The 54,788-nt window shown below is 70.3% G+C and carries 62 protein-coding genes, 1 tRNA gene and 3 pseudogenes (2 of these 66 running past the window's edge); 31 read left to right on the top strand and 35 right to left on the bottom strand.

All coding sequences use genetic code 11. The annotated features are described in order from the left end of the window. Window positions 1–675 carry the 3' portion of a fructosamine kinase family protein gene (locus MED15_RS23750; RefSeq protein WP_244220557.1) on the top strand. 195 nt of this gene lie to the left of the window's left edge, so only the last 675 of its 870 coding nucleotides appear in the window; the start codon falls outside the window, past its left edge; the stop codon is at window positions 673–675. 129 nt (window positions 676–804) lie between these two features. Next, window positions 805–2,049, top strand: coding sequence for an MFS transporter (locus tag MED15_RS23745; RefSeq protein ID WP_112736979.1), 1,245 nt, complete (start codon window positions 805–807; stop codon window positions 2,047–2,049). 44 nt (window positions 2,050–2,093) lie between these two features. On the opposite strand, the gene MED15_RS23740 is transcribed toward MED15_RS23745, so the two are convergent. Both MED15_RS23740 and MED15_RS34335 read right to left on the bottom strand, forming a co-directional pair. Next, complete coding sequence (locus MED15_RS23740) at window positions 2,094–2,549, bottom strand: hypothetical protein (RefSeq protein WP_112585190.1); 456 nt, start codon at window positions 2,547–2,549, stop codon at window positions 2,094–2,096. Continuing rightward, a complete protein-coding gene (locus MED15_RS34335; protein WP_112585188.1) occupies window positions 2,546–2,947 on the bottom strand; it encodes a DUF6069 family protein in 402 nt (133 codons plus the stop codon). The genes MED15_RS23740 and MED15_RS34335 overlap by 4 nt, the downstream gene beginning before the upstream one ends. A gap of 190 nt (window positions 2,948–3,137) precedes the next feature. Here MED15_RS34335 and MED15_RS23730 point away from each other — a divergent pair, with 190 nt between their 5' ends. Next, window positions 3,138–4,238: a sensor histidine kinase gene (locus MED15_RS23730; RefSeq protein ID WP_244220556.1), complete on the top strand. Its 1,101-nt coding sequence runs from the start codon at window positions 3,138–3,140 to the stop codon at window positions 4,236–4,238. Then, entirely contained in the window at window positions 4,226–4,888 is a 663-nt protein-coding gene (locus MED15_RS23725) for a response regulator (protein WP_112601714.1), read from the top strand. The genes MED15_RS23730 and MED15_RS23725 overlap by 13 nt, the downstream gene beginning before the upstream one ends. Before the next feature lie 8 nt (window positions 4,889–4,896). On the opposite strand, the gene MED15_RS23720 is transcribed toward MED15_RS23725, so the two are convergent. Together MED15_RS23720 and MED15_RS23715 are read right to left on the bottom strand one after the other, a co-directional pair. Further along, window positions 4,897–5,367 carry a hypothetical protein gene (locus MED15_RS23720; RefSeq protein WP_112601612.1) on the bottom strand — a complete coding sequence of 157 codons (471 nt, stop codon included), beginning with the start codon at window positions 5,365–5,367 and terminating at the stop codon, window positions 4,897–4,899. Beyond that, window positions 5,364–5,957 carry a CDP-alcohol phosphatidyltransferase family protein gene (locus MED15_RS23715; protein ID WP_112737015.1) on the bottom strand — a complete coding sequence of 198 codons (594 nt, stop codon included), beginning with the start codon at window positions 5,955–5,957 and terminating at the stop codon, window positions 5,364–5,366. Before MED15_RS23715 ends, MED15_RS23720 begins: the two co-directional genes overlap by 4 nt. Before the next feature lie 138 nt (window positions 5,958–6,095). Here MED15_RS23715 and MED15_RS33605 point away from each other — a divergent pair, with 138 nt between their 5' ends. Continuing rightward, window positions 6,096–7,202 (top strand): sensor histidine kinase, encoded by a 1,107-nt coding sequence (locus MED15_RS33605; protein WP_167457712.1) that lies wholly within the window; start codon window positions 6,096–6,098, stop codon window positions 7,200–7,202. After that, on the top strand, window positions 7,199–7,846 hold the full coding sequence (locus MED15_RS23705) for a response regulator transcription factor (protein WP_112585182.1): 648 nt from the start codon (window positions 7,199–7,201) through the stop codon (window positions 7,844–7,846). Before MED15_RS33605 ends, MED15_RS23705 begins: the two co-directional genes overlap by 4 nt. A gap of 1 nt (window position 7,847) precedes the next feature. On the opposite strand, the gene MED15_RS23700 is transcribed toward MED15_RS23705, so the two are convergent. Next, window positions 7,848–8,399 (bottom strand): hypothetical protein, encoded by a 552-nt coding sequence (locus MED15_RS23700; RefSeq protein WP_112698283.1) that lies wholly within the window; start codon window positions 8,397–8,399, stop codon window positions 7,848–7,850. Window positions 8,400–8,523: 124 nt separating this feature from the next. On the opposite strand from MED15_RS23700, the gene MED15_RS23695 reads away from it, so the two are divergent. Beyond that, window positions 8,524–9,387 (top strand): TIGR03620 family F420-dependent LLM class oxidoreductase, encoded by an 864-nt coding sequence (locus MED15_RS23695; protein ID WP_112736973.1) that lies wholly within the window; start codon window positions 8,524–8,526, stop codon window positions 9,385–9,387. A gap of 115 nt (window positions 9,388–9,502) precedes the next feature. Here the strand turns inward: MED15_RS23695 and MED15_RS23690 are convergent, their stop codons facing one another. Then, on the bottom strand, window positions 9,503–10,426 hold the full coding sequence (locus MED15_RS23690) for an oxidoreductase (protein WP_112736971.1): 924 nt from the start codon (window positions 10,424–10,426) through the stop codon (window positions 9,503–9,505). A 37-nt stretch (window positions 10,427–10,463) separates the two neighbouring features. On the opposite strand from MED15_RS23690, the gene MED15_RS23685 reads away from it, so the two are divergent. The 3 genes from MED15_RS23685 to MED15_RS23675 all read left to right on the top strand — a co-directional run bounded on the left by MED15_RS23685 (window position 10,464) and on the right by MED15_RS23675 (window position 13,006). Next, window positions 10,464–10,925 carry a MerR family transcriptional regulator gene (locus MED15_RS23685; RefSeq protein ID WP_244220555.1) on the top strand — a complete coding sequence of 154 codons (462 nt, stop codon included), beginning with the start codon at window positions 10,464–10,466 and terminating at the stop codon, window positions 10,923–10,925. Window positions 10,926–11,190: 265 nt separating this feature from the next. Next, window positions 11,191–12,438: a GAF domain-containing protein gene (locus tag MED15_RS23680; protein WP_244220554.1), complete on the top strand. Its 1,248-nt coding sequence runs from the start codon at window positions 11,191–11,193 to the stop codon at window positions 12,436–12,438. Between the two features lie 181 nt (window positions 12,439–12,619). Next, window positions 12,620–13,006, top strand: a complete 387-nt coding sequence (locus tag MED15_RS23675; protein WP_112585172.1) for a hypothetical protein — start codon at window positions 12,620–12,622, stop codon at window positions 13,004–13,006. Between the two features lie 128 nt (window positions 13,007–13,134). On the opposite strand, the gene MED15_RS23670 is transcribed toward MED15_RS23675, so the two are convergent. The 3 genes from MED15_RS23670 to MED15_RS23660 form a co-directional block, all read right to left on the bottom strand. Continuing rightward, window positions 13,135–13,737, bottom strand: coding sequence for a hypothetical protein (locus tag MED15_RS23670; protein ID WP_112736969.1), 603 nt, complete (start codon window positions 13,735–13,737; stop codon window positions 13,135–13,137). A gap of 98 nt (window positions 13,738–13,835) precedes the next feature. Further along, window positions 13,836–14,978, bottom strand: a complete 1,143-nt coding sequence (locus MED15_RS23665) for a glycoside hydrolase family 53 protein (protein ID WP_112736967.1) — start codon at window positions 14,976–14,978, stop codon at window positions 13,836–13,838. 9 nt (window positions 14,979–14,987) lie between these two features. Continuing rightward, window positions 14,988–16,181 (bottom strand): cellulose binding domain-containing protein, encoded by a 1,194-nt coding sequence (locus MED15_RS23660; RefSeq protein ID WP_112736965.1) that lies wholly within the window; start codon window positions 16,179–16,181, stop codon window positions 14,988–14,990. 194 nt (window positions 16,182–16,375) lie between these two features. On the opposite strand from MED15_RS23660, the gene MED15_RS23655 reads away from it, so the two are divergent. The 3 genes from MED15_RS23655 to MED15_RS23645 all read left to right on the top strand — a co-directional run bounded on the left by MED15_RS23655 (window position 16,376) and on the right by MED15_RS23645 (window position 19,162). Then, the gene (locus MED15_RS23655) at window positions 16,376–18,136 is read left to right on the top strand and encodes a DUF1996 domain-containing protein (protein ID WP_112585164.1); all 1,761 of its coding nucleotides are present in this window, start codon (window positions 16,376–16,378) and stop codon (window positions 18,134–18,136) included. 253 nt (window positions 18,137–18,389) lie between these two features. Next, window positions 18,390–18,644 (top strand): hypothetical protein, encoded by a 255-nt coding sequence (locus MED15_RS23650; RefSeq protein ID WP_146766742.1) that lies wholly within the window; start codon window positions 18,390–18,392, stop codon window positions 18,642–18,644. Next, entirely contained in the window at window positions 18,641–19,162 is a 522-nt protein-coding gene (locus MED15_RS23645) for a hypothetical protein (protein ID WP_146758834.1), read from the top strand. The genes MED15_RS23650 and MED15_RS23645 overlap by 4 nt, the downstream gene beginning before the upstream one ends. Before the next feature lie 7 nt (window positions 19,163–19,169). Here MED15_RS23645 and eccCb read toward each other — a convergent pair whose 3' ends face one another. Together eccCb and MED15_RS23635 are read right to left on the bottom strand one after the other, a co-directional pair. After that, window positions 19,170–23,543, bottom strand: coding sequence for a type VII secretion protein EccCb (gene eccCb / locus MED15_RS23640; RefSeq protein WP_112736959.1), 4,374 nt, complete (start codon window positions 23,541–23,543; stop codon window positions 19,170–19,172). A 3-nt stretch (window positions 23,544–23,546) separates the two neighbouring features. Continuing rightward, the gene (locus tag MED15_RS23635) at window positions 23,547–24,014 is read right to left on the bottom strand and encodes a hypothetical protein (protein ID WP_146754741.1); all 468 of its coding nucleotides are present in this window, start codon (window positions 24,012–24,014) and stop codon (window positions 23,547–23,549) included. Window positions 24,015–24,380: 366 nt separating this feature from the next. Between MED15_RS23635 and MED15_RS34715 the strand changes: the two are divergent. Both MED15_RS34715 and MED15_RS23625 read left to right on the top strand, forming a co-directional pair. Continuing rightward, window positions 24,381–24,477 (top strand): annotated as a pseudogene (locus MED15_RS34715) (DUF4291 family protein); the annotation flags it as partial. A 142-nt stretch (window positions 24,478–24,619) separates the two neighbouring features. Continuing rightward, the gene (locus MED15_RS23625; RefSeq protein ID WP_112585154.1) at window positions 24,620–25,447 is read left to right on the top strand and encodes an SAM-dependent methyltransferase; all 828 of its coding nucleotides are present in this window, start codon (window positions 24,620–24,622) and stop codon (window positions 25,445–25,447) included. An 88-nt stretch (window positions 25,448–25,535) separates the two neighbouring features. Here MED15_RS23625 and MED15_RS23620 read toward each other — a convergent pair whose 3' ends face one another. Beyond that, window positions 25,536–25,943 (bottom strand): nitroreductase family deazaflavin-dependent oxidoreductase, encoded by a 408-nt coding sequence (locus MED15_RS23620; protein WP_112601596.1) that lies wholly within the window; start codon window positions 25,941–25,943, stop codon window positions 25,536–25,538. A gap of 500 nt (window positions 25,944–26,443) precedes the next feature. Here MED15_RS23620 and MED15_RS23610 point away from each other — a divergent pair, with 500 nt between their 5' ends. Continuing rightward, the gene (locus tag MED15_RS23610; RefSeq protein ID WP_112733748.1) at window positions 26,444–26,872 is read left to right on the top strand and encodes a DUF4279 domain-containing protein; all 429 of its coding nucleotides are present in this window, start codon (window positions 26,444–26,446) and stop codon (window positions 26,870–26,872) included. Window positions 26,873–26,912: 40 nt separating this feature from the next. Here MED15_RS23610 and MED15_RS23605 read toward each other — a convergent pair whose 3' ends face one another. Beyond that, window positions 26,913–27,452, bottom strand: a complete 540-nt coding sequence (locus MED15_RS23605; protein WP_112585146.1) for a DinB family protein — start codon at window positions 27,450–27,452, stop codon at window positions 26,913–26,915. 123 nt (window positions 27,453–27,575) lie between these two features. Here MED15_RS23605 and MED15_RS34710 point away from each other — a divergent pair. Continuing rightward, window positions 27,576–27,710 (top strand): annotated as a pseudogene (locus MED15_RS34710) (site-specific integrase); the annotation flags it as partial. Window positions 27,711–27,737: 27 nt separating this feature from the next. Here MED15_RS34710 and MED15_RS23595 read toward each other — a convergent pair. The 5 genes from MED15_RS23595 to MED15_RS34330 form a co-directional block, all read right to left on the bottom strand. Beyond that, window positions 27,738–28,349: a hypothetical protein gene (locus tag MED15_RS23595; protein ID WP_112736957.1), complete on the bottom strand. Its 612-nt coding sequence runs from the start codon at window positions 28,347–28,349 to the stop codon at window positions 27,738–27,740. 171 nt (window positions 28,350–28,520) lie between these two features. Then, window positions 28,521–28,694, bottom strand: coding sequence for a hypothetical protein (locus MED15_RS33600; protein WP_167457711.1), 174 nt, complete (start codon window positions 28,692–28,694; stop codon window positions 28,521–28,523). Beyond that, window positions 28,691–28,909, bottom strand: a complete 219-nt coding sequence (locus MED15_RS23590) for a hypothetical protein (RefSeq protein ID WP_112585142.1) — start codon at window positions 28,907–28,909, stop codon at window positions 28,691–28,693. Before MED15_RS23590 ends, MED15_RS33600 begins: the two co-directional genes overlap by 4 nt. Window positions 28,910–28,993: 84 nt before the next feature. Beyond that, entirely contained in the window at window positions 28,994–29,428 is a 435-nt protein-coding gene (locus tag MED15_RS23585) for a hypothetical protein (protein WP_244220553.1), read from the bottom strand. After that, window positions 29,373–29,654 carry a hypothetical protein gene (locus MED15_RS34330; RefSeq protein ID WP_244220552.1) on the bottom strand — a complete coding sequence of 94 codons (282 nt, stop codon included), beginning with the start codon at window positions 29,652–29,654 and terminating at the stop codon, window positions 29,373–29,375. Before MED15_RS34330 ends, MED15_RS23585 begins: the two co-directional genes overlap by 56 nt. A 273-nt stretch (window positions 29,655–29,927) precedes the next feature. Here MED15_RS34330 and MED15_RS23580 point away from each other — a divergent pair, with 273 nt between their 5' ends. Genes MED15_RS23580 through MED15_RS33260 form a run of 5 tightly spaced genes read left to right on the top strand, consistent with a single transcriptional unit; the run spans window position 29,928 to window position 32,296 of the window. Beyond that, window positions 29,928–30,320 (top strand): YbaB/EbfC family nucleoid-associated protein, encoded by a 393-nt coding sequence (locus MED15_RS23580; protein WP_112601591.1) that lies wholly within the window; start codon window positions 29,928–29,930, stop codon window positions 30,318–30,320. Next, window positions 30,320–30,634, top strand: coding sequence for a type VII secretion target (locus tag MED15_RS23575; protein WP_112601590.1), 315 nt, complete (start codon window positions 30,320–30,322; stop codon window positions 30,632–30,634). The genes MED15_RS23580 and MED15_RS23575 overlap by 1 nt, the downstream gene beginning before the upstream one ends. Window positions 30,635–30,653: 19 nt before the next feature. Then, window positions 30,654–31,379, top strand: a complete 726-nt coding sequence (locus MED15_RS23570; protein ID WP_112736955.1) for a WXG100 family type VII secretion target — start codon at window positions 30,654–30,656, stop codon at window positions 31,377–31,379. Window positions 31,380–31,389: 10 nt separating this feature from the next. After that, complete coding sequence (locus tag MED15_RS23565) at window positions 31,390–32,016, top strand: EndoU domain-containing protein (RefSeq protein ID WP_112736953.1); 627 nt, start codon at window positions 31,390–31,392, stop codon at window positions 32,014–32,016. A 22-nt stretch (window positions 32,017–32,038) separates the two neighbouring features. Then, on the top strand, window positions 32,039–32,296 hold the full coding sequence (locus MED15_RS33260; RefSeq protein ID WP_146754740.1) for a hypothetical protein: 258 nt from the start codon (window positions 32,039–32,041) through the stop codon (window positions 32,294–32,296). A 48-nt stretch (window positions 32,297–32,344) separates the two neighbouring features. Here the strand turns inward: MED15_RS33260 and MED15_RS23560 are convergent. The 3 genes and pseudogenes from MED15_RS23560 to MED15_RS34325 all read right to left on the bottom strand — a co-directional run. Beyond that, window positions 32,345–32,512: pseudogene (locus MED15_RS23560) on the bottom strand (IS3-like element IS1141 family transposase); the annotation flags it as partial. Between the two features lie 421 nt (window positions 32,513–32,933). Further along, window positions 32,934–33,005: transfer RNA gene (locus MED15_RS23555), tRNA-Val, on the bottom strand. A 50-nt stretch (window positions 33,006–33,055) separates the two neighbouring features. Beyond that, entirely contained in the window at window positions 33,056–33,727 is a 672-nt protein-coding gene (locus MED15_RS34325) for a TIGR02611 family protein (protein WP_373861077.1), read from the bottom strand. A gap of 294 nt (window positions 33,728–34,021) precedes the next feature. Between MED15_RS34325 and MED15_RS23540 the strand changes: the two genes are divergently transcribed. Then, a complete protein-coding gene (locus tag MED15_RS23540) occupies window positions 34,022–34,453 on the top strand; it encodes an SsgA family sporulation/cell division regulator (RefSeq protein WP_007457244.1) in 432 nt (143 codons plus the stop codon). 114 nt (window positions 34,454–34,567) lie between these two features. On the opposite strand, the gene MED15_RS23535 is transcribed toward MED15_RS23540, so the two are convergent. Continuing rightward, window positions 34,568–35,344, bottom strand: a complete 777-nt coding sequence (locus MED15_RS23535) for a glucose 1-dehydrogenase (protein WP_112698315.1) — start codon at window positions 35,342–35,344, stop codon at window positions 34,568–34,570. 202 nt (window positions 35,345–35,546) lie between these two features. Here MED15_RS23535 and MED15_RS23530 point away from each other — a divergent pair, with 202 nt between their 5' ends. Both MED15_RS23530 and MED15_RS23525 read left to right on the top strand, forming a co-directional pair. Next, complete coding sequence (locus MED15_RS23530; RefSeq protein WP_112736951.1) at window positions 35,547–36,539, top strand: helix-turn-helix transcriptional regulator; 993 nt, start codon at window positions 35,547–35,549, stop codon at window positions 36,537–36,539. Window positions 36,540–36,546: 7 nt separating this feature from the next. After that, window positions 36,547–37,002: an RrF2 family transcriptional regulator gene (locus tag MED15_RS23525; RefSeq protein WP_030333674.1), complete on the top strand. Its 456-nt coding sequence runs from the start codon at window positions 36,547–36,549 to the stop codon at window positions 37,000–37,002. Between the two features lie 12 nt (window positions 37,003–37,014). Here MED15_RS23525 and MED15_RS23520 read toward each other — a convergent pair whose 3' ends face one another. From MED15_RS23520 to MED15_RS34825, 7 genes are all read right to left on the bottom strand, one after another. Further along, window positions 37,015–37,626, bottom strand: a complete 612-nt coding sequence (locus MED15_RS23520; RefSeq protein ID WP_112585128.1) for a malonic semialdehyde reductase — start codon at window positions 37,624–37,626, stop codon at window positions 37,015–37,017. Continuing rightward, window positions 37,623–38,183 carry a flavin reductase family protein gene (locus MED15_RS23515; RefSeq protein ID WP_112726088.1) on the bottom strand — a complete coding sequence of 187 codons (561 nt, stop codon included), beginning with the start codon at window positions 38,181–38,183 and terminating at the stop codon, window positions 37,623–37,625. The genes MED15_RS23520 and MED15_RS23515 overlap by 4 nt, the downstream gene beginning before the upstream one ends. Then, window positions 38,180–39,514, bottom strand: coding sequence for an LLM class flavin-dependent oxidoreductase (locus tag MED15_RS23510; protein WP_112736949.1), 1,335 nt, complete (start codon window positions 39,512–39,514; stop codon window positions 38,180–38,182). The genes MED15_RS23515 and MED15_RS23510 overlap by 4 nt, the downstream gene beginning before the upstream one ends. 11 nt (window positions 39,515–39,525) lie before the next feature. Beyond that, window positions 39,526–40,392, bottom strand: a complete 867-nt coding sequence (locus MED15_RS23505) for an ABC transporter permease (protein ID WP_112726089.1) — start codon at window positions 40,390–40,392, stop codon at window positions 39,526–39,528. Further along, window positions 40,385–41,230, bottom strand: coding sequence for an ABC transporter ATP-binding protein (locus tag MED15_RS23500; RefSeq protein WP_112726090.1), 846 nt, complete (start codon window positions 41,228–41,230; stop codon window positions 40,385–40,387). The genes MED15_RS23505 and MED15_RS23500 overlap by 8 nt, the downstream gene beginning before the upstream one ends. Next, on the bottom strand, window positions 41,227–42,258 hold the full coding sequence (locus MED15_RS23495) for an ABC transporter substrate-binding protein (protein ID WP_112601584.1): 1,032 nt from the start codon (window positions 42,256–42,258) through the stop codon (window positions 41,227–41,229). Before MED15_RS23495 ends, MED15_RS23500 begins: the two co-directional genes overlap by 4 nt. Before the next feature lie 131 nt (window positions 42,259–42,389). Continuing rightward, window positions 42,390–42,467, bottom strand: coding sequence for a putative leader peptide (locus tag MED15_RS34825; protein WP_349881247.1), 78 nt, complete (start codon window positions 42,465–42,467; stop codon window positions 42,390–42,392). Between the two features lie 248 nt (window positions 42,468–42,715). Between MED15_RS34825 and MED15_RS23490 the strand changes: the two genes are divergently transcribed. Next, window positions 42,716–42,895, top strand: a complete 180-nt coding sequence (locus tag MED15_RS23490; RefSeq protein WP_112736947.1) for a DUF4236 domain-containing protein — start codon at window positions 42,716–42,718, stop codon at window positions 42,893–42,895. Between the two features lie 69 nt (window positions 42,896–42,964). Here the strand turns inward: MED15_RS23490 and MED15_RS23485 are convergent, their stop codons facing one another. Beyond that, the gene (locus tag MED15_RS23485) at window positions 42,965–43,849 is read right to left on the bottom strand and encodes a hypothetical protein (protein WP_112736945.1); all 885 of its coding nucleotides are present in this window, start codon (window positions 43,847–43,849) and stop codon (window positions 42,965–42,967) included. Window positions 43,850–43,873: 24 nt separating this feature from the next. Then, window positions 43,874–44,395: a VOC family protein gene (locus MED15_RS23480; protein ID WP_112585113.1), complete on the bottom strand. Its 522-nt coding sequence runs from the start codon at window positions 44,393–44,395 to the stop codon at window positions 43,874–43,876. Window positions 44,396–44,444: 49 nt separating this feature from the next. Between MED15_RS23480 and MED15_RS23475 the strand changes: the two genes are divergently transcribed. Continuing rightward, window positions 44,445–44,906: a MarR family winged helix-turn-helix transcriptional regulator gene (locus tag MED15_RS23475; protein WP_030333595.1), complete on the top strand. Its 462-nt coding sequence runs from the start codon at window positions 44,445–44,447 to the stop codon at window positions 44,904–44,906. 57 nt (window positions 44,907–44,963) lie between these two features. After that, window positions 44,964–46,610 carry a tetratricopeptide repeat protein gene (locus tag MED15_RS23470; protein WP_112736943.1) on the top strand — a complete coding sequence of 549 codons (1,647 nt, stop codon included), beginning with the start codon at window positions 44,964–44,966 and terminating at the stop codon, window positions 46,608–46,610. 27 nt (window positions 46,611–46,637) lie between these two features. Here MED15_RS23470 and MED15_RS23465 read toward each other — a convergent pair whose 3' ends face one another. Beyond that, window positions 46,638–47,999: an ATP-binding protein gene (locus MED15_RS23465; protein ID WP_112603909.1), complete on the bottom strand. Its 1,362-nt coding sequence runs from the start codon at window positions 47,997–47,999 to the stop codon at window positions 46,638–46,640. Window positions 48,000–48,073: 74 nt separating this feature from the next. Further along, window positions 48,074–48,730: a response regulator transcription factor gene (locus MED15_RS23460; RefSeq protein ID WP_112585109.1), complete on the bottom strand. Its 657-nt coding sequence runs from the start codon at window positions 48,728–48,730 to the stop codon at window positions 48,074–48,076. Window positions 48,731–48,825: 95 nt separating this feature from the next. On the opposite strand from MED15_RS23460, the gene MED15_RS23455 reads away from it, so the two are divergent. Continuing rightward, window positions 48,826–49,953: a LolA family protein gene (locus MED15_RS23455; RefSeq protein ID WP_112736941.1), complete on the top strand. Its 1,128-nt coding sequence runs from the start codon at window positions 48,826–48,828 to the stop codon at window positions 49,951–49,953. A gap of 57 nt (window positions 49,954–50,010) precedes the next feature. On the opposite strand, the gene MED15_RS23450 is transcribed toward MED15_RS23455, so the two are convergent. Beyond that, the gene (locus MED15_RS23450; RefSeq protein WP_112603885.1) at window positions 50,011–50,643 is read right to left on the bottom strand and encodes an SGNH/GDSL hydrolase family protein; all 633 of its coding nucleotides are present in this window, start codon (window positions 50,641–50,643) and stop codon (window positions 50,011–50,013) included. Between the two features lie 146 nt (window positions 50,644–50,789). Here MED15_RS23450 and MED15_RS23445 point away from each other — a divergent pair, with 146 nt between their 5' ends. After that, on the top strand, window positions 50,790–53,090 hold the full coding sequence (locus MED15_RS23445; protein ID WP_112736939.1) for a HelD family protein: 2,301 nt from the start codon (window positions 50,790–50,792) through the stop codon (window positions 53,088–53,090). Between the two features lie 84 nt (window positions 53,091–53,174). Here MED15_RS23445 and MED15_RS23440 read toward each other — a convergent pair whose 3' ends face one another. Beyond that, entirely contained in the window at window positions 53,175–53,594 is a 420-nt protein-coding gene (locus tag MED15_RS23440; RefSeq protein WP_112585595.1) for a hypothetical protein, read from the bottom strand. A 191-nt stretch (window positions 53,595–53,785) separates the two neighbouring features. Between MED15_RS23440 and MED15_RS23435 the strand changes: the two genes are divergently transcribed. Beyond that, on the top strand, window positions 53,786–54,788 hold the 5' portion of the coding sequence (locus tag MED15_RS23435) for a glycerophosphodiester phosphodiesterase family protein (protein ID WP_112603881.1). The gene runs 1,040 nt beyond the window's last position; 1,003 of the gene's 2,043 nt are visible here — the first part of the coding sequence; the start codon lies at window positions 53,786–53,788; its stop codon lies beyond the right edge, outside the window.

Raw genomic sequence — 54,788 nt, 5'->3', positions numbered from 1 at the left:
GAGCTGGGCGGTGTGGCAACACCCGAGGTGATCCTGGCGGATCGGGACGTCCTGGTGTTGTCGGTGTTGAGCGAGAGGCCGCGCAGCGAGGCCTTCTGGGAACAGTTCGCACACCTGCTCGCCCGCCTGCACCTGAATACGACCCATCCCCGTTTCGGCTGGCACCACGACAACTGGCTGGGCCGTCGCCGCCAGGTCAACACGTGGAACGACGACGGCTTCGCCTTCTTCGCAGAGCACCGGCTGCTGCGTTGGCTCGACGAGCCCCGCGTCGAGGCGGCGCTCGACGCCCAGGACCGTTCGGCGCTGGAACGGCTCTGCGACCGCCTGCCCGACCTGCTGCCGGAGCGTCCGGCGTGTCTGACGCACGGCGACCTGTGGGCACAGAACGTCCTGGCCACCGCGGACGGAGAGCCGGCGCTGATCGACCCGGCCGTGTCGTACGTGTGGGCCGAGGTCGACCTCGCGCACGTGTGGTCCACCTCGCCCCCGCCGGAGGCGCGACGGATGTTCGAGGTCTACGCCGAGCTGACCTCGCTCGACGCCGGCTGGGAGGCCCGAATGCCGGTCATCCAGCTGCGACAACACCTCGCCGTGCTGGCCCAGTTCGACGACGACTGGGGTGCGGCCGATCAGATCCGCGCCGTCCTGGCCCCGTTCCGCACGCGATCCTGACCACAGGGCCGGTCGCCGACCGCCGCGACCGGCCCGGCCAGCCGACCGGTTCGACGGCAGCAGAGACCCGCGCGCGGAGCGGGGGTCGGGCCCTCGATTACGGTGACCCACTGGAATGGGGGGTGGGCCATGGCACCGGAGGTGTCGCCGCGAAGGGCCAGGGCCGTGCTGGTCACGCTCTCCCTCGCCGCGTTCGCGTTCATCACGACCGAGCTGCTGCCCGTCGGTCTGCTGACCCGCATGGCACCCGATCTGGACCGGTCCCGCTCACAGGTGGGTCTGCTGGTCAGTGGGTACGCCGTGGTGGTGGTGCTGGCGTCCGTGCCGCTGACCCGACTGACTCAGCGCGTCCCCCGCCGGCACCTGCTCGGCGTCACGATGCTCCTGTTCGCCGCCGCGAACGCCGCCGCGGCGCTCGCGCCGACGTACGCCGTGCTGGCCGGCTCCCGCCTGGTGACCGCCCTCGCCCAGGCGCTGTTCTGGTCCGTCGCCACGGCGACAGTGATCGGGCCGTTCCCGGTCGCGGTGCGCGGTCGGGCGGTGGCGCTGTTCGCGACCGGGGCGACGCTCGCCCCGGTGCTCGGCGTACCCCTCGGCACCTGGCTCGGGCAGCAAGCCGGCTGGCGCGCGGCGTTCGCGGTGCTGGCCGGGATCGGTGTGGCGATCGCCGCCGCGGTGCTGCTCCTTCTCCCCTCCTATCCCCCGGCCGCCGGCGGCGCCGCCCGGGGCACCGCACCGGACGGCCGGCGCTTCGCCGTCCTGCTGATCGCCACCGCCCTCGGCATCGGCGGCTTCATGACGCTGCAGACCTACGTGACACCGTTCCTGCTCGACGTCAGCGGCTTCGCCGACGCGGTGCTGGCGCCGCTGCTGTTCGTCTCCGGCGCGGCAGGCGTCGTCGGCACCCTGGTCGCGGCCCGGACCCTGGACACCCGACCGATCGCTTCGCTGCTGACGCCGCTGGCCATCGGCACGGCCTCGCTGCTCGGGCTCTACGCGCTCGGCGCGCTCAAGCCGGGCGTGGTCGCGCTTCTCGCCGGGATCGGCCTCGCGTACGCGGCGTTCGGCTCCGCCGTGCAGAACCGGATGCTGCAACTGGCCCCGGGCAGCACCGACATCGCGTCGGCCGGGGTCAGCACCGCCTTCAACGCCGGCATCGCCGGTGGATCACTGCTCGGCGGCGCCCTCCTGCCCACCTTGGGGGCACGCCCGCTGGCGCTCGCCGGCGGGCTGCTGGCGCTGGCCGCCCTCACGCTGCTCGCGGTGGACGCGCGTCGCGGCCGTGTCGTCGCGTCTGCACCAACCAGTCCCCCGGCTACGCGCCGGTCCGACTCGCCTGCGGTCGGAAAATCTTCCGGTACGCGCCCGGCGTGACGCCGAGGAGTTAGAGCGACGCGGGACCACCTGGCGGCGGGCGGTCACCCACTCCCCGCGCTGACGACCGCCATCACGATCAGGGTGCGTCGCCGCCGCTGACTCATCAGCGCGAAACAGGCGGTGAGCACCACCAGCTCCAGCTCGGCCCACTCGCCGGTGACGTCGACGCGGATCGGCCCGCCGCGTCGGCCGGGGAGGCGTACCGCGAGGCGGTGCCCGTCGCGTACCAGCTCACCGCCGCAGCGACCGGGCGCCCAACGGGCCGTCCCGCCGGGCCCCGGCACGTGCGACCGGCGCGGGTCGAGCCGTACCGGCACGCCGTGCTCGCCCTGGGAGGCGAACCCGATGCGTCGGCGGTCGGTCGGTGCGACAGTCCAGCGGCCGGTGCTGGTGCGGATCTCGCCGCACCGCCAGGTCCAGCCGGTACGCAGCGAGGCGCGCGCCCCGGAGTCGAGGACGAAGGCCCCGTCCTGTTTGCGTACGGTCAGCGTGGTCATCGGTTCGCCCCTTCCGGACGAGGCCGGGGCAGGCCGAGGATGAGGATGACGCCGACGCTCAGGTGCAGCAGCGCGAGGGTGGCCTTCGCTCCCCCGCCGACGCCACTCGGTGGCCCGACCACGAGCGACAGCAGCAGGACGGCGCCCGCGATCGAGGTCCACCAGACGCGAGAGCGGTTGGTGCGGCGTTCCAGCACCGCGATCAGCGCCCAGCCGGCCAGTGCCGCGACCGCTGCGGCCACGATGACCGCGGTCACCGTGATCTGCCGGGTCGAGTTTGCGGACCTGACCGCCAGGTCGACACCGGCCGCCGAGTGCAGAAGCGCGAACTCGACCACCGCCACCACGATCGCGCCGGCCGCCACAGCGGCCCGTCCCAGGAGAAGGTTGTTCGTCATGGTCTGAGTCTGTGGACCGGGCCGGGTCGGACGCGTCGGTCCAGAAGCCGCAGCGGGTACGTCCGCTGGCGGCTGGGGTACTACCAAAGGAGGTGGTCCGGCCCGCCGCCAGCCCAGTAGCGTGCGCGGTGTGGATGCGGCGACGTGCGAGGTCAAGCCGCCGCGGGCGTGGTGTTCCGTCCCGGTGGTCGTGACGACCGTGGCGGTCGGCGTCCTCGTCGCGACCATGCTGTGGTCCGCCACCCGGTCCAGCTCGGCCGGCCTGGTCGGCGTCGACGTCGCGCTGGCGGTGGCCGCCCTGGCCCTCGTTCCGGTGGTCCTCCGCCGACCGTTGATCGGTGGCGTGCTGGCCGGCCTGCTCGTCGCGCTGTCTCCGGTGGCCACGCCGGTGGCCAGCTTCGCGGTGCTGTTCATCGCCCGCAACCGACCGTTTCGGCAGGCGGCGGTGGTGGCGGCGGTCGGCGTGGCGGGCGAGGCGGTGCAGGCGCTCTGGCGGCCGGTGCCCAGCCTGCCGTACGGGTGGCGGCTGGTGCTGATGACGATCGCCTACGCGGCCCTGCTCGGCTGGGGCACCTGGGCGCAGGCCCGCAACGCCCTGCTGGCGGCACTGCGGGACCGGGCCCGGCGCGCCGAGCAGGAGCAGGAACGACGGGTCGGCGAGGCGCGGGCGGCGGAGCGCAGCCGGATCGCGCGGGAGATGCACGACGTGCTGGCCCATCGGCTCTCCCTGCTGGCGGCGGCCGCCGGCGCGATGGAGTACCGGCCGGACGCGCCGCCCGAGCGGCTCAGCGCCGCGGCCGGGGTGATCCGGGCCAGCGCACACCACGCCCTCGACGAGCTGCGCGAGGTCATCACCCTGCTACGCAGCGACGACACCGAGTCGCCGACCGACACACCACCCGGGCAGACCCTCGCCGACCTGCCGCGCCTGGTCGACGAGGCGCGGGCCGCCGGGCAGCAGATCGAGGTCGACGACCCGCTCGGCCCGCCGGCCGAGATCCCCCCGACGGTCGGCCGCACCGCGTACCGGATCGCACAGGAGGCACTGACCAACGCCCGCAAGCACGCCGCTGGTCAGCCGGTCCGGCTGGTGCTCGGCGGCGCGCCCGGCTCCGGCCTGAGCATCGCGGTGAGCAACCCGATCACGCCCGACAGCGGTGCCACCGACAGCGCCGGTACCGGCCTGATCGGCCTCGCCGAACGGGCTGCGCTCACCGGCGGTCGGGTCGCCCACCACGTCGACGCCGCGGGCCGGTTCCACCTCACCGCGTGGCTGCCGTGGCCGACGTGACGGGTCCGATCCGGGTCGTCATCGTCGACGACGATCCCCTCGTCCGGGGAATGCTCACGCTGATGCTCGACGGCGCCGACGGGATCGTCGTGGTGGGCGAGGCCGCCGACGGCGCCGCGGCGATCACGGCGGTGGACCGGCACCTGCCCGACGTGGTGCTGATGGACATCAGGATGCCCGGCGTCAACGGCATCACCGCCACCGAGCGCCTGCGCCGCCGCCACCGGCCACCCGAGATCATCGTGCTCACCACGTTCGACACCGACGAGCACGTGGTGCGGGCCCTCCGAGCCGGCGCGAGCGGCTTCCTGCTCAAGGACACCCCGCCCGAGCAGATCAGTCAGGCGGTTCGCTCGGTGGCGGCCGGCAACCCGATGCTGTCTCCGGGCGTGACGCGCCGCCTCATGCAGCGGGTCGCGTCGGGGGCCGAGTCCTACGAGCAGGCGCACGAGCGGCTGGCAGTGCTCACACCCCGGGAACGCGACGTGGTGCTGGCCATCGCGCAGGGTCGCTCCAATGCCGAGATCGCCAGCGAGCTGCTGATGAGCGTGACGACGGTGAAGGCCCACGTCTCGCACATCCTGACCAAGCTGGATCTCGACAACCGCACCCAGATCGCCCTGCTCGCCCACGACGGTCGGCTCCTCTGACGCCGGGGTCAGGCCAGCACCGCTGGCAGGACGAGCAGGGCGAAACGGATCACCCGCCCGGAAAGGCACGCGACGGCGAACTCCCAGCGTCGAAGGCCCCCGGTGCCGGCGGCGAGGCTCACGACGGCCAGCGGTGGAACCCCGACCGCGGCCGAGGCCAGCACTGTCGGTAGGGCGGTGCGGCGGCGGGAGAGCCAGCGCCGGATCGGTTCGGTCCACCGGGCGGCCCGAGTCGCCGCCCGACCTGACTTTCCCCGCTTCGCGACCTTGTGGGCCAGTCGTCCCGACCCGCGACGCGCCGACTCGAACAACAGCAGCTTGCCGGCGGTCTGCCCGAGCGCCAGGGCGACCACGGCGACGAGAGCGTGGCCGCCGCGTTGCCCGGCAACCACGGCGTAGGCCTCGGCGTTGACGATCGGGACGAGCGCCGAGGCGACACCGTAGCCGAGCGCCACCACGGCCTCGGCGAGGCTGCTCATGCCCGTCCGTCCCGTTCGAGCAGCCGGACCACCGCTGTGACCGACCACAGCTTGACCGCGACGACGGCGACGGCGACGCCCAGCGCGAGCAGGTACTGCCCGAACGCGATGGCGCCGATGACGCCGGCGGTGTTGGCGACCTTGGCCGCTGGCGACCAGTTCAACGCCCACACCCGCCGGTCGATCAGGTGGAAGTAGTTGGGGCTCAGCACCGTCCAGCACAGGAACGCCAGCGACAGCATGGTGTCCAGCACCAGGAACGAGAGCAGGAAGACCAGAGCCACGACCGCGACGTCCGGCACGAGGGAGACCAGGCCCACGCAGAGCACGGCGGTGCACGCGCGGTCGCTCACGATGTCGAAGACGGCCCCGCCCCGGGTCTCCTGTCCGAGCCGGCGGGCGGCCCAGCCGTCGAGCACGTCGCCGATCCAGTAGATACCGTACGATACCGCCATCAATGCCACCGACCCGGAGGCGAGGGCCACGATACCGACGGTGACAGCGGCTACCGTGCGAACGGCGGTGATGTAGTTGGGAACCGTACGAAGCGGGCCGACGGTGATTGCAGCGCGGGAGTCGACGAGAGTCACCTCTGCAGAGTCGTCCGGCTGGCGTTTTCGCGGAACGTGCCGGGGTGCCGATCTGGTTCCGAGGGCGGTACCGGGGTGCCGGCCGATCCGGTACCTGGGTACTGGCCGGTCTTCCGGCTGGTCGCGGAGACTGTGCGGGTGACGACTGGAATCCGCGAACGGTTGCGCGACCCCGAGCGAGTGCGACGGCTCGCGTACGCTGCGGTGGTTCTGATCATCGCCGCGGTGGTCACCACCGTCGAGGACGGCGTGTCCGTGCCGTCGGGCTGGGCGTGGCTGGTGCTGCCGGTCGGTCTCGGGGCCACGGCGCTGCGCCCCCGCTACCGAACCCTGGTCTTCGCGGTCTGCGCTGGGTTCGTGGCGATCGTGAGCACCGGCGAGTCGGTGCAGTTGGGCCTCGCGGCCGCCGGCCTGGTGTTCGTCTCGGTCTGCGAGGACCCGGCCCGACACCCGTGGCTGGGGTGGGTGGGTGGCTTGGTCGGCGCGGCCGGCGCCCTCACCACCGCGCTGTACAACGGGCGAGGTCTGTACGAGCAGCCATTCTTCTTCGTGACGGCCGGCTATCTCCTGGCGATCCTGTTGCGATCGTGGTCACGCGGCCACGCCCTGACCCGGGAGACAGACGACCTGCGCGGCCAGGCCGCCTGGCTCGAACAGCGCACCAACCTGGCCCGCGAGCTGCATGACGTGGTCGGCCACCACGTCACCGCGATGGTGGTGCAGGCCGAGGCGGGCCAGCTCAGTGACGACCCGGGGGCGGCCCTGCGGGCGATCGCGGGCAGTGGCCGCACCGCACTGAGCGAGCTGGACACGCTCGTCGTACACCTGCGCGATCCGGACGCGTCGATCGCGGTGAGCGCGCCGCCGCGCCTGTCCGACATCGACGAGCTGCTCGCCCAGCCGCTGCGCCAGCAGGGCGTGACGGTGCGGGTCCAGCTGGACCCCGAGCCGGGCCTGGACGAGATCGGAGTATTGACCGCCTACCGCATCGCCCAGGAGGCCCTCACCAACATCGCCCGCCACGCGAAAGCCACGTCGGCCTGGGTCGAACTGGTCCGCGTCGGCGACCACGTCCGCCTGCGGATCAGCGACGACGGCATCGGGCCGCCCCGCGTACCCACGAGCGGCTCGGGCCTGCTCGGCATCGGGGAACGCGTTTCCGCGCGCGGCGGCAGCTGGGAGCTGGGCCAGCGCCCCGGCGGCGGCACCGTGGTACAGGTCAACCTGCCGGTGGTGAACACGTGATCCGCGTCGCGATCGCCGACGACCAGGAGCTGGTCCGGGACGGCTTCAGCCTGATCCTGCGGTCCCAACCCGACATCCAGGTCGCGGCCGAGGCGGCGGACGGCCGGCAGTTCCTCGACGCCGTACGTCGAGACTCCCGCATCGACGTCGCCCTCGTCGACATCCGCATGCCGGTGCTCGACGGCCTGCAAGCCACCCGCGAGCTGGCCACGATCCCGCACGCCCCGGCCGTCATCGTCGTCACCACCTTCGACGACGACGCCTACGTCCTGGACGCCATCGCCGCCGGCGCGCGCGGGTTCCTGCTCAAGCGTTCCAGCGCCCGTGACCTGATCGCCGCGGTGCGCACCGTCGCGGCCGGCGAGGCGGTCCTCTCCGCCGAGGTCACCGGCGCCGTACTCGACCGGGTCCGTGCGACCGGCCCGGCCACCCGCGTGGAGTTGGCGGCCTACCAGCTGACCGCTCGGGAGACCGACGTGCTCGCCCTGATCGGCGCCGGACTCAACAACAACGAGATCGCCGAACGTCTCTACCTGTCCATGAGCACCGTCAAGACCCACGTGACCAACGTGCTGGCCAAGACCGGCAGCCGCGATCGCGTACGGGCCGCCATCCTGGCGATCCAGGCCGGCCTGACGCCCTGAATTAGGGATCGGTGCGTACCAGCCGACGCTGCGGGCTGGCCTGCCAACCCCCGAACAGCGCCCTCGCCACGACGGCGATGAAGAGGGCCGACGCGATGGTCAACACCACGGCCACAGGAGCGACGTGCTCCGCCTGCCACTCGACATCGCCCGCTGTGATGGCCGTCTGGTCGATGCCGAAGACATCGAACCACGGCAGCAGCGAGGCCGGATACCACAACGGCGCGTATGAGTACGGCAGGCCGACACCACCGTTGAGCGTCCAATAACCGGCCACGTCGTAGATCAACGCACTATCGACGACGACCGCCACATCGCAGGCAACCAGGGCCGCCACGCACAGCAGCACAATGGCACTCTTGCCGTGCCCCCACCTGGCCAACCTGCTCGACAGGATTGCCCCCGTGCCGAGGAGCGCCGCCCAGACGCTGCCGGTGAGCGCCTCGATCGGCAGGTACTCGACACGCAGTCCGTGCGCAAACAGCACAAGCAGGAGCACAGTCGATATCCACATCAGGCTGAGCCGCAGAGTCATCGACCAGGTTGAAACCACGCCGCGAGGCTACCGTGGATCGGTTCGGTTCTGGCACCACCGACTCTGCCGGCGGCTTGTTCACGTCGGGCTTGGGGAGCGCAAGCTGACGCGGTCAGCGGCCGATCGGTCGTAGGGTTGCGGTATGGCACAACGACTCGTCAGCGTATGGCAACCATTCTTCCTTGCTAGCGAGAGTCAGGGCGCGGCCATCGACGCCGCGACAGAGTTGGAGGACCTGGGCTACTCACGAATCTGGTTCTCCGGTGGTTTCGGCGAGAACGTCGCCCCCCGCTTCCGGGAGATCCTGGACGGGACCACGCGCATCGGGGTCGCGACCGGAATCCTGAGCATCTGGCACTCGTCGCCACCCGAGGCGGCGGCGTTCGCCGAGGACGCGGAGCAGACCCATCCCGGCCGGTTCCTGCTCGGTCTCGGCGCCAGCCACGCGGTGGTGGTGGAAAGCGGCGGCACCGACTATCGCAAGCCGTACTCACGAATGGTGCAGTACCTCGACGGCCTCGACGCGGCCGGGCTTCCACCCGAGCGGCGCATCCTGGCGGCACTGGGCCCGCGGATGCTCGAACTCTCCCGCGACCGCTCAACCGGGGCGCACCCGTACTTCGTCCCTGCCGAGCACACTGCCGAAGCCCGGGCGGCAATCGGACCCGACCGGCTGCTCGCCCCCGAGGTCGCGGTGGTCCTCGACGCAGATGTCACCACCGCGCGCGCCACCGCCCGCCAGTACACGAGCGGGTACCTCGCACTGCCGAACTACACCAACAACCTGCGGCGATTCGGCTGGACCGACGAGGACTTCGCCGGCGGCGGCAGTGACCGCCTCGTCGACGCCCTGATCCCGTGGGGCAGCGTCGAGAAGGTGGTGGCCGGGTTGGAGAGGCACTACCAGGCCGGCGCGGACGAGGTGGCGATCCAGGTGCTCAACGGCGGCGACGACACGACGTTCCCCGCCGACGCGTTCCGCGCCCTCGCCGCAGCCCTGATCTGACTTCCGAAACCCGCAGCACCGCGATTCATGGTGCGGCGGGGCCGCGTCTGGCTCAGGCGGGGGCGAACTGCTGACTGCGGCGCTTCAGGGTTGAGGTTGGTGGCAGCGACACCGTTCAGGCTCGCCCGATGAGATCGAGGCCGGTCAGCTCCGCCGACAGCGCCCAGAGGCGGGCTGCCTCGCTGCTGTCCAGCGGGCTGTCGTCGGTGATGTGGCAGTCCACGCAGTAGTCGCCGCCGTTCGCGTCGAGGTGGGGTGACGTGGCGGCCCAGACCTGGGTCGCTGAGCCTTGCTCGACGGTCTTGAACAGTCCCGGCGCGGGAGTGCCGTCGGCGTCGATCCAGCCGGCGGCGACCATCTCCTCGACTGCGAGGTGCCGTTGCAGGGGAGTGAGGATCCAGCCGGGGTTGACGGAGAAGGCGCGGACGCGGTGCGGCCTGCCGAGCAGGTCGAGGTGGCGGGCGAACAGGATGTTCGCGAGCTTCGACTGGGTGTATGCCTCCCACTTGTCGTACCCGCGCTCGAACTGCACGTCGTCCCATCGGATACGCCACGTCGGGTTGCGACCGGAGGCCACCGAGACGACACGAGCCGTGTCGGGGGCGGTGAGCGCGGGCCACAGCAGGTTCGTCAGCGCGTAGTGGCCGAGGTGGTTGGTCGCGAAGTGCCCTTCCCAGCCGGGTCCGACTCGGGTTTCCGGGCAGGCCATGATGCCGGCGCTCGCGATCAGGATGTCGAGGGCGGGATGGCTGCGGAGGAACCGTACGGCGAAGGCGCGGACGGAGGCAGGGTCGGCGAGATCGAGCTGGTCGACCTCGACCCCGGGTACTTCGGCGAGTGCCTGCTGGGCTGCGTCCGGCCGGAAAGCTGGGACGACCACCCGAGCCCCAGCTCGGGTGAGCGCGCGGGTCGTGGCGAGACCGAGGCCGGAGTAGCCGCCCGTGACGAGGGCGGTCTTTCCGGTGAGGTCGATCCCGGCGAGGACGTCTCCGGCCGTACTGTGGGCACCGAACCTGGTGTGGGTCGTGTCGCTGGTCATGCCGCGGACGCTAGGTGCTAGACCGAGGTCTAGGTCAATGACTACCGTCGACGCCATGGCGGACGGCGGCCTGAGCATCGGGCAGGTGGCGCAGCGCACCGGGTTGAGCGTGCACACCCTACGGCTCTACGAGCGTGAGGGCTTGTTAGCCAGCGAGGTGCGGCGCGACGGGTCCGGCAGGCGCGTCTACAGCGCCTGGGACGTCGAGTGGCTGGCGAACTGCGTGAAGTTCCGTGCCTCCGGGATGCCACTCACCACGATCAGCCGCCTGGCCCAGCTCGTTCGCGAGGGCAGCGGCAACGAAGCCGAGCGGCTCAAGTTGCTCCGCGAACACCAGCGCTACATCACCGATCAGCTCACGCAGCTGCACGACTGCCTCGACCTCATCAACGTCAAAGTGGCCAGCTACGAAAAGCACCTCGCCGCCGGTGCCTCCGGTGATCCCTGGCAACAGCAACCGCAGCCCGCCCCGACAGAGCACACCCATCAGCTGGGCTGACGAACACCGCTGGCCGGACTGGGATCGCTGGCGCTCATAACCGTTAGGGCGTCGGGTTGCGGTGCCTGGTTGGTGGGTAGGACCTGAATGTCGGGCACATGGGTACGCTGCACCGGCGGTGGCCTCAACCAACTCCCGCCGCACCGCGGCCACCCGCACCGACGGGTGGCACCGTCGGTCGTTGCCCGTATCCGCAGACGAGAGGCGAGCCCACACCATGACCGCAGTACCAGGCCAACGGTCTACTGCTGCTGCGGGTTCGGCGGTGGCCGAGCAAGCAGCGGAGGAGGACCTGCGGGCGTTGTTCGGGCAGTCCATCGCCGTCTTCGCGTCTCTGGCGGGGCCATCGCACCTGGTGGAGACGGCGAACCCGGCGTTCTTCGCCACCATCGGCGAAGGGCGTGCCAGGGTCGGGGTGGCGATCGCCGAGCTGATGCCCGAACTGGCCGGTCAGGGATTCATCGCGCTCCTGGACCAGGTCTTCCGCACGGGTGAGCCCCACACCGGCCGTGACGTCCGGGTCGTGCTGGGCAGCGGCCCGCAGGCGCGGGAGGCATTCTTCGACTTCACCTACGAGCCGCGTCGGGACGCCGACGGCAACGTGACCGGGATCCGTGTGCTCGGCGTGGAGACCACGCAGGTCAAGCATGCCCAACGGCTGATGGCCGAACACCGTGCCCTGCTGGAGCAGATCGCCCGTCAGGCACCCCTGGCGGAGGTGCTCGACGGGATGGCCCGCTGTATCGAGAACCTCGCACCGCAGGAGGTGCTCGTCTCCGTCCTGCTCGCCGATCCCGACGCCCGGCACCTGCGCCACGGCGCCGCGCCGAGCCTGCCCGACTTCTACAACCAGGCCATCGACGGCATCGCGACCGGCGAAGGTGTCGGCTCGTGCGGCACCGCCGCCCACCGGCGGGAACCAGTCATCGTCACCGACATCGCCACCGATCCGTTCTGGGACGACTTCCGGGACCTGGCCGACCAGGCTGGATTGGCGGCCTGCTGGTCCACGCCGATCCTGGCTCGTGACGGCGGCCTGTTGGGCACCTTCGCGATGTATCACCGCACCCCGCGCATCCCGCAGGACACCGACCTCGCCCTCACCCGCCTCTTCGCCGGCACCGCAGCCCTGGCCATCGAACGCCACCACATCGAGGAAGCGAAACTCGCCGCCGAGGCACGCGCCAAGTCGGCCAATGACGAGCTGGCCAAGGTGCTGGGCGTGGAGCGGGAACTGCGCGCCGAGGCTGAGCAGCGCGCCGCCGCCGCCGCGGAACTCGCCACCCAGATGCGTGCCGCTGCGGCCGCGCAGGCCGCCACGCCGCACCCCGAGTACTGCCAGCTCGGCGGCGCCGCCGGATGCACCGCGCCGGCCGAGGTCAAGATCGCCGATTCGTGGGGCGACGCGGCGTGGGGCTGCCCTGACCACGTCGAGGAGGCCATCCTCAACGTGCGGTCGGTGTTCATCGCCAGCGAGGAACTCGGCGGCCTGACCGCCTACCTCAACCGCTGATGGCTCCCGCGTGGCAGTCGGCCTCGTACCGGTGGTGAAGGAATCTCAAGAGATCTTCCACCTGTCGATTCTCACCCACAGCCATCGAGGCTAGTAGATCACACCAAGTGCTTGACCCTTCAAATTTCCACCGGTAGCCTTTTGGCATCCATCCATGGATGTCTATTTGAGTAGGTGAACTGTGCTGCTGAAATCCCTCGCCCTCGCCGCGTCCGTCGCCGGCGTGCTGGCCACCGCGCCCGCCGCCTCGGCGGCAAGCTCCCAAGCATCAAACGAAGCCTGGCTACCCGGGAACTGTCCGCAGGGCACGTTCTGCATCTGGCCCAACTGGGATCACCCGGCAGAGGGTCCGACCGCGACTCCGTCTCTGGTGACCACTACCGAGTGGTCCGGCAACGTCCCGGCCTTCAACTTCTACAACCGCACCTCCCGCAACGCCGAGATCACCTGGTCCTACAACTACCTCGGGACGCAGCTTTCCGGCGCGATCTGCGCTCGGCCCGGCGGCGGGGACCTGTATGTGCCCATGTTCGTGACGAAGGTGAGCTGGCAGCCGCGCACCTGCTGATCCTCGCCCGCCGCCCGATCGTGGCGACGATCGCCGTCCACGACGCCCCGTTGGACCCCTGAAACGCTTCTCGCCGACCTCGACGTCCAGCCGAGTGTCCTTGACCAACAGCCCTCCCAGAACGTGGTTCAGCTTCCGCGATTCGGGTCGGTGAGAGCGTTCCAGTCCTCGGCGCTCGTCGGAAACGGCCCCCAGTGCGGCAGATAGAAGGGGCGCCGCGGTGGGTCGGCCACCGTGAAGGGTTTGAACGCGGGATCTGCGATCACCCGGTAGACGAACTCGGCCGTCGACATGTCGAGTTGGTGCCACGGTTCGATGCTGTCCCACCGCGCGACCACAGGCCACCGATCGGGCTCCACTGCGCGGTCCGCCAGCCAGTAGTACTCCCCTTCGGTCTGATCGCTGCCCCACTGGATCAGCCCCGGCCCCCTGTCGGGCTCGTACAGGTCGTAGGGGGCCCACAGCTGCGCGGACTCTTGCCCGGCTGCCCACTGGCGACAAGATGCCCAGGTCCGAAGCAACGGCTGCGCGTGGTCGTCGGTCGCCCGGAGAAGGTCCAGGTACGCGTAGAACGCCCCCGGTACGAACCGCCGGCACAGCTCTTTGAAGTCCGACGGCAGCACGACCCCCAGCTCGCCCTCCACCTGCTCCCAGCCGGCATCACCCTCAGGATCGTGGCACCATCCGGTCACCTCGATGATTCGATCGATCCACCTCTGCTGATCATTCACGGCCGGCAAAGTAACAGCACGGGCGGACACCCCCTCGTCTGGACGCCAGCCGCCTGCTGAGCGTTGTCCCGGTCAGCTGCTGCAGCACGCAGAAGGCGTCAGGGCGCCCACCGCACGCCCGGGTTCACCCGCCCGGACCAGTCGAAGACGGCCATGTTGTCCCACTGATTTCCGGTGCCGTTGATGTCGGCCGGGTCCCAGCCGTTGCCGCGGACGGCGTACCAGGTCGGTTCCCAGTAGAAGACGCCGATGGCGCCCGCGTTACGGGCGGTGTTCTGCACCCAGTCGAACTCCTGGGCCTGCCCGGCCCAGGTCGCGCTGATGCCGTCACAGGTCGCGTCGCCGATGGCGTTCGGCTCGCTGTCGGCGTTGTTCCGGGTGAAGGGGTACGCGGTCTCCACGATCACCACCGGTTTGCCGTAGCGCCCGCGCAGGTCGACGATGTTGTTGTAGAGGTTCGCCAGGCTGCCGTGCCACATGCAGTAGTACGACTGGGCGGTGATGTCCCACTGCACACCCTGGGCGCGGATGCCGTCGTAGAACCATCGGGCGTTGGCGTTGCTGTCGGCGTTGGCGGTATGGATCATCACCGGGATGCTGCTGCCGCACGCCTTGGTCGCGTTGTAGCCCTGCTTCAGCAGACCGGCCAGCGGGGCGAAGTCGTTGTTGACGACCTTGCCCTCGTTCCACAACATCCCGACGTTAATCTCGTTGCCGATCTGCACACTGTCCGGTGGGGTGCCCTGCCCACGAAGGCTGGAGCAGACGTCGTAGGTGAAGGCGTAGACGTCGGTACGCAGTTGGCTCAGGCTGTGGCCGGTCCAGACGGCCGGCTTGTACTGCTTGCCAGGGTCGGCCCAGGTGTCGGAGTAGTGGAAGTCGATGAGCACCTTGAGGCCCTTCGCCCTGGCCGCCCTCGCCTGACCCAACACCGCGCTCTTGTTGTTGTAGCCGCTGATCGGGTTGTTCCAGACGCGTAGTCGGACGTAGTTGACGCCGACGGACTTCAAGATGTCCAGCGGGTCGCGGGCGACCCCGCCGGCGTCGTAGTACCTGGCACCGAGATCCAGGCTGCGCTGCAACGAGGAGACGTCGGCTCCCCGCACGGTGAGCGTGTTCGCGGCGGAGACGGGCTCGGGCGCGCCGGCGAGCGTGGTGGCGACGGCGAGGAGGCCAGCCGCGGCAGCCCCAATCAGGGCCCTGGCGCGGCGTTGGTGGGGTGTGGACGAATGTGTGTTCACGAGGCTCCTTCAGCCCGCCGTGCAGGGGGCACCGTTCAGCGAGAAGCCGGTCGGCGGTGCGTCGCTGACGCCCCACCGCCCCTGGACACCGAAGGTCGCGGAGCCGTTCGGCGCGAGGACGCGGTTCCAGTCGACGTTACGAGCGGTCACTGCGGTCCCGGTCTGGCCGATCGTGGCGTTCCACCCCGAGGTGACCTGCTGGTCTCCCGGGAAGCTGAAGGTGACGGCCCAGCCGTCGATCGGTGCCGCCCCGGCGTTGTGGACCGTCGCAGTGGCCACGAAACCGCCCTGCCACTCGGACTGGTTCCGGTAGGTCACCCGGCAGGTCGAGGGCGGCGGGGGCGGCGGCGTGGAGGTCCTCGTCGGCAGAGTGACAGTGTTTGACGCGATCGACACGTTGCCCACCGCATCCCGGGCACGCACGTAGTACTGGTTCCGCAGCGGCGTCGACGCAGGTAGGTCCGCCGTGTACGTCGTACCCGGCACGGTGGCGACCAGGACGGAGGTGAACCAGCCGTCGAACTGGTAGACGTTGTACCCGAGCACGCCGACGTCGTCCGTCGACGGCGACCATGACAACGTGCCGGTCGAGGCGGTCACCTCGCCGACGGTCAGATTCTGCGGCGCGCTCGGCGGGGTGGTGTCCGGGCCGGTGTCCGTCACCGGTGTGACCACTGTCAGCGCGTTCGACCAGTTCGAGCGTTGCCCGAGGCTGTCCCGGGCGATCAATCGGAACGAGAACTGCATGCCGGGCCCAACGTGGGCGGTGATCGTGGTGGTGGTGACCGCGCCGGCGCTGGCGCTGAGGATGACATCGCCAAACTCCTGGTAGTACGTGATGTCGTAGCCGGTGATGGCGCAGCAGTCGGACGTGGCGGCCGTCCAGGTGAGGGTGATCGACCCGGTCCGGACCTCGCTGGCGGTCAGGTTCGTGGGCGCGCTCGGCGGGACGGGCGAGGTGCTCGGCGTACTGGACGGCGTGGTCGGCGTTGGCGGGGCGGTCCCGGCCGCCGCTGCGACGGACACCGCGGCCCCAGCGGGCGCCGGGGCGACCCCCGGGTACGCGGCGGGCGCAGCGGTGCCGGCGTCGGCCGCCGGTGCGGCGCTCAGAGCGGTGCCGAGCACCGCCGTCGACACCACGACGGCGGCCAGCAGACCCGGCCGCAGACGGCGGAACAGCGAGGACGAGCGAACGCCTGTCATACGTCGACGATGCAGCAGGAGATCGATGATCGCCAACGTGTCTCACGCCTCGGCCAGTGAGCGGCGCGGCTCATGCCTGACTTCTTACCGAACCATGACGTGCCCGTTGACCGTTGACCGTTGACCATGCGCCGGCCCGTACCGAGGGGAGACAGCACATCACCGGAGCCGTTTCCGGCCTTGAGGAGATTCCGATGACCCGCAGAAAGAACGGGACCGCACTGGTCCAGACCCGGCCGGCCCGGCTCGCCATGGCCGCACTGGTGCTGGCGGCCACCGGCGCGCTCACCGCCACCTTCGTCTCCGGTGGCGGTAAGGGCACCGCGGATGCCGCCACGAGCCTGGACCAGTTCGTGTCGATCGAGAATGTGCCGCCGAACGTGCGGAACCCGAGGCCGGCCGCCGGTGCGTCGACCGGCCGGTTCACCGTCGACTGCGGCACGAACGGCAACGGCAAGTTCAGCCCGGACAATCCGGTGGCCCAGCCCGGTATCCGCAACGGCGCCGAACACGTCCACGACTTCGTCGGCAACCTGGCCATCACCGCGAACTCCTCCGACGCCGATCTGGACGCCTCCGGCACCACCTGCCGCAACGGTGACAGGTCGTCCTACTTCTGGCCGGTGGTGCGGATCGACAAAACTGTCCGCAGCGGCAAGCAGGTCCAGCAGGCCCTCGCCCAAACCCAGCCGATGGTCGTCTGCCCGTCGGTCGACAAACGGCTGCGGGCCGTCCCCACCGGGGCCCGCGCCACCGTCGACCGCCTGTTGGCGGAGCTGGACCGCCAGCAGGCCGCAGCGAACCAGCGGATGACCGCCAGCCGGGGCCGCATCGACGCCGCCTTCAACCGGGAGGTCATCGACTCGCTGCGAGCCCGACGTGCCGCGATGATCAAGCAGATCAGCACCACGATCACTAAGGCCGGCGGTAACCAGCCCGGCCTGGTCTCGCTTGTGGACTGTGACGTCAGCTACGACGACATGCACGCCCGGATGCCTGGCAGCGCCCACCGGGCGAGCGTCAAGGCGGCCCAGGCCGCGAATCCGCGCATCCAGTGCCCCGCCGTGCGGGACCGGTTGCCCGGCGTACCCGATCGGGCGCTCGCCGAGGTGAACCGCAACCTCGACGACCTCGACCGGCAGGTCTCCGAGGCCAACGAACGCCTGGTCACCAGCCGTGGCCAGGGCGGCCCGGCCTTCGTCGACAACGCCATCCTCGGACCGCTGCGCGCCAAGCGGGTCGCCGCGCTCGACCGGATCGCCACCGCGATCGGGCGGCAGGCCTCCCGTCCGCAGGGTCTCGAAGCGCTCGCCGCCTGCACGCTGGACCAGGCCCCGACCACCCCGGCGACACCGGGCAGCGCGCCCACCACCGCCGCCGCGCTACCCGACCCGCAGGGGCCCAATCTTGAGCTGCCCGGCAACACCGGCGGCATCGTCCGCCCGGCGCAGGTGCTGATCGAGTACCGCGGCAACCCCGTCAGCAATGTGGTGCCGATGCCGAAGTTCCTCCGGGCCCTCACCGGCGACGCCAAGCCCACCAGCCGTGGTCCGGCCAACGCCCGCGCCACCTGGACCTGCTCGGGCTTCACCGACCGGCTCTCCGACAAGTACCCGATCTGCCCCGCCGGCAGCCAGGTGCAGCGCGTCCACGACTTCCCCGGCTGCTGGGACGGCAGGAACATCGACAGCGACAACCACCGCAACCACGTCGCTTTCGCCGACAGGGCCACCGGCGCCTGCCCACAGGGCTTCCGGGCGATCCCGCAACTGCGGATCACCGTGGCTTACGACATCGCCCGCGACGTGCAGGTCAAAGGCCAGTATGCCCTCGACTCCTTCCCCGAGGAGAACCACAACCCCTTCTCCGACCACAACGACTTCGTCAACGTCAACTCCGCCCAGACGATGCAACGCATCGCCACCTGCATCAACAAGGGCAAGAACTGCTCCTGACGGCCTCGGGCTGGAGTCTGCTCACGACAAGGACCCGAGCAAGTGCATTGTCCTTGGAGAGCGGTGTTTCGGATGTTGTCGACCATGTTGAGCAATGAGTCATGGTGGAAGCTGGTCACCGTCGAAGTTGTGGACAGACATCGCGACCGGCTCGCAGTCAGGACCCGGTGGTAGCTGGCGTCACGCTACGACTGCAAGGATGCGCTACGGTGGCCGGAGGCGCGGCCGGCGTTGCCCGGAGGTGATTCAGTTCGTGGACGACAGCTCGCTGGACTTGGACCCGGATGGTCTCCTTCAAGTCGCGCGCGGCATCGGTGACCTGGCTCAGCGGTTACTCTCGGTCGAAGCTCCTCCCGGCGAGGAGGCGCTGATGTCCTGGATCGATGAGTTGCCTCGAATCGGCACTGAGCTTCATGAGGTCGAAGGGCTCCTCCGGGAGCTCGCCCGCTCGGCAGCGGCAGCTGACGAGGAGTTGGTAGCACGATTCGTCCAACAGGGTGACGTATGACGGAAGAACCTGTGTCGTACAAGCGGCTAGTGGCCGATCCGTCCGGGTCCGGTCCGGACCCCAGCGAGTGGTGGGTGCAGCTAGCTCGCACGGCGCGGGACAGCGCTGCCGAGCTGGGCCGGCTGCACCGGCTTCTCGACGGGCACTGGCGCGCCGGACGCAACCGGGATCAAGTCGATGAGCTGTTGCGTCGTTTGACCCATCGACTCAACGAGGCGCAGGATGCGTGCGCGGCAATCGCCGCACTGCTGGCCAACCGCAGCCACGAGCTGGCCCAGGCGCGTGAGCTGGTTCTGCGAGTGACCGACGAGGCGCGGCTTGTGCGGCTCGTAGTGACGCCAGAGGGCGAAGTCGAACGGCCGTCCGGCTCGGGTCCTATGCCGTTGGCAGTGCGTGCCGTCGCGCAACGGCTGACGGCCCAGATCGCCGGGGCGTTGGCAGAAGCAGCGGCGGCGCAGCGGAGAGTGACCGAGGAAATGGCCGTCCTGTCGCCGCCGGCTCCGTGGTCGGCTGGGTAGGGGCGAATCACCCAAGGTCGACCAAGGCGGTCTGAATCAGCTGCTGGCCATCACGACGGCGAACCAGGGTGCCCCGACCGGGCGGTTGCGGGCTCGGCCGCAGCGTGCCGAAGACCGCGCCCTCCTCCCGGTTTCCGGACATCAGCAGGCCTGGCGAGTCCAACTCGCGAAGCCGTTGCAGCACCGGCTCGTAGAGCGCCCTGGACACGCCACCGACGCGGCGCGTGACGATCAGGTGCAGACCGATGTCGCGGGCCTGCGGCAACAGCTCGTGCAGGGCGCTCAGCGGGTTGCTGCCGCCCGAGGCCACCAGGTCGTAGTCGTCCACCAGGATGTACAGGTCCGGACCCTTCCACCAGCTCCGATCACGCAGCTGGGCGGTGGTCACGTCCGGGCCGGGCAGACGGTTGGACAGCGCGCTGCGGATCGACGCGAGCCCCTGAGCGAACGCCTGGTTCGACGGGGCGTAGTCGAGCAGGTGGTCACCCTCCACCGCCCCCAGCAGGCCACGCCGGTAGTCAGCGATCACCAGCCGGGCCTGCGCCGGCGTGTACCGCTCGGTGATCCCCCGGGCGATCAGGCGCAGCAGGTTGGTCTTGCCGCACTCCGCGTCGCCGAAGACCGTCAGGTGCGGCTCGTTGGCCAGATCCAGGTAGACCGGCGCGAGTGCCGACTCGTTGACACCGATCGGAAGACCCGGCGCCGCCGACCGATCCGCCTCCGACGCCGACTGGTCGACGACCTGGGCTAGTTCGCTGACGGTCAGCCGGCGCGGCAGCAACCGCACCTTCGGCGCCGGGCGACCCGGCCAGTTCGCCGCCACGTGCCCGGCCAGGGACAACGAGGCCTCGCCCAGATCGTCGATGTCGCGACGGCCGTCGATCCGCGAGATGGCGGTGAGGAAGTGCAGCTTGTCCCGGGTCAGGCCACGACCGGGCGACTTCTCCGGCACGTTGTTCGCCGCGCGGCGGTCGATCTCTGACTCCGACGCGTCACCGAGACGCAGCTCCAACTTGGTGCCGAGCAGATCCCGCATGTTGATCCGGATCTCCGCCCACCGGACGGCGGTGAGCACCACGTGCACACCGAAGCCGAGGCCCCGGTTGGCCAACGTGGTGATGGTCTGCTCCAGCTCCTCGTACTCCTGGCGCAGGGTGTTCCACCCGTCCACCACCAGGAACACGTCGCCGAACGGATCATCGGCGAACTCGCCGGCGGCACGGCGACGGCGGTAACTCGCCACCGAGTCGATGCCATGCTGGGCGAAACGAGCCTCCCGCTCGTCCAGGATGGCGACCACCTCGGCCACCGTCCGGCGAACCGCCTCAACGTCACGCCGACCCGCCACCCCCGCCACGTGCGGCAACCGCTCCATGCTGCGCAGCGCGCCCCCACCGAAGTCCAGACAGAAGAACTGCACCTCCCGCGGCGTGTGCGTCAGCGCCAGCGAGGCCAGCAGCGTACGCAACATCGTGCTCTTGCCACTCATCGACCGACCGACGATGACCACGTTGCCACCCGCGCCGGCCAGCTCGACCATCATCGGGTCCCGACGCTGCTCGTAGGGCCGGTCCACCACACCGACCGGCACTGTCAGTCGCCCACGCCCGGGCCAGGAGGCAGTGCACAACCCATAGGTCGGATCCACCGCCAGCGGACCGAACAGCTCACCCAGGCCCGGCGGGTCGGCCAACGGCGGCAACCACACCTGATGCGCCGGGCGGCCCCGACCCTTGAGCCGGTCCACCAGGACATCCAGGATCGTACCGCCGGCCCACGCGTCCCCCCGGGCGTCCGACACAGCGTCGTCTTGCACGGGCCGTCGGGACACGTGGGCAGCCTCGAACCGGGTCATCGCCGAGCTGCCGACCTTCAGGTAACCGTGCCCCGGCGCGTTGGGCAGGTCGTACGCATACGGAACGCCAAGCACGATCCGGCTCTCCACCTGCGAGAAGGTCCGCAGACCGATCCGGTACGACAGGTGCGTGTCGAGCCCCCGCAGCTTGCCCTCCTCCAGCCGCTGCGAAGCCAGCAGCAGGTGCATTCCCAGCGACCGGCCCAACCGGCCGATCATCACGAACAGGTCGATGAAGTCCGGCTTCGCCGCCAACAATTCCGAGAACTCGTCACAAATGATCAACAGGCTCGGCATCGGCTCCAACGGCTGACCCGCCGCCCGTGCCTGCTCGTAGTCGTACCGCGACGCGAAGTGCCCCGCCGCCCGCAGCACCTCCTGCCGCCGGTTCACCTCACCGGCCAACGCGTCACGCATCCTGTCCACCAGCGGCAACTCTTCCGACAGGTTCGTGATCACAGCACTGGTGTGCGGCAATGCGTCCAACGACGCGAACGTCGCCCCACCCTTGAAGTCCACTAGGACGAAGTTCAACTCCTCGGACGAATGCCGCGCCGCGAGCGCGGCAATCACCGTACGCAGCAGCTCGCTCTTGCCCGAACCGGTGGCACCGATGACCAGACCGTGTGGGCCCACGCCACCCCGGGCCGCCTCCTTCAAATCGAGCAGGACTGGCTGGCCACTCAACTCGAACCCGATGGGTACCCGCAGGTGATCGACGCCCAGCGGCGTCGCGGTCCCCGCGAAGTTCATCAGCGCCTGGTGATCGGCGAAGCCGAGTACCTCCAACGCAACATCCCTGGTCGCGCCGGCCAGATGCGCGGCACCGGCCCTCGAATGCGGCGTCGGCAAGCCGTACGCCCCCGCGATCCTCGAGATCATCGCGGTCGCCCCGTCGGGCACCATCTCGCCGAACTCAGACTCGGGATCGGAGTCGACGTCGCTCAACGACAACTCCGGCAACGCAATCTGGAACATCCGCCGGCCCTGGATCGCCCAGCCAGGCGCAGACAGCGGCAGCCGAGCCGCAAGGTCCGGATCAACCATGGAGTCCGCAGGCCGCAGCAGCCTGGTCTCAATCCGCAGATGGGGTAGCTCGGTCAGCTCGTCGGGGATCCGCCGCCAGCTCCGGTTGAGCACAGCGAGGTGGAAGCCGTAACCCAATCCCCGGTTCGCCAGCTCGACGACCCGGCTGGTGAAGTCGTCCAGCAGCGGGGCGAAGTCCATCCAGCGGTCCACCACCAGAAACACGTCCGGATACGGCCCGTCCGGCAGCATGCGCCGCCGCGAGCGCAAACTGGCCGGTGACTCCAGCTCGTGGTCCCGGAACAGCCGCTTGCGCCGCAGCACGTCGTCCTCGAGCCGGGTCAGCAGCTTCTCCAGCTCTTCGACCTCGTCGTCGCCCAAAACCGTCTGCACGTGCGGCAGCCGCCGCATCGGCCACAACCAGTTTCCACCCGATTCCAAGTAGTGAAACACCACCTCGTCGGTGGAGTGAGTGAGCGCGAGACCACCGATGATCGTGCGCATCAGGGTCGTCTTGCCCATCCCGGCCCCTCCAATGATGAGAAGGTGCCCGTCCGAGGACGCCAGATCCAGCGATACCACTTCGCCGGAGGGCCGATCGATGCGCTTACTGCGGCCGACCGGCACCTTGAGTAGGCCCTGCTGCCGCCATTTGACCGCGCACAGCCTCACGTCGTCCGCGGTCTCCAACGGACCGAGCAGGTCACCCAGCCGGGGGTCTCGCTGATCCCGTTGCCCACGGGGCCGGTGGTGCGTCTCCCGGGACAGCGCGATGTGCACCTCACGGCTCGCCCGACCGAACTGGCACGGCGACTGCTCTGTGGTGCGCTTCGGCAACTCGCTCTGCACGTACCGCCACAGGTCCTCCGGCGTAATCCAGCCTCGCCCGGTCAGATCTGCCGCCCCGGTGCTCAGGCCCTGAATGACCGTGTCAGTGAAAGCGGACCGCTGCCGCGGCGTGGCCGCAGTTGCCGGCTGACCGTCACCGGCCCGTTCTACCGAGTTGGTGGCGGTGATGACGTACCGACCGTCGCCGGCCTTCAGCTCCCCGTCCAGGTTGAGCTCCGCCGGCGACTTGGACCGCTCGAACGCGCCGCTGTAGCAGCAGTCCAGCAAAATGATCGAGCTCGCCGCCGGTGACTCGTCGAGCAGCTCGTGGACGAACGACGCCGAGATCGCCGTCGACGACAGGTGCCGGGCCTCGGTGTTTGCAACCGCCAGGTAAAACCGACCTTTGGGGCCCTGGCGGATCCCGTGGCCGGAAAAGTAGAGCAGGATCAGGTCATCCGGGCCGGCACCGCGCAGGATCGTCTCCATGGTGCGCTCTACCGAGCTCTTCGACTCGTTCTCCAGCAGAACTGTCTGGTCGAACGCCCCAATGTCCTTGTTGGCGAGCAGGCTCTGCAGGTCACGGGCCTCCTCACGCGGAGCGTAGAGGTCAGCCAGCGATTCGTCGATGTAGCGGTCGTTGGCGATGAGCAGGGCCAGTCGCTGTCCCACCGCTCACGCCCCCGTGCCGCCAGAACGTGGCCGGGGAGTCACAGGCGGGGTGGCCGGTGAGTCCCCTGAGGACGACGGGAGGGCCGGCCCGGGCGGACTGGACGCCTCGATTAGCCGCGCCAACCCGGCGACGAGCGTGGGATCGTCGGTCCGGGTGCTACCGGTGACGACCACCTCGGTGTCGCCGCAGCGGATGCGGATGGACCGTGCCGCGGTCCGCTCGGCGTAGGCGATGGCGATCTGGGCGATGGCCCGCATAGTGGTGGCCGAAAAGAAACCGCCCACTGCCAGCATGCCGAGCTCCCATGCCTGCGCAGACTTGCTCCCCTGCCCCACGCCCGCAGCAGCGACCGACGTGACCTGTACCCGGGGCACCATCCGCAGGTCGTCACCGAGACCCTGAGTAAGGGCGTCCAGTCGCTCGCCGCCGATCGGTCGCTCAGGTTCGACAACCAACACCAGTTCCGACATCCTCACCCCTTCACGTTACGTTCAGTGTCCACATGCAACCACCTACGAGTGGAGTGTGGTTCAGCGGCTATTCCGCCGCTACGCAACCACGGGACCGCTCCCCGCCGCTGGTTGTCATGACAGTAGGTTGCCGTGGCATAGGCCGCAGCGTCAGCACAAGGGCTGGCCCGTCCTTGTCGAGACGCAGCCCGAGGCCCCGAGCCGATTGCCGCGGCCGTGCGGGCAGATTGGCATGGCGTACTCGAAGGACATTCAGACGGGTAGCAGGCTCTCCGCCTCCGGACCACGCCGTCGCTGCTGCCAGTGTCGGCCCTCCGTCACAGCGTCGAGCCGTCGCCCGAGCAGGCACCCAGCCAGGACGTAGCCATCTCGGCGCAGTGGGATCCGGATTGATCACTGCATTTCAAGGCACTGCCGTACCGGTCGATGCAGGTCGGGATGTCCGGCGAGGCCGTCGATCAACACATGTGTGCTGGTGAGGCGGCGATTCACTGGGAGCGATACCAGCGGGACAAAGTTCAACCCTCCCGATCGCTACACTCGCCGGAACGCCGGCACCGCCGCAGACCTCGACCTGCGCCAATCCCCATCGAATGGAGACGCCTGTGACCCGCGACAAGGCGGCACCCCCCGGTATCGACCCCAACATTCCCAGCGTGGCCCGGGTCTATGACTTCTTCCTGGGCGGCAAGGACAACTTCGAGGCCGACCGAAAGGTCGCCGAGCACGCCCTGCGGATCACACCGGACGGGCCGGCAGCTGGCCAGGCCAACCGGGCCTTTCTGCGTCGAGTGATTCGCTTCCTCGTCAGCGAGGCCGGCATCGACCAGTTCCTCGACATCGGATCGGGGCTGCCCACCCAGGGCAACGTGCACGAGGTCGCCACCGAGCAGAACCCGAAAGCTCAGGTGGTCTATGTGGACAATGACCCAATAGTGCTGTCGCACGGGCGGGCCCTGCTCGCCGCGGAGGGCACCGCGACGGTGATCCAGGCGGACATCCGCGAGCCGCAGGAGATCCTCAACCACCCGGACGTACGCCGGTTCCTCGACTTCGACCGGCCGATCGGTTTGCTGCTCTTCGCGATCCTGCACCACCTCGGTGACGACGAGGACCCGAAGGCGGTGGCGGCCGCGTTGATCGACGCACTGCCCTCCGGCAGCTACGTGGCGATTTCGCACTTCCGCGACCCGGGCGAGCGAGACCCGGAGGGCTCCCGCAAGGCCCGCGAGGTCGAGCGGATCTTCAACGAATCGTTGGGCACCGGCCGCTGGCGTACGGACGAGGAGATCCTCTCGTTCGCCGACGGGCTGACGGTGCTGGAGCCGGGGCTGGTACCGCTGGCCGAGTGGCGTCCAGAGCCGGACGCACCGGCTGGGGTGCAGACCGACACCTATCACACCTTCGTCGGGCTCCTCGCCCGCAAACCGTAGGCGCCGTCTCCGGGTGAGATCCGTCGGCGGGGCGCGCCCCGCCGACGGATCCACGTGTCAGATCTGAACCGGGTCGTACCGTCTCTGCCTACGGCGCGGGTTCCAGTACGACGACTGGGATCTGGCGGCTGGTCTTCCGCTCGTAGTCGGCGAAGCCTGGATACGCGGCCTTCAACGGGCTCCAGATCCGTTCCCGCTCGTCACCGACGGCAACTCTCGCGACCAACTCGACCTTGTCCGTACCGATCTCCGCTTGGACCTTCGGGTTAGCGAGCAGGTTGTAGTACCAGTCGGGGTTGGTGGGCGCCCCGCCCTTGGACGCGAACACGGCATAGCCGCCGTCCACCTTCTGGTACATCATCGGGTTGACGCGAGGCTGGCCGCTCTTGGCACCGACCGTGTGCAACAGCAGCAGCGGGGCACCAGCGAACTGACCGCCGACCTGCCCACCGTTGTCGCGAAACTCCGCGATGATCTTGTCGTTGAAGTCGCTCATGCTTCTCCCCGCGTCCGCGCACCGGTTCCGTCGACACGATTCTGACAGTCCCCGGCGCCCACTGCTCGGTTGCGCCGACTGCAGTCGTCACATGCGCCGACGTAGAGTCCTGGCCGTGGGCGAGGGTCGCTTCGAGCGCTATGACCGATGTTCCCAGATCAAGCGCAAGAAGATGCGGACCCCGAGCACCGCGAGCACGACCACGGCTGGAATGGCCATAAGAGTCCACGGCCTACCGAGCAGGTTGGCGGTCCCAAGCAGGGCGACCGCGAGACCCTCCCATAGCAACTCGCGTCCGCTGAGAAGCTCTCTGCGAGGCGGCCGCTGGCCCTGCCGTCTTTCTGCCCGCAAGCGCCGAACTGCTTGCAGCGTGAACACCACGCCAAGTGCGAGGCAGGTCGGGCCCGCCAGAAAGTCCAACGCGTTCGGCACCATTCCTCCTAGGTGCATCGCGGGGGTGAAGCTGGTTCGTTGCGCTGGTGCGCTGCCATGATCGAGCCATGCGGATACATCAGTATGTGTACTTCTTGTTGCGTTCGGATCATCTCCCTGCACGCGAGATGGCGGCGCAGTTAGGCATGGAGCCAGACGAGAGCAGCGTCAAGGGAAGCAAGAGGGAGAGCCCTCCGGTGCCGGCTGTCCACTCGTGGAGGGTTGTGTGTCGTGACAGCGGCTTGACGGTCGATGAGCAGGTCGACCGCATCCTCGACCGCCTTGAGCCTATCGCTGATCGGATCGCGGCCCTCGTGAGAGTGATCGACGAGTCGGAGGGGGAGGGCCTCACCTCGACACTCCAGGTGGTGCGCTACCTCAATGACGAAGATGGCGACCAGCATCAACGACTCGGCTGGCACCTCGATCGCCGAGCCCTGGAGTTCCTTCACCAGACCGGGGCCGAGCTGGACGTGGACGAATACGGAGATGACTGAAGCGTGGCTAGCGCGCATGCTGACCCACCGCCCCGGTGGGTCACAGGCCGGTTCGCCCGTCGATGCACTCACGCAGGAGGTCGGCGTGGCCAGCGTGCCGCGCATACTCCTCGATCACGTGGACAAGCACGTCGCGCATGGAGTGGCTGCGACCGTCGACCGGCACCTCGCGGCCCAGGTCGGCCTCCTCAAGGGCGTCGAGCCATTCGTCCGCCTTGGCGATCTCGGCCTTCCAGGTTGCAAAGGCGTCCTTCACCACCGCTGGGTCGGGGACCGCGCCCCCGAAGTCCCAATCCCTGTCGTCCTCGTGCTTGTAAAGGCCCGGTGCGCCGGTCCGCCCTTGCAGCACACGCTGGAACCATTGGTTCTCCATCTGAGCCAAATGGCGGACCAGGCCGAGCAAGCTCAGGGTGCTGGGCGGTACCGAGCGTCGGCCGAGCTGCTCGGCGTCCAGCCCGTCGCACTTCATCTCTATGGTCAGACGGTAGTTGCCGAGGTACTCCCGGTAGGTCGCCTTTTCGCCGACGGGCTGACCGAAGGTCCTGGGGTCGCCCCCGGGGGCGGTCCACAGTTTGCTCACGGCGCCACCCAATCGCGGGCGGACCGCACCAGTCAAGCGAGTTGCGGTGCCCCAACTTCGACGGCCACCAGGAGGAATTCGATCGCCGCTCGCTCACCGGCCAGAAGCGAATGTTGCCGCAGCGACGTCCATCCCAGAGTCGCCATGCAGGTGCTGAGGCACGCCCGCTTCTCCGTGACGATGGAGATCTAACCGCAGGTCTCATCAAAGGCGACGTCCGAAGCCCTCAAGCGCCTCGGCGACTCGCTCGGCATGTGACCCACATGGGCAGAGACTGGTACTGGTTCAGTTCTCGCGGTTCGGGTCGCCGAGAGCCTCCCACTCCTCAGGTGTACTGGGAAATGGTTGCCAGTACGGCAGATAGAACGGCCGCCACGTCGGAGTGACCATCGAAAACGACTCCAGCTCCGGGTCCGCGAGCATGCGGTAGACGAACTCCGTCACGGACATGTCGAACCGGTGCCACGGGTGGGGTGGGTCGTGCCGAGCGATCACGGGCCACCGATCAGACTCCACCGAGCGGTCCGCCAGCCAGAAGTACTGACCCCCGGACGAGTCGTGACCCCATTCGATCAGCCCGGATCCCTTCTCGGGCCCGTACAGGCCGTGCGGGGCGTACAGGTGCGCGGCGGGATCGTCGTCCTCGCTCATCCAACGCCGGCTGGAGTTCCACCACCCGAGCAGCGAAGTCGAATCGTGATCGTCGTTCGGTCGCAATAGGTCAACGACACCCATGAACAGGCCTGGCACGAACCGCCGGCACAACTCCTTGAAGTCGCTAGGCAGCGTGACGCCGAGCTCGGCCTCCACCTGCTCCCAGCCGGCACCGCCCTCAGGCTCATGGCGCCACCCGGTCACGTCGATGATCCGGTCGATCCACGTCAGCTGATCATTCACGGCCGGCAAGGTAACAGCACAGGCGGACAACTCCTCGCCTAGTCGTCACCCGCCGCTGACCGGCAAGCCGGTCGGGTCGGGCTTGATGCGAGGTCAGGCAGTCTGCCGACGCGCGTATCGGCTCGGTTGGGCTGGGACAGTTGCTGTACTTCGCTGCTGTACTGCTTGGCCTCAAATCAGGCGCTGGATGCGGACCTTTGGGCGCTCGTTCCTGAGGTGGCCGTGCTTGTGCTGGCGGACCTGCTCGTCCCAGACCTCCTGGTCGTAGTCCGGGTCCGGTGGGATCCACTTGTGCGAGCCGTCGTTGTAGTGGAACTTCTCGTCGCCACGCCGCAGGATGCTCACCGCAGCCAGCCGAGGAAGCGTCTGTGCAGCGCACCCGCCGGCACCCAGGTCAGGTCCTCGGAGGCCCGCACCAGTTGGGCACCTAGGTAGAGAGCCAGGGAGATCGGAGCGTCGTCGAACTCGGCGCGTAGCTCGCGCTGCCGTGTGCGGCAGGGCCAGGGCGCATCGCAGCCGCGGCAACTCCAGATCGGCAGCACCGGGCCGTGCGTGGTCATGCGCGGCCTCCGAGCAGGCCGCAGCCCTCACCTACGGTGACAGGACCGCAGTTGCGGCAGGTTCGTGCGGGTTGACCCGGGGGCCTACGCCGCCGTGGTCGGGTAGCCGTACTCCTTTGCCTTCTCGCGCAGGTCGGCCAGTTCAACTTCCGGGTTGAGCGCGCTGACGGCTGCGTCGGTCAGTGGACGGAGCGCAACGACGTGTTCAACCACAGCGCGATCCAAGTCGATTTCGTAGACATCCTTGGCGTGCTCGATGTACTCCGAGACGATGTCGTCGCAGAGGATGTCGAGCAGCCATGAGCCGTCTGGATCGACCTCATCGTCGTCGGCAGGTGAGAAGTCGATGTGGTTGCCGGCATGCCACCGCTCGTCGTTGGTGCGCCGCCAGAGGACGAAGGTGGCGTCAAGGGTGCCGTCCTGCCGGCAGAACGCAGGCTCGTGTACCTGCGTCTGGAACTGCTCAGGCATTCCGTCGAGGAGGCCCGGCCACAGCCGACCGTCGGTGTAGTTGAACATCGACGACTCGTGGTAGATACCCCGGACGAATACGCCGTCGGCGGTGAAGACGATGTCGTACTCCTCGCCGCTGCCGACGCATCGACGCCGCCTCGTCCTCGCCCCATTCGCGGTCGTAGGAGTAGTAGTCGCCCCCGACGACCGCATCGAGCATCGCCAGGGCTTTGCAGCGCTCGCGCAACACGTCGATGGAAGGCAGCCGCTCGGCGATGTCGTACACGGTCACGCCGGGAGCCTACGTCCCGACGGCGAACCAGCGCCGCAAGTCGCTACGCCACCCCGTAACCGACCGAGCCAGAACCCAGCGGCATCACGGCCTCCCTCAGGCCGGCGGGAACAACTACCGACAGTGACGTGCCCCCCGAACCATCTAGGCGCCTCGTCGCCGAGATCCAGATTGACCCGATCACGCCGCATTCGCTCGGCAATCTTGGTGTGGCGGGCCGCGGCTACACTGGCGCCCCTGAATCCCCTGCTCGGCAACCGAAACGGAGGCGCGATGGGTAATCCGCTGTTGGACGCCGAGGATGCGCGGGAACGCCTTGAGGCATGGCAGGCCAATGCCTCGCGCCGGGCCGCCGACACGCAGGCCGCCGCTGCCGGCTTGCGCGCGCTGCGGGTCACGGCCAGCGACGCCCACGGGATCGTCGAGGTCACCGTCGACTCCACGGGGGCGATGGCCGACGTCCGGCTCTCCGCGCGTGTGCAGCGCGTGAGTCTGGAGCAGACGCAGCAGGCGATCATGGGCGCCTATCGCAACGCGCGGGTCAAGCTCGCCGAGGCCGCCGCCGAGGTCGTGCGGGAGACGGTCGGCGCCGACTCGGCGACCGGCCGGGCCCTGCTGGCCGGATTCCGGACCGCCGACACCGAGGACGAAGAGGGGCGTTACTGATGCACGGAGGGTTCGAGGTCGACATCGAGGCCCTGCGCGCGCACGCCACGGCCATGTTGGCCATTCACGACCGCTTCGCCGCCGTCAAGGCCGCGAGCGGCACCATCTTCCAGGCCGACGATGCCTACGGGCAGCTCTGCCAGTTCTTACCGCCCATCCTGGAGGGACGCCACCGGGACCAGGACAAGGGCGTGGACATGCTCGCCGAGAACATCGCGCTGCTCGCCGCAGGAATCAAGAAAACCGCCGACGCCTACGAGCGGACCGAGGAGTCGACCACCGACGGCTTCAACTCCTTCCACTCCGCGACCTGAGCCGGCCCGGCGTCCTCTCATGAGCAACCCACTGGTCGCCACGACCTCCGACATCCCTTCGACCAGCGCCGCGCACCGCGACGGCTGGACCGGCCTGCCGCTTGCCGACGACTACATGGGCATCAAGAACGCCATCGACTCCGGCAGCTGGATCGACGGCTCAATCGCGGGCTTGGGCGCCGCTCTCGACGGGGCGGCCATCGCCATCGACCCGTTCAGCACGCTCCTGTCGATGGGCATCGAGTGGGCCATCGAGCAGGTCGAGCCACTGAAGCAGGCACTCGACTGGCTCGCCGGTGATCCCGAGACCATCGAGACGCACGCCATGACCTGGGACAACATGGCCAGTGAGCTGTTCTCCATCGCCGAGGACCTCAAGGCGCGGCTGGTCTGCGACCTCGACGGATGGCAGGGCGCCGCCGCCGACGCCTACCGAGACATCCTCACCATCAACATCGACGTCGCCGGGATCTTCGCGGGCACGGCCGCCGGCATGGGTGCCGCGACCCGTGGCGCGGGAACCGTGGTGCAGATAGTGCGGGAGGTCGTGCGCGCCTTCATCGCCGACTGCATCGCCAAGGTCGTGGTGTGGCTGGCCGAGGTGGTCTTCTCTCTCGGCTTCGCCACACCGCTTGTCGCCTCCCAGCTCGCGGTCGCCGTCGTCCGCTGGACCGGCCGCATCTTCGGCTGGCTGATGGGCCTGATCGCCAGCCTCTCCGCCCTTCGCGCACTCCTCGACGTCTAGGCGGCCCTCGATGCGACAACTCATGGCGGCTCTGCGGACCACCGCCGTCCTGGTGGTCCTGTTCGCTGTGGCGGGTCTCCACAAGCGCCCCCCAGGCCCCACCCCACCGCACGGCGGTGGCGGCGATGGCCCCAAGCGTCCCAAGTTCAACCCCGCAATGATGCCCAAGCGCGTGGGACCAGCCCAGCAGCACGGCATCAAGCGCGCCGAGGAGGGCCGCCCGAAGGGCGCCGACACATCCGAGCCGGAGGCGCCCAAGAGGACCAACCCCTGGGACGACCCCGAGTTCACCGACGCCAAGTACGACATGGACCGCTTCGGTCAGATGGGCGACGGGGCGATGGACAAGATCTGGGACGGCGACGGCATGGGCAGTGGCGACCACAAGCCCTCGTCCACCGAGCCCGGCAAGACGCGCTTCCCGCCCGGCACCACCAAGGAACAGGTCGAGGGCTGGTTCAAGAGCATCGCCGCCAACCCCGACAGCCGCCCTAAGGCACGTCTCGACGGCGACGGTTGGCTCGTCACCGGCACCCGCGACGGCATCACCTGCGTCGTTATCCTGGACAAGGACGGCAGCATCGCCGGCGGCTACCCCGTCAGCGGCGAGGGCCTCACCACCAACCCGCTGGCCTAGCCACCGAACCCACGGGAGACCCATGGAAGTCATCGATTTCTACCGGCGCAGCCGCCGGATCACCGACCAGCTCGCACCCAGGATCAGCCCGGAGTACCGGCCGATTGTCCTGACCGCCGGAGGCGCCGGGGCCTGGGACCTGGCGATCCCGACGCTCGTCGGCGCCCTGTTGAAGGAGGACGTCGTGATCACCACGGCGGAGAAGGACGCGCTGCGGGAGCTCATGGAGTTCCGCCGGGAGCCTCTGACGCGCCTGGAGCAGATCCGGACCTCGGACTGACGGCCGAAGCGTAGATCGGGCCCCTCGAACCCTGCACCGTGTCGACCAGCAGGGGGTTCGGGCCTGTTCGATGTTGTCGAAGCGGTCGGGGAAGCCGGGCCGGTACTCCAGTGTCTTGAAGTGCGCTTCGCCGTACGGGTTGTCGTTGCTGGTGTGCGGCTGCGAGTGGCTCTTGGTCACGCCGAGGTCGGCGAGTAGGAACGCCACGGGTTTGGCTGCGGGACCACTGTCGACGCCGCCGAAAAGCTAGGGCGACGCTGGCTTGGAATCGACGTGACGCCTCATCGACGCCTGCTGGCACCTCGGCAGGCCCATGACCACCGACACCGCCAGCGGCGCCACGACGGCCGACCACCGTCAAGGCAGCCTTGACGGCCAACCGAACGCCTACGCCGGACTGCGCCCGCTGACCTCGACGTCCACCGCAGAGTCGCCATGCAGGTGCTGAGGCACGCCCGCTTCGCCGTGACGATGGAGATCTATACCCAGGTATCCAACAAGGCGACCAGAGACGCCCTCAAACGCCTTGGCGATTCACTAGGCCAATCACGCCGTTGCTGTACTTAGCTGCTGCACGACAGCAGAAAGGCCACCTCCCGAACTCGGGAAGTGGCCTTTGACCTGCGATGACTGAGAGTGGGCGATGCTGGTATCGAACCAGCGACCTCTTCGGTGTGAACGAAGCGCTCTCCCACTGAGCTAATCGCCCTCAGCGCCACTGACTCTACCCGATCGTGGAACCGGACCGGAAATCCGGGGTCAGTGCGTCGCGAGGTAGTGCATCGCCTCGGCCACCACGTCGATGCCGAGGCTGTACTTGAGGGACAGCCAGACCACCGTGGCCACGAAGACCAGGCCGACGGAGCCGAGCACGATTCGTACCAGCAGCGACTGCCTGGTTACCCAGCGTGTCCATCCGTGGACGTGGCGGCGGGTAAAGCCGAGCAGCCGGCGCGCCCAGTGGTATTCGACGGCCCAGATGCCCAGGCCGGCGATCACCAGCAGCCAGCCGGGCCCGGGAAGCGGGATGAGGGCGATGCCGATGGTCACCACCAGGGCTCCGGCGATCGCGATGAAGATCTTGAGTGCGATCCGGCCGGTGGGGTTGGCGCGGATGAGGTCGAGGGTCAGCGAGATCCGCTCACGCCAGCGGGGCCGGCGCGGCCGCTCCTGCACGGCGATTCCGCCACCACGGCCGGCGTCGGCGTCGCCGCCGCCACCAACGCCGGTGCCGCCGCCACCAACACCGGCGCCGCCGCCACGACCAACGGCGGCGTCGCCACCACGACCGGCGCCACCACCACCTGGACGACCGGCGTCGGACGCCGGCCGACCGGCCCGTTCGGGCTGCTCCATCGGCACTCCGTACCCCCGCTTTTCGGCTGCTCGGACCGCGACGTTCGGCGGGCCGGGCGCCGCCGCCGGATCCACTGAGGATTGCTTCGTCACCATTTCACCCCCCAGTGTCGCTCGGGCCCGTCACTGCAACGGCCGACTGGACGTTACCGGAGTAAGTCGACGACTGAGCCACCCGATACCGGGCGGGATCACGCACTGGGCAGAACCGGAAATCCTACATGAATGCTCACATTCACGCGGCCTTTCCGTCCCCCTTCCCACCACTGGGTGAAGTCAGCGTATGGCGGAGCGTAGCCAGGAGTAGCACCTGAGTATGGGAAAAGCGGGACACGCGCGTTCCGCAGCGGTGCCGGGGGGAGAACGTCCATGAGTGTCATCCGACCGACGACCGTAGAGGTCGAGACGTCGCTAAGGCTCGTCGCACCTGACGCCACCGCCTTGCCGGTGCGTGCCAGTCTGCGTTACGACCCTGCTGACCCGTATGCGGTCCATGTCCTGTTCCATGCCGAATCGGCAGGGGGCGAGGCGGTGAGTTGGTCGTTCGCTCGCGAACTTCTGGTCACCGGCCTGGACGAGCCGGCCGGCATCGGGGATGTGCGGGTCTGGCCCTGGGCCACACCGCGCGGCGATTTCGTCGCGCTGGCCCTCTCGTCACCGGACGGCAACGCCCTCTTCGAGGTGCCGCGCAGCGTCCTGGTGCGTTTCCTTCGACGGACCTACGTCGTCGTCCCGCGCGGCCGTGAGGCCGAGCACCTGGACGTCGACACGGCGGTGAACCGGCTGCTCGCCGGTCGCTGACCGCCCGAACGGGCAACACCGGCCACACCGGGGCCGCGCGGATCTGCCGAGTCCGCGCGGCCCCGGCACACACCCAGGGAGTACGCGGGCAGCGCGCTCCGGATCTGCCGGTGCTCAGCCGTGCGTGGTGATGCCGCCGTCGACGGGAATGACAGCCCCGGTGAGGTACGCGCCGGCGCGCGACGAGAGGTAGATGGCCGTGCCGGCCATGTCCTCGGGGCGCCCGATGCGGCCCAGCGGCACCTGCTGCTCGATGGCGGCCCGGCTCGCCGGGTCGTCGAGCGCGAACGCCATCATCTTGCTCTCGAACGGGCCGGGCGCGATCGCGTTGACGGTGATCTGCTCACCGGCGAGTTGGTGGGCGAGGCTGCGGGTGATCATGTGCACGGCCGCCTTGGTGGCCGAGTACGCGTACACCTCCATCATCGGCACCCGGATGCCGTCGATCGACCCGATGTTGATCACGCGGGCCGGGTCGTCGGCGCTGGCGGCGGCGCGCAGCGCCGGCAGCAGCGCGGTGGTGAGCCGGAAGACGGCCTTGACGTTGACCGCCCAGAGCTTGTCGAACGCGGCCTCCGGGTAGCCCTCCAGCGGTGCGCCCCAGGTCGCGCCGGCGTTGTTGACCAACACGTCGAGGCGGCCGAAGCGCTCACGCACGGCGGCGGCAAGCGTCTCGGCGCCGGCGTCGTCGCTCAGGTCGGCGGGGATGGCCTCGCAGCGACCCTCGGCGGACAGGGTGGTGGCGACCGCCTCGCAGACGTCCGCCTTGCGCGACGAGATGATCACGTGTGCGCCGGCTCGGACGAAGCCCTGGGCGATCATCAGCCCGATCCCCCGCGAGCCGCCGGTGACCAGGACCGTCTTACCTTCGACCGAAAACAGCTGCGTCATGCCCATCCCATCGCGAGTCGGCGGGGGCCGTCGGCCGGTCGAGTGGCCGGCGGATGCCGGGCGGACCGCGGACCGACGGCGCTACCGCCGGGTAACGTAGCCCGGCCGCCGGGAGCGGGACAAGCCCGGAGCTTGCCGCGGATTCCGCTACGAACGTCGATCGGGATGCGGTGACCTGCGGTTCGGGCTACCGTCGCAGGCGATGGTCTCCACCGATTCCTCCCCCGCGCCATCGATCGGAACGGCGTCTCCCGTCACCGACGAGATAGCCACGTTCGCGCTGGCCGATCTTGCCGGTGCCCCGGGCTGGCGTCGGCCGGTGATCGTCGAGCGGGAGCTGTTGATTCTCACCACGCGTGGGCACGGCGACGCGGAACTCGACTTTCATCTGCTGCCGTGCCGGCCCGGCACACTGCTTCGGGTCCGCCCCGGCCAGGTGCTCCGCTGCGCCGGCCCTCAGTTCGACGCCACGGTGGTCGCCTGGGATCCCGAGGCGCTGCGCGACTTCGACGTCGACCTGACCACTACCGCGACCTGGCGGCAGTTGGCCGGTGAGGACGAGGACGCGGTGATCAGCGAGGTGAGCCAGTTGGCGGTGGACTGTCGACGGCACCCCGACGGCCCCACCGCCCGCGCGCTGCTCCGGCACCAACTGGCCGTGCTGCTGCTGCGGCTGGCCGTAGCCCACGACGACCGGTCGCCGTCCCGACCCGAGGACGAGACGTTCCACCGGTTCCGCCGCGAGGTGGAGCACGGCTACCCGCACACCCGGCGGGTGGAGGACTATGCGGCGGAGCTCGGCTGCTCGGTGCGGACCCTGACCCGGGCCTGCCTGGCCGTCACCGGTCGCAGCGCCAAACAGGTCATCGACGAGCGGGTGGCGTTGCAGGCCAGCCGGTTACTGGCCGCGACGGATCAGCCGATCGCCCAGATCGGCCGGCGGCTCGGCTTCTCCGAACCCACCAACTTCGGCCGCTTCTTCAGCCGCGAGGTCGGGGTCAGCCCTGGCGCGTTCCGGGCCGCCCGGGACCAACCGGTGGCCGGCCGGGTGGTCCGACCCCGACCGCCGGCCGAGTCGACGGGCGTCAACGGCGGCTGGTTCCGCCCCGGCACCTCCGGCGAACCCGCCAACGGCGGGTACGCCACGAGGTCCGGGCCGCCCACCGGAGGGCCGGGCGGCACCGGGCGGGCATGATGGCAGGGTGCAGATCTCCGCGCGCGGCGACTACGCGGTACGGGCGGCGTTGAGCCTCGCCACCGCGTACCCCTCGCTGCTGTCCACCCAGGCCATCGCCGCGGAGCAGGACATGCCCCGTAAGTTCCTGGAGGCGGTCCTGGCGGATCTGCGCCGGGCCGGCATCGTCCGCGCGCAACGCGGCGCCGAGGGCGGCTACACCCTCGCGCGCCCACCACGCGAGGTGACCGTCGGCGCGGTGCTGCGCGCCGTCGAGGGCCCACTGGCCGGGGTACGCGGGCTGCGCCCCGAGGAAACCCGGTACGAGGGTTCGGCGGAGAACCTGCCCGGCCTGTGGGTGGCGGTGCGCGCCGCCGTGCGGCGGGTCGTCGACGAGGTGAGTCTCGCCGAGATCGTCAGCGGTCGACTGCCCGCGCACGTCCGCAAGCTCACCGCGCTGCCCGACGCGTGGGAGCCCCGCTGACCTCGGGTCGGCTCACAGCGTCCACACCACCTCCTCGGTGCTGAGCCGGGGCAGCCGCTGTTCCCAGGCGTCCGGGCCGGGGTGGCCCAGGTTGAGCAGCAGCAGCGCCTCGTGCCGGCCGTCGGGAAAGAACTCGCGGGTCACCCCGGCCGCGTCGAACCCGGCCATCGGGCCGGCGGCCAGCCCGGCGGCGCGTACGCCCACCAACAGGTAGCCGATCTGGAGGGTCGCGCTGAACCGGGCCTGCTCGGCGCGGGACGGACTGTCGCTCAGCCAGTTGCGGGCCTGCGGCCGGTGCGGGTACAGCTCGGGCAGCCGCTCGTGGAAGTCCACGTCGGCGGCGAGCACCGCCACTAGTGGCGCGCTGGCCGTCTTCGCCCGGTTGCTCGACGAGACGTACGGCAGCAGCCGCGCCCGGGCCGCCGCCGAACGGAGCAGCAGCACCCGCAGCGGCTGACCGTTGTACGCGGTCGGCCCGTACCGGATCAGGTCGTGGATCGCCGCGACCTGGGCGTCGGTGACCGGCTCGTCGGTGAACGTGTTGGCCGTGCGGGCCGCCCGGAACAGCAGGTCCTGGGCGGCCCGGTCCAACGCGAGCAGGTCGGCGGTGGTCGGTGCGGTCACGTCGGCACGGCGGTGGTGTAGCCGCCGCGGTGGTGGACCAGTGGCGGGCCGTCGCCACCGTCGCCGAGCGCCAGCGGCTCGGCGATCACCAGCGTGTGGTCGCCGGCCGGGATCCGGTGCGCCACCCGGCAGAGCAGCCGGGCCAGCACCCCGTCGAGCAGCGGCACCCCGAACGGTCCCGACGTCCAGTCCGGGTACGCGGCGAACCGGTCGATGCCGCTGGTCGCGAAGACCGTGGCGGCCTCCCGCTGCCCGGCGCCGAGCAGGTGGACGGCGACGTGCTCGGCGCGGGCGAGCACCGGCCAACTCGACGACGCCACCCCGAGGCAGAACGACACCAGGGGTGGGTCCAGCGACACTGACGTGAACGAGGTCGCGGTGAAGCCCGCCCGGATGGGCGCGCCGATCCCACCGAGGCAGGCGGGGTCGGTGCCGCGGGCGACAGCGGTGACCACCGTGACGGTGCTGGCCTGCCGCCGCAGCAGTGCGCGGAACAGGCCCGGGTTCACCGGTCGCAGCTCGGCAATCTCCGCCGAGGGTCGCTCCACGGTGGTCATGCCGGCACCAGGGCCGACGTGGCGTACGCGCTGGCCGGTCGGGGCAGGCCGTAGTGCTCGCGCAGCGTCCGACCGGTGTACTCGGTGCGGAACAGCCCACGGGAGCGCAGCACCGGCACCACGTGGTCGACGAAGTCGGCGAGCCCGCCGGGCAGGTGCGGCGGCATGATGTTGAACCCGTCGGCGGCGCCCTGGGTGAACCACAGCTCGATCTGGTCGGCGACCTGCTCCGGCGTACCGGCGACGACCCGGTGACCCCGGCCGCCGCCGAGGCGGCCGATCAGCTGCCGGATGGTGAGCTGTTCCCGGCGGGCCAGCTCGGTGACGAGCTGGTAGCGGCTCTGGTGGGCCTGCACGGCGCCGGCGGCCGGCAGCTTCGGCAGCGGCCCGTCCAGCGGCAGGCCGGTCAGGTCGATGCCGAGCATCCCGGAGAGCTGGGCCAGGGCGTAGTCGGGGACGATCAGCTCCTCCAGCTCCGCGGCGAGCGCCATCGCCTCGGCCTCGGTGCCGCCGAGCACCGGCGCGATGCCGGGCAGGACCTTCACCAGGTCCGGTTCGCGGCCGGCGGCGGTGACCTGCCGGCGCAGCTCGGCGTAGAAGCTCTGCCCGTCGGCGAGGGTCTGCTGCGCGGTGAAGACCGCCTCGGCGTAGCGGGCGGCGAAGGCTATCCCGTCCGGCGACGAGCCGGCCTGCACCAGCAGCGGTCGGCCCTGGGGCCCCCGGGGGATGTTCAGTGGGCCACGGACCTGGAACTCCGGCCCGCGGTGCGCCACCTCGTGCACCCGGTCGGTGTCGGCGAACACCCCGGCCGTCGTGTCGAAGACCAGCGCGTCGTCCTCCCAGCTGTCCCAGAGCTTGATCGCCACGTCGACGAACTCGGCGGCCCGCCGGTAACGGTCGGCGTGTTCGGGGTGGCTGTCCCGGTTGAAGTTGACCGCCTCCCGTTCCTGGGCGGAGGTGACGATGTTCCAGCCGGCCCGGCCACCGCTGAGGTGGTCCAGCGAGGCGAACTTGCGGGCGACGTGGAACGGCTCGTTGTAGGTGGTGGAGACCGTCGCGATGAGACCGATGTGTTCGGTCACCGCAGCGAGCGACGCGAGCAGGGTCAGCGGCTCGAAGACGGCCTGGATGTTGTGGCGGGGGTTCGGCCCGACCGAGAGACCGTCGGCGAGGAAGAGCGAGTCGAGGGTGCCGCGTTCGGCGATCCGGGCCAGTTCCTGGAAGTGCCGTACATCGGTGACCCGACGCGGGTCGGTGCGGGGGTGCCGCCAGGCGGCCTCGTGGTGGCCGACGCCCATCAGGAACGCGTTGAGGTGCAGGGTACGGGTCATTGGAGTCCGTCCTATCCGGCAGAGACGTCGACGCGCCAGGTGGAGAAGCGACGTTCGAGGGCGACGAGGAGCTGGTTGACGACCAGGCCGATGGCGGAGATCGTGATGATCCCGGAGTACATGTCGGCGATCGCGAAGTTGTACTGCGCGTAGTTGATGAGGTAGCCGAGCCCGGCCTTCGCGCCGACCATCTCGGCCGCGACCAGGACCAGGATCGAGTACGCCCCGGCCAGCCGGACGCCGGTGAAGATGGTCGGCACGGCGGCCGGCAGGATCACCTTCTGGAACAGCCGCAGGTGGTTGAGCCCCATCGAGCGGGCCGACCGGATCAGCAGCGGGTCGACGCCCTTCACCCCGGCGATGGTGTTCAGCAGGATCGGCCAGGAGCACGCGTACAGCACCAGGGCGATCTTGGAGGTCTCCCCCAGGCCGAGGATGAGCACGAACACCGGCAGCAGGGCCAGCGCGGCGGTGTTGCGGAACACCTCCAGCAGCGGGCTGAGCAGCTCGGCGAGCGGCCGGTACCAGCCGATCAGCAGGCCGAGCGGAATGGCGGTGAGCACCGCCAGGCCCAGCCCGGCCAGCGACCGGGTGAGGCTCGCGCCCACGTGCTCGGCGAGCTGCCCGCTGCGCAGCAACTCCCACCAGGCCACCAGCACCTCCGACAGCGGGGGCAGGAAGACCCGGTCCACCAGCCCGAGCCGGGGTGCGCCCTCCCAGATCGCGGCCAGCGCGACGATGGCGACGGTGCGGTGCAGCACCTTCGCGCCGATGCCGAGCAGCCGACCGGCGCGACCGGGAACAGCACGGTCGGGCGCAGCGCGGGGCACTGTGGGTGGGCCTACGAGTCGGGTGGGACGTTCGGCGATGTCAACCAACGCGGGCCTCCTCGGTGTGGCGGACGCCGGTGCCCTCGGCCGCCTGGGCGGCCCGCACCTCGTCACGCAGCAGGGTCCAGATCTGGTGCCGGTGGTGGCGGAACGCGTCGGTGGAGCGGACGTCCTCGACCGCGTCGCGGTCGCCGAGGTCGATGTCGATGACCTGTTTGAGCCGCCCCGGCCGGGACGTCAGCACCGCCACCCGCTGACCCAGGTAGACGGCCTCGTCGATGCCGTGGGTGATGAACACGATCGTCTTGCCGGTGCGGGCCCAGATCCGCACCAGCTCGTCCTGCAACGAGTCGCGGGTCTGCGCGTCCAGGGCGGCGAACGGCTCGTCCATCAGCAGCACGTCCGGGTCGTACGCGAGGCTGCGGGCGATGGCCACCCGCTGCTTCATCCCGCCGGACAGCTCGTGCGGGTAGCGGTCGGCGAACCCGCGCAGGCCCACCAGGTCGAGGTGGTGCTCGATCAGGGCGGCGCGTTCGGCGCGGGGCACCCCCTTGGCCTCCAGGCCGAACGCGACGTTGCCGGCGGCGGTGCGCCAGGGCAGCAGCGCGTACTGCTGGAAGACGATGCCCCGGTCCAGGCCGGGACCGGTGACGGGGCGACTGTCGACGAGCACCCGCCCTGCGGTCGGCTCGGTGAGCCCTCCGAGCAGGTCGAGCAGCGTGGACTTACCGCAGCCGCTGGGGCCGACGACGACCAGGAACTCGCCGGGGCGTACCCCGAGGGTGACAGCGTCCAGCGCGGTCACCGCGCCGGCTCCGCCGCGCCGACTGGCGCGGACCGGGAAGGTCTTGCTCACCCGATCAAAGAGGATCTTGTCGGTGCTCACGCGTTCCCCCCGTCCACGAAGGGGTTGAACCGGTTGGTGTAGATGTCGCCGGGCTTCGGACGGTCGCCCCTGAGCTCGCCCTCGGCGGCGAGCCAGTCGATCCAGGTGCCGAACTCCTGCTCACCGATCACGCCGCCGCGCCCGGCGACACCACTGCTCTTCCAGTACGCGACCAGCGACGGGTCCTCGTTGCGGCCGCGCTTGCCGATGATGTCCCGCATCCGGGCGACCACTGTCTCCCGGGGTTGGGTGCGGGCCCACTCGATGGCCTTGCCGACCCCGGTGACGAACGCCTTGACGGTCTCCGGGTTGCGCTTGATGAAGTCGTCGCGGAAGACGTAGGTGCCGCCGCTGAAGGCGCCGAGCAGCTCGTAGTCGGTGAAGATGGTGCGGATGCCGCCACTGGCGACCGCCTTGTCGCGGATCACCCCGCCGAGCACCGCGACGTCGATCTGCCGCTGTCGCAGCGACTGCTCGGTGTTGACCGGTGGCAGGGCGACCAGCTCGACCTGCTTGATCTCGGCGGCGGTGAGACCGCCGCGGGCGAGCCAGGTCTTGAGCACGGCCTCGGCGTGCGCGCCGAGGGTGTTCATGCCGACCTTCCTGCCGATCAGGTCACGGGGGCTGCGGACCGGGCTCTCGTCGAGCACGTAGTAGCCCTGGAAGGTCTGCGCGTCCGAGCCGTAGTAGCTGACCACGGCGGTGATCGGGGCGTTGGCGGCGGCGAGCTTGACGATGGCGCCGTTGAACGCGCCGCCGAAGTCGCTCTGCCCGGTGGCGGTGGCCTGGATGTCCTGCGGGCCACCGGTGACGTTGCCGATCCACGTGAGCTTGACGTCGCCGAGGTAGCCGAGGTCGGCGGCGAGTTCGGGGAGGGTGACCTGACCGACCGAGCCCTGGTAGCGCAGCTCGTTGGCCTGGGCGCCGTCGGCTGCCGCGTCACCGCCGCAGCCGGCGGTGGCGGTGAGCACGACCAGCGCCGCAACAGCGGCGAGGGTACGCAGAACGGGACGACGGGGTGGGGACATGAGGAGTCTCCTGATCTGTCCACGATGGGAGCGGGGACGCCCGGATGAGGGCGTGCGGGCACGCTGCTCCGCGTTGAGCGGGCGGGCGATGGGAGTGCGGCGCTGGAGCCGAGCCGGGTGAACCGGTCAGCTCAACAGAGCGCGCTCGCGTGCCGGACCAGGTCGACGTGCACACGAGCGGTGAGGAGAAGCTCATCCCGCTGCGACATGACCCCATGCTGCCCGGGATCGGAACGAGCGGTCAACGGCCTTCCAGAAGATGAGACTTCTATCGCCGCCGATGTTACGAAGCGCTACGAGCAGCGTTTACCGTGCCGCAACACCTATCTGGTGGATAGAGATTGCGGCACTCGGTGGGCGACCGTCCAGGGCGGACGGCGAGAGGGTTTCAAAAGTTGACGGTTCGGGCATGTTCGATCTCGACACGGCAGGGAACGGTGACGAGGGGAGACCTCCGATGGGCCTCATGTTTCGCAAGCGCAAGAAGTACGGTCCGATCATCCTGAACTTCACCGAGAACGGCTTCTCCTCGTGGAGCATCAAGATCGGTCGCTGGTCCTGGAACTCCAAGGCCCGTGCGCACCGGGTCGACCTGCCGGGTCCGCTGAGCTGGAAGCAGGACAAGACCCGGTCGTAAGCCTCCCGGGAGTCGAGCGGGGTGCCGGTGATTCACCGGCACCCCGCTCGGCGTCTGCGGGGTGGGCGCTCAGCGCACCAGGGTGATGATCTCGTCGCCGGCCAGCCGCCCGGACTCGCGATCGCGTCGCAGGGCACCGGCGTCGATAAGCTCAGCGAGCGCCTGGTTGGCGTCGGCGGCCCGATAGACGGTCGCGGTGAGGGTGTGCCGGCGCAGCTCGGTGACCGGCCGTGGCCCGCCCGCCCGCAACTCGGCCAGCAGCTCGTGAGCCAGCGGTTCGAGGTCGGGATCGCCGACCACGTCGACGGTCGTGCCGGTCGGGTCGAGCGGGTCGCGGTAGCGCACGCCGAGGTCCGCGCCGAGCTCCCAGAGCGCGTCACGGACCGCCTCCAGACTCCGGTCGGAGCGGCTGCCGAACGCGATCACCCCGGCAGCCTCGCCGCCGGAGAGCACCGGTGCCACCTCGGCCACCAGGGGGAAGCCGGCGGAGACGAACACGTCTCGGGCGCTGTCGCCGGTGTGCAGCAGCAGCTCTCCGGTCCGGCCGTTGGTCGCGGCGGTGAGCAGCTTCGGCGTCATGGCGCCGGGCAGGTCCACGAAGGAGAACAGCGGCGCGCCGGCCGCCCCGGCGGCCTTCACCGCGACCGGTAACCGGTAGGCGTCGCCGGGCAGCAGGTGCACTGTGACCTCGGCGGGCAGCTCCGCCTCGATCGGGCCGAGTCGGGCCGGCAGGTCGGCGGCGGCGTCGGCCAGCACCAGCACCGTCACCTGCCGGCCGCGCACCTGGTCGCCGTGCGTGGCGACCAGGCGCAGCGCGGCCTCCGCGCTGCCCGCGTCGGCGGCCGCGAGGGCTATGGTGGCCCGCCGGGAGCGGTGCAGGGCCGCGGGCAGCCAGGTCGTCAACTGGCGGACCAGCAGCTCGCGGAGGAAATCAGTGGTCCGGTCGGTCGGCATCGGTCCGTTCTACCGTACGGGCGGTCAGGCCGGGACGGAGATCCCCACCCCGCCCCGGGTCTGCCCGCCGTAACGCTGCCGCTCGGCGTCCAGGTCGAGCCGACCGATCTGCTTGCGGGCGGCCAGCGCGGAGTCGTCGAGCAGGTCGGCCGGGATCAGCCAGACCACCTCGAACTCGAGGCCGTCCGGGTCCTTGCCGTAGAGGCTCTTGGTAGTGCCGTGGTCGGAGGTGCCGGCCAGTGCGCCGGCCGCGGCGAGCCGCTCGGCGGTGGCGGCCAACTCGTCGAGCGTGTCCACCTCCCAGGCGAGGTGATAGAGGCCGACGGTGGACCGGCCGGCGGTCGACCGCCCGGCGCCCGCGCCGATCTCGAAGAGGCCGAGGTCGTGGTCGTTGGTGGAGTCGGGGGCCTGGAGGAAGGTGGCGCCCCGGAAGCCGTCCGGGGTCATCGCCACCGGGCGGAAGCCCAGCACGTCGCTGTAGAACGCGACGCTGCGGGCGAGGTCACTGACGTAGAGGACCGCGTGGTTGAGCCGGTGGATACCCATGACCCGAGACTAGCGCGGTTTAGTTGAACATTCAACCATCGGGAGTATGATGGCGGTCATGACCCGCTGGTTGGACCCCGACGAGCAGCGCACGTGGCGCGCGTACCTCACCGCTTCCCGGGTGCTGATGGACACTCTCGACCGTGAGCTGCAACGCGACGCGGGCATGCCGCACGCGTACTACGAGATCCTGGTCCAGCTCTCCGAGGCCCCCGGCCGTCAACTGCGCATGAGCCAGTTGGCGCAGGCTGCGGGGTCGTCGCGCAGCCGGCTCTCGCACGCCGTGGCCCGGCTGGAGGCCGCCGGCTGGGTGCGCCGCGAGGACTGCCCCACCGACCGGCGCGGGCAGATCGCGCTGCTCACCGACGAGGGTTTCGCCACCCTCGCGGCCGCCGCTCCCGGCCACGTCGAGGGGGTACGCCGACACCTGTTCGACGCGTTGAGCCCCGCCCAGGTCGACCAGCTACGCCGGATCAGCGAGACCCTGGCCGAGCACCTGACCGGATCCTGACCAATCGACACCGGCGCGGGTCTTGTACTTACCGTCGTCGGATGAGCACGATGGGGCGTGTCTTCCGGCTTCGGTGAACTGACTGATCAGGCGCACCACCTCGTGTCCTCCGGCGATCTGGCCGGCGCACAGCAACTGCTGTCCGACGCGCTCACCGACGCCGACCCCCGCCCGGCCAACGCCACTCCCGAGCTGGCCGAGGCGGCCAGCCTCCAGGCGCGGGTGCTGATCGCCCTCGGCGAGCCGCACTCGGCCCGCGGGTGGGCCGCCTTCGCGTACGCGGCCACCACCCGCCTGCACGGCCGCGCCGACCCGCGCACCGTGGCCGCGGCGGCGACCCTGGCCGCTGTGCTGCACCGGGTCGGCAGCCACTCCCGGGCGGCGCGGCTCTACCAGGAAGTCATCATCGAGCTGACCGCACAGGACGGCCCGGAGTCACTGCGGGTGCTCGCCGCGCACGCCGACCTGGCCACCGTCGAGTACGCGCGCGGCCAGTGCACTGTGGCCCGCGACCGCCTCCAGGACGCCTGGGAGCTGCACCGCGAGGTGTACGGCGACGGGCACCCCAGCGGCATCAAGATGCTGGCGCGGCTCGGGGCGATGCAGCGCGACTGTGGGCAGTTCGCCGAGGCACACGACAACCTGGCGCTCGCCCGTGAGCTGTGCCGCCAGCACCTGCCCGCCGACGACCCGCTGGCCACCCAGGTGGCGGCCCTGGCCCGGGCGGCCGCCAGTCCCGACCACGCCTGCGCCGACAACCCGCCCACGGCTCGGGACACACCGGTCGTGCCGGCCGCCCGCGTCCCACCGCACGGCGACGGGCCGGCCGAATCCGGCTACCACCCGCAGGCAGCCACAACCCACCAAGCCGGGGCGGTGCCGAACCCCCGGCTGCCCTCCGACGAGGCGATCGGGTCGACGGGCAGCAGATGGTCGACCGAAGCGGCGGACGAGCCGTCGCCCCACCCCACCGACCCTCCGGTGCCCCCGTCGGTGGTCGGGTTGGCCGGCGGCACTGAGGAGCAGCCCGGGGTGTACCGGCTGCACCCACCCGCCGACCCGTACGGGTCGCCCGACCCGAACCCGCCGTCCGACCAGCAGCAACCGTCCGACCCGTACGCGCGGCCCGACCCGTACCAGCAGCCCGACCCGTACACGCAGGTCGAGCCGTACACGCCGTCGCGGCTGCTGCCGGTGCCCGTGCACCGCGCGCCATCGGAGCAGCGCAACCGGCTGGTACCGGTGCTGGTGGCCGGCGTGGTCGTGGTGCTCCTCGGCGCGGCAGCGGTGATCGCCGGGGTGGCCCGGGTCGACGGCGACGACGAACCGAACCCGCCGCCGGCCAGCGCCTCGCCCACCGCCGGCGCGCCGGCCAGCACCGCGCCCGCCCCGGGCGGCACGGCACCCACGTCGGCTGCCGCCGCGGCGCCGCCCGGCACCCCACCCAGCGCGGTGACCCTGCGCGACAACCGGGACAGCATCGCGTTGAACTGGACCTATCCGGCCGGCGGCGAGGGCCCGGTGGTCATCGCGGGCGGCCGCACCGGCCAGACCCACAACATCTTCGCGACGCTGCCCGCCGGCACCACCAGCTTCGTCATCTACGCGCTCAACCGCACCAACGACTTCTGCTTCACCGTCGCCGTCGCCTGGTCCACCGACACCGTGGCCCGTTCCAAGCAGGTCTGCACCAGCCGCCGCTGACCCGCGGGGGTCGCCGACACGGGCCGTCTACCTTTGGCCGTCCTCGGCCGGCAACGCAGGCAGGAGCAGGCACACCCGTAGTCCTCGCTGCTCCGGCGGGTCGGTCAGGGTGATGCTGCCGCCCGCGCGTCGGACCAACTCCCGGACAATGGCCAGCCCCAGGCCGGCGCCCCCGTCGTCGCGGGCCCGTCCGTCATCCAGCCGGGTGAACCGGTCGAAGACCCGCTCCCGGTCCGCCGACGCGATCCCCGGGCCGTCGTCGGTCACCGTCACCAGGTGGTACGCCCCGACGCCAGGCCCGGTCGTCGTCGACGTCGCTTCGGCCGCGAGCACGACATCACCCTGCGCGTGGCGTACCGCGTTGTCGACCAGGTTGGCCAGCACGCGACGCAACTCCTCGACGGTGCCGATCGTCCAGAGCGGGCCGGCCGGCGGCGTCACCCGCACCGGCGGTGACGGATAGCGGGCGGCGACCTCGATCAGCAACGCGCCCAGCTCCACCGGGCCGGTCCCCCGGGCCGGCGGAGCCTCGTCCAGGCGGGCCAGCAGCAGGAGATCGTCGACCAGGCGGCTCAACCGGTCGGTGTCGGCGAGCAGGTTGGCGGTCACCGCCGTCCAGTCCGTCCGGTCGGCGAGGCGCTGGGCAACCTCCAGCTCGGTCCGGATGTTGGTCAACGGGCTGCGCAGCTCGTGTGCGGCGTCAGAGACGAAGGCCCGCTGCCGGACGCGGGCGGACTCCAGCCGGCCCAGCATGCCGTTGAGGGTGACCGCCAGACGGTGGATCTCGTCGGCCGACGCCGGCACCGGCAGCCGGCCGGCACCGGCCCTCCCGGTGATCTCCTCGGCACCTCGACGTAAGGCCTCGACCGGCCGCAGCGTCGCCCCCACCACCCGCCACGCCACCCCGGCCAGCACGGCCACCAGCAGCGGGAACGCCACCAGCAGGATGGTCCGGACCACATGGGTGCTGTGCCGCACGTCGGCCATCGAGCGGGCGACCAGCACGGTGAGCGGGTCGGCCGCGGTGCCGGCGGGTACGGCGACCACCCGGACCGGGCCGACGAGCCCGACCCGCTCGGCCGGCACCTCCAGCCGCTGCCGACCGTCGCGGTTCAGTCGCTCCGGGCGAACCATCGGCACCAGACGGTCGGCGTCGATCGAGGCCGCGCGGATCCGTCCCTGCCCGTCGACGACCTGCACGCGGACCTGCCCCCCGGCCACCGGCAGCGGGTCGGGCAGCGCGTCCTCGGCGGCGAGCAGGGCGACCGCGTCGGCGGTGCGGAACGCCTCGGTGTCGACAGTGCGTTGGAGCACGAAGCTGAGCGCGCCGAGCAGCACCACCCCGCCCAGGGCCAGCCCGATGGTGAGACCGACCACACCGATCGCCATGAGCCGCCCGCGCAGCCCGAGGGCCGGCATCCGGCCGAGCCTGGCCCGACGGGTGGGTGCCGGGCCGTCGGCGGTCACGTCGCCAGCCGGTAGCCGGCGCCCCGGACCGTCTCCAGCCGGTCCCGGCCGAGCTTGCGGCGCAGGTAGCCGACGTACACCTCGACGGCGTTCGGCGCGGTCTCCAGGCTGGCGTCCCAGACGTGGTCCAACAACTCGACCTTGGAGATCACCTGGCCCGGCCGGCGCATCAGGTAGTCCAGCAGCGCGAACTCCCGTGCGGTCAGCGCCACCTCGGCGTCCGCCCGGGTCACCCGCCGGCGGGCCGGGTCCAGCCGCAGGTCACCTACCGCCAGCACGGTCGGGCGCTCCGGCGCGCCTCGACGCAGCAGGGCCCGCAGCCGGGCCAGCAGCACCACGTACGAGAAGGGTTTGGTCAGGTAGTCGTCGGCGCCGCAGTCGAGGCCGTCGGCCTGGTCGTACTCGCCGTCCTTGGCGGAGAGCATCAGCACCGGCAGCCAGTGCTGCTCCGCGCGCAGCCGCCGGACCAGCTCGTACCCGGAGAGGCCGGGCAGCATCACGTCGAGGATCATGGCGTCGTACCCGCCGTGCCGGGCCGCGTCCAGGCCCGCCGGGCCGGTTGCGGCCACGTCCACCGCGAACCCCTCCGCCTGGAGACCGCGTTGCAGGGCAGCCGCCAACCGGGCCTCGTCCTCCACCACCAGCACTCGCACAGCTCAAGGGTGCCACCCGGGTCAATCGGCGCGGTTCGCTGTCCTCAGCGCGTTCACAGCACGGAGGGGGCAAGATGGCCGCAGGAGGTGCCACCATGTCCGTCCTGAGAAGCCGTCCCGTCCTTCGTTGGCTGGTTCCGGCCACCGCGGCCGTCGCCGTCATCGGCGGTGGCGCGGCGATCGGCACGTTCGCTGCCGAGGCCGAGCCGAGCCTGCCGCCCCGAACCGCCGCTCAGCTCCTGGTCGATCTGCAGACATCCCGGCTGGAGGGGTTGTCCGGGACCGTCGTGCAACGCGCCGACCTCGGCCTGCCGCCCCTCGTCGGGCTGGTTCCCGGCAACGAGCTGACCACCCTGCTGACCGGCACCCACACCCTGCGGGTCTGGTATTCCGGGCCGGACCAGCAGCGGGTCGCGCTGATGGACACGCTGGGCGAGCAGGACATCATCCGCAACGGCCGGGACCTGTGGACGTGGCAGAGCCGCAGCAACATCGCCACCCACCGCACGCTGGGCGGCGACGCCGGGGCCTGGAAGCCCGCCCCCGAGCCGGCGGCGAGCCTCCCGGCCACCCCGCAGCAGGCCGCCGACCTGGCGTTGGACGCGATCGACCCGAGCACCGAGGTCAGCGTGGGCCGGTCGGCCACCGTCGCCGGCCGGGACGCGTACGAGTTGGTGCTCCAGCCACGCGACCAGGCCTCCCTGGTGCACCAGTTGCGGATCGCCATCGACGCCGAGCAGCACGTGCCGCTGCGCTTCGAGGTGCTCGCGAAGGGCAGCGACCGGCCGGCGTTCGAGGTGGCGTTCACCCAGGTCGACTACCGCCGCCCCGACGCTGACCAGTTCCGCTTCAACCCGCCGCCCGGCGTGACGGTCAACGAGGAGAAGGCCGAGCGCCCGACGGGCAGGCCCGGTCATGTCGAGCCGACGGGTGACCCGCAGGTCCGCGCGGTGGGCGACGGCTGGACGACAGTGCTGGTTGGCCGCCTCGACGGGGCCGATGTCGGCCGGAAGCCCGCCGCTAAGCCGGCCGCTCCCACGGCCGGCGCCGGACCGGACCTGGACATGTCGAAGCTGCTCGGCGGGCTGCCGGCGGTCAGTGGGGACTGGGGCAGCGGTCGGCTCCTCACCAGCAAACTGTTCAGCGTCCTGCTCACCGACGACGGCCGGGTGCTGGCCGGAGCGGTGACGCCGGAGCGGCTCTACCAGGCCGCGCGCGGCTGATCTCCGCGGTGTTCGCGCCGGGTCGACCTGACGGTCGGCCCGGCGCTTCGCTGTGGGTCAGGCCGAGGAGACGCCGAGGGCGCTGAGGTACGCGTCGGCGAGGACCGCGTGGCCGGGTAGGTACGGGTGGACGCGGTCGTCGGCCCAACGCGTCGCCGGACTCACCGCCAGCACCCGGTCGAACGCCGCCTGGTTGGGCACGTGCACCGCGTCGAACTCGGTGGCCAGCCCCGCCACGACCGCCGCGTACCGGTCGGTGTCGGCGCGTTGCGGGACGCTCCGGTCGGCCTCGATGAAGAACGGGTCGCCGAGGATCAGTCGGCAGCCGGTGGCGTCGACCGCCCGACGGAGCAGGTCACGCAGGGTGCGCTCGTACTCCTCGATGCCGACGGCCTCATCCGGCCGGTCACCGTAGTGCCGCCAGATGTCGTTGATGCCGATCAGCACCGCGAGCCAGTCGGGGCGCTCGCCGATGGCGTCGTCGTCCCAGCGGGCGGCCAGGTCGCGCACCGTGTCGCCGCCCACACCCCGGTTGACCCACTCCAGCTCCAACTCCGGGTGCCGGGCGTCGACCAGGGCGCGCACGAGACTCACATATCCGCTGCCGTAGGGCGCGGCGACGTCGCGTCGACCACAATCGGTGATGCTGTCCCCGATGAAGACCACCCGTTGCCCGGTCCGCAGGATCATCCGTCGCCACCTCGCGATCACCGGCGCGCCGGACCGCCCGGCTTGGTGAGAACCGGCGGAACGCGCTATCTTCAACAGTTCGAAGGCACAAAAAAGAACGGCTAAAAGCCGTTCCTGCAAAGGATTCTAATCTTTAGGGAGACGGCTTGTCAAGGCACTCCGGCGGTTCCGGCGAATTGCCGCTCGACGACGAGATCGGTCGCGAGCAGGAGTACGTCTCGATGCTCTACAACCGGTTGGACCAACTGCGTGAGCAGGCCGCCCACCGGCTCACCGCCGAGCTGCACAACACCGGCGGCACCCTCCAGGACCGCTCGCAGCGCGACAGCTCGGTAGCGATGTACGCCGATCAGGTCGAACAGTTCTCCGCCGTGGAGAACGGGCTCTGCTTCGGCCGTCTCGACGGTGACGACGACTCCCGCCGCTACATCGGCCGGATCGGCATCTTCGACACCAGTGGTGACTACGACCCGCTGCTGATGGACTGGCGGGCACCCGCCGCCCGCCCGTTCTACCTCGCCACCGCCGCGAACCCGCAGGGCGTACGCCGTCGCCGGCACCTGCGCACCCGGCAGCGCAAGGTGACCGGGCTCAACGATGAGGTGCTCGACATCGACACCGCCTCCCCCGGTGCCCACGAGGAGCTGACCGGTGAGGCGTCGCTGCTCGCCGCGCTCAACGCGGGCCGTACCGGCCGGATGCGCGACATCGTCGAGACCATCCAGGCCGAGCAGGACGAGGTCATCCGCGCGGAACTCCCGGGCGTGATGGTGGTCCAGGGCGGACCCGGCACCGGTAAGACCGCTGTCGCGCTGCACCGGGCGGCGTACCTGCTCTACACGCACCGCCGGGAGCTCTCCAGCCGTGGTGTGCTGCTGGTCGGCCCGAACGCGACGTTCCTGCGCTACATCTCCCAGGTGCTGCCGACGCTGGCCGAGACCGGCGTGCTGCTGCGTACCCAGGGTGATCTTTTTCCCGGGGTGAGCGCCCAACGGACCGAGCCGGCCGAGACCGCTGCGCTCAAGGGCCGGGCGGTGCTGGCCGAGGTGTTGGCGCTGGCCGTACGGGACCGGCAGTGGGTGCCCGACGAGCCGCTGGAGATCGAGGTCGAGCGGGAGACGCTGACCCTCGACCCGGAGATCGTGCGCGCGGCCCGGGACCGGGTCCGCCGCGCCGACCGACCGCACAACCTGTCCCGCGCGCTGTTCGACGTCGAGATCGTGCACGCGCTCGCCGACCAGGTGGCCGAACGGATCGGCGCCGACCCGCTCGGCGGGGACAACCTCCTCGACGAGGCGGACCGGGCCGAGATCCGCCGCGAGCTGCGCGAGGAGACGGAGATCCAGGCCGCCCTGGACCGGCTGTGGCCGGTGCTCACCCCACAGCGCCTGCTCGCCGACCTGTACGCCGACCCGGACCGGATCGCCGCCGCCGCGCCGATGCTCAGCGAGGACGAGCGGGCGCTGCTGCGGCGCGAGCGCGGTGGCTGGACGCCGGCCGACGTCCCGCTGCTGGACGAGGCCGCCGAACTGCTCGGTGAGGACGAACGCGCCGCCGCCGCCCGACGGGACCGCATCCGGATAATGGAACGGGAGTACGCCGAGGGCGTGCTGGAGATCGCCCGGGGTTCCCGCTCGATCGACGTCGAGGACGAGGCCGAGGGCGGTGAGATCCTCGGCGTGACCGACCTGATCGACGCCGATCGGCTGTTGGAGCGGCAGGAGGAGGCCGACCGGCTGACCACCGCGCAGCGGGCCGCCGCCGACCGCACCTGGGCGTTCGGCCACGTGATCGTGGACGAGGCGCAGGAACTCTCGCCGATGGCCTGGCGACTGCTGATGCGCCGCTGCCCGAGCCGGTCGATGACGATCGTCGGCGATGTGGCACAGACCGGCGCGCTGAGCGGCACACCGTCCTGGGCGGACGCCCTCGCCCCGTACGTCGAGCAGCGGTGGCGGCTAACCGAGCTGACGGTCAGCTACCGCACTCCCGCCGAGATCATGGCGGTCGCCGCCGACGTACTGGCCGAGATCGACCCGGCACTGCGGCCGCCGCGCTCGGTGCGGGAGAGCGGCGTACCGCCGTGGGACCGGACGGTGCCCGACGGTCGGTTGGCTGCGGAGTTGGTCGCCGAGGCCACCCGGGAGGCGGCCGGGCTGACCGAGGGGCGGCTCGGTGTGCTCGTGCCGGCCGGCCGGGTGGGCGAGTTGGGTGCGGCGGTGACCGCCGCGCTGCCGGAGGCCGCCGTCGGCGAGCATCCGGAGCTGGAGAGCCGGGTGGTGGTGTTGACAGTCGCGCAGGCCAAGGGGTTGGAGTTCGACTCCGTGCTGGTGGTCGACCCGGACCGGATGGTGGCCGAGTCCCCACGCGGGCGCAGCGACCTGTACGTAGCCCTGACCCGCGCCACCCAACGCCTAGGCGTCCTCCGTCCAACCCCCACCCGCTGAGTCGATCATGAGGTTGACGTGGACTGATCTCCGTCAGCCACGTCAACCTCATGATCACGCCGCCAAGGGGGCGGGTGGGTGGGGTTAGTCGTTGGATTTGTCCCTGATGGACTTTGCTGGGCCGGTCGCCGACGTGGACTGGTCGCTGGTGCCACCGCCCATCGGGGTGCTCAGGCCGCCGGTGGTGGCATCACCGGTGGTGGTCGGCGCGACAGTGCCCCGGTGTCGCTCCGGCTGTCGGGCCACCCGGCGTACGCTCGCCGGCCCGGCGGTGCCACCGGTGGTGGTCACCGCGCCCTGCCCTCCGACGGGACCACCGTCGCGCAGCACCTGTGGGTCGATCCGTTCCTTCGCCGGATCGAACGGGTCATCGCGCTGGATCTGACTCTCCACATCGGTGCGGGGCACCGTCACCTCGTCGAGGGCGCCCTTGCCGTACACGCCACCGGCGATCCGATCCTCGGCCTCGCGGGCGGCGTCCTGCCGCATGTCGTCCTCACGCACGTCCATCACCTCGCAGAAGCTGTGGAACTGACTGCGTGCCCGGCCACCGGCCGACCAAACCCGGCGTGACCGGGAGGTCGTCCACGGCGGTTCACCGTCACGCCGCCCGCTGGCCGCCTGCCCGCAGCCCGAGATGTCCATGCTGTCCCGCGACCGGTGGGAGATGCCCGCCGGCAGGAGGGGATGACAGCGTGCGCACAGTACGCCGTACCGCCGTCGCGGCCCTGGTGGCCGCGACGGTGACGACCGGGCTCGCGGTGCCCGCTCAGGCGAAGCCACGACCGGACCGGACATTCGACGTGCAGGCCCACCGGGGTGGCCTCGGGTTGCGGGTGGAGAACACCCTCGCCTCCTTCGGCAACGCCCTCCAGCTGGGAGTGAGCACCCTCGAACTGGACGTGCAGATCACCGAGGACGGCCAGGCCGTCGTCACCCACGACCGCAAGGTCACCGGCACCAAGTGCGTCGACACCACCCCGGTGACGCCCGGCGACCCGGAGTTCCCGTACGTCGGGAAGTACATCAACACGCTCAGCCTGGCCCAGGTGCGCTCGCTCGACTGCGGTTCCAAGACGCTGTCGGACAAGCCCGGCCAGCTCGCCGTCCCGGGTGCCCGGATGCCGCTGCTGCGTGAGGTCTTCGCGCTGGTCAACCGCTACCGGGCGAAGGACGTGAAGCTCAACGTCGAGACCAAGGTCGAGGCGGGCGCGCCGACCGAGACCGCCCCCCGCGAGCAGTTCGTCCGGGTCACCGCGGTCGAGATCCGCGCCGCCGGGCTGCTCAAGCAGGTCACCATCCAGAGCTTCGACTGGGGCGCGCTGATGCGCATGCGTCAGGTCGAGCCGAAGCTGCCGCTGGTCGCCCTGACCAACTACGACTTCCTCCAGACCGGCCAGCCGGGTGCGTCACCGTGGCTGGGCGGGCTGGACATCGACGACTTCGGCGGCGACCCGATCAAGGCGATCCGCAGCTTCGGCGCCAGCGCCTTCTCGCCGGTGCACGGGTCCCCGCAGAACGGCACTGTCACCGACCCGGGCTACAAGCCGTACGTCACGAAGGAGATGGTCGCCCAGGCGCACCGCTATGGGATCAAGGTGATCCCGTGGACGGTCGACGACGTGCCGACCATGACCAAGCTGATCGACGACGGGGTTGACGGCCTCATCACCGACTACCCGGACCGGTTGCGCGGCG

The sequence above is a fragment of the Micromonospora noduli genome (assembly GCF_003264475.1).
In the GTDB taxonomy this organism is placed as follows: domain Bacteria; phylum Actinomycetota; class Actinomycetes; order Mycobacteriales; family Micromonosporaceae; genus Micromonospora; species Micromonospora noduli.
The sequence above is the reverse complement of the archived record's forward strand: the minus strand, read 5'-3'. Positions and strand labels throughout refer to the sequence as shown.

Coding starts and splice junctions, on each gene's coding strand:
- MED15_RS23480 (WP_112585113.1), bottom strand. CDS start 44,395: ATGGGTATCCACCGGCTCAACCACGCGGTCCTCTACGTCAGTGACCTC.
- MED15_RS23490 (WP_112736947.1), top strand. CDS start 42,716: ATGGGCCTCATGTTTCGCAAGCGCAAGAAGTACGGTCCGATCATCCTG.
- MED15_RS23515 (WP_112726088.1), bottom strand. CDS start 38,183: ATGACCACCGTGGAGCGACCCTCGGCGGAGATTGCCGAGCTGCGACCG.
- MED15_RS23540 (WP_007457244.1), top strand. CDS start 34,022: ATGAGTGTCATCCGACCGACGACCGTAGAGGTCGAGACGTCGCTAAGG.
- MED15_RS23740 (WP_112585190.1), bottom strand. CDS start 2,549: ATGACCACGCTGACCGTACGCAAACAGGACGGGGCCTTCGTCCTCGAC.
- MED15_RS23690 (WP_112736971.1), bottom strand. CDS start 10,426: ATGACCAGCGACACGACCCACACCAGGTTCGGTGCCCACAGTACGGCC.
- MED15_RS23450 (WP_112603885.1), bottom strand. CDS start 50,643: ATGATCCTGCGGACCGGGCAACGGGTGGTCTTCATCGGGGACAGCATC.
- MED15_RS23575 (WP_112601590.1), top strand. CDS start 30,320: ATGCACGGAGGGTTCGAGGTCGACATCGAGGCCCTGCGCGCGCACGCC.
- MED15_RS23590 (WP_112585142.1), bottom strand. CDS start 28,909: ATGACCACGCACGGCCCGGTGCTGCCGATCTGGAGTTGCCGCGGCTGC.
- MED15_RS23720 (WP_112601612.1), bottom strand. CDS start 5,367: ATGAGCAGCCTCGCCGAGGCCGTGGTGGCGCTCGGCTACGGTGTCGCC.
- MED15_RS34825 (WP_349881247.1), bottom strand. CDS start 42,467: ATGTCGCAGCGGGATGAGCTTCTCCTCACCGCTCGTGTGCACGTCGAC.
- MED15_RS23610 (WP_112733748.1), top strand. CDS start 26,444: ATGCGGATACATCAGTATGTGTACTTCTTGTTGCGTTCGGATCATCTC.
- MED15_RS23475 (WP_030333595.1), top strand. CDS start 44,445: ATGGCGGTCATGACCCGCTGGTTGGACCCCGACGAGCAGCGCACGTGG.
- MED15_RS23620 (WP_112601596.1), bottom strand. CDS start 25,943: ATGAGCGACTTCAACGACAAGATCATCGCGGAGTTTCGCGACAACGGT.
- MED15_RS23635 (WP_146754741.1), bottom strand. CDS start 24,014: ATGTCGGAACTGGTGTTGGTTGTCGAACCTGAGCGACCGATCGGCGGC.
- MED15_RS23745 (WP_112736979.1), top strand. CDS start 805: ATGGCACCGGAGGTGTCGCCGCGAAGGGCCAGGGCCGTGCTGGTCACG.
- MED15_RS23455 (WP_112736941.1), top strand. CDS start 48,826: ATGTCCGTCCTGAGAAGCCGTCCCGTCCTTCGTTGGCTGGTTCCGGCC.
- MED15_RS23645 (WP_146758834.1), top strand. CDS start 18,641: ATGACGGAAGAACCTGTGTCGTACAAGCGGCTAGTGGCCGATCCGTCC.
- MED15_RS23530 (WP_112736951.1), top strand. CDS start 35,547: ATGGTCTCCACCGATTCCTCCCCCGCGCCATCGATCGGAACGGCGTCT.
- MED15_RS23655 (WP_112585164.1), top strand. CDS start 16,376: ATGACCCGCAGAAAGAACGGGACCGCACTGGTCCAGACCCGGCCGGCC.
- MED15_RS23580 (WP_112601591.1), top strand. CDS start 29,928: ATGGGTAATCCGCTGTTGGACGCCGAGGATGCGCGGGAACGCCTTGAG.
- MED15_RS23585 (WP_244220553.1), bottom strand. CDS start 29,428: ATGTTCAACTACACCGACGGTCGGCTGTGGCCGGGCCTCCTCGACGGA.
- MED15_RS23510 (WP_112736949.1), bottom strand. CDS start 39,514: ATGACCCGTACCCTGCACCTCAACGCGTTCCTGATGGGCGTCGGCCAC.
- MED15_RS23485 (WP_112736945.1), bottom strand. CDS start 43,849: ATGCCGACCGACCGGACCACTGATTTCCTCCGCGAGCTGCTGGTCCGC.
- MED15_RS23495 (WP_112601584.1), bottom strand. CDS start 42,258: ATGTCCCCACCCCGTCGTCCCGTTCTGCGTACCCTCGCCGCTGTTGCG.
- MED15_RS34335 (WP_112585188.1), bottom strand. CDS start 2,947: ATGACGAACAACCTTCTCCTGGGACGGGCCGCTGTGGCGGCCGGCGCG.
- MED15_RS33260 (WP_146754740.1), top strand. CDS start 32,039: ATGGAAGTCATCGATTTCTACCGGCGCAGCCGCCGGATCACCGACCAG.
- MED15_RS23465 (WP_112603909.1), bottom strand. CDS start 47,999: ATGGCGATCGGTGTGGTCGGTCTCACCATCGGGCTGGCCCTGGGCGGG.
- MED15_RS23535 (WP_112698315.1), bottom strand. CDS start 35,344: ATGACGCAGCTGTTTTCGGTCGAAGGTAAGACGGTCCTGGTCACCGGC.
- MED15_RS23660 (WP_112736965.1), bottom strand. CDS start 16,181: ATGACAGGCGTTCGCTCGTCCTCGCTGTTCCGCCGTCTGCGGCCGGGT.
- MED15_RS23570 (WP_112736955.1), top strand. CDS start 30,654: ATGAGCAACCCACTGGTCGCCACGACCTCCGACATCCCTTCGACCAGC.
- MED15_RS23565 (WP_112736953.1), top strand. CDS start 31,390: ATGCGACAACTCATGGCGGCTCTGCGGACCACCGCCGTCCTGGTGGTC.
- MED15_RS23685 (WP_244220555.1), top strand. CDS start 10,464: ATGACTACCGTCGACGCCATGGCGGACGGCGGCCTGAGCATCGGGCAG.
- MED15_RS23695 (WP_112736973.1), top strand. CDS start 8,524: ATGGCACAACGACTCGTCAGCGTATGGCAACCATTCTTCCTTGCTAGC.